At 50.2% G+C, this 57,671-nt stretch carries 41 protein-coding genes and 2 rRNA genes (1 of these 43 running past the window's edge); 18 read left to right on the top strand and 25 right to left on the bottom strand.

The genetic code is table 11. From position 1 onward, the window contains the following. Window positions 1-55 carry the 3' end of a 1-aminocyclopropane-1-carboxylate deaminase/D-cysteine desulfhydrase gene (locus tag IC617_RS16760; protein WP_191146138.1) on the top strand. 896 nt of this gene lie to the left of the window's left edge, so only the last 55 of its 951 coding nucleotides appear in the window; its start codon lies beyond the left edge, outside the window; the stop codon is at window positions 53-55. Here IC617_RS16760 and IC617_RS16755 read toward each other — a convergent pair. Together IC617_RS16755 and IC617_RS16750 are read right to left on the bottom strand one after the other, a co-directional pair. Then, entirely contained in the window at window positions 15-1,934 is a 1,920-nt protein-coding gene (locus tag IC617_RS16755) for an EAL domain-containing protein (RefSeq protein WP_191146137.1), read from the bottom strand. The genes IC617_RS16760 and IC617_RS16755 overlap by 41 nt on opposite strands. Before the next feature lie 127 nt (window positions 1,935-2,061). Beyond that, a complete protein-coding gene (locus IC617_RS16750; RefSeq protein WP_191146136.1) occupies window positions 2,062-3,783 on the bottom strand; it encodes an endo-1,4-beta-xylanase in 1,722 nt (573 codons plus the stop codon). Between the two features lie 310 nt (window positions 3,784-4,093). On the opposite strand from IC617_RS16750, the gene IC617_RS16745 reads away from it, so the two are divergent. Beyond that, window positions 4,094-5,434 (top strand): glycoside-pentoside-hexuronide (GPH):cation symporter, encoded by a 1,341-nt coding sequence (locus IC617_RS16745; protein WP_191146135.1) that lies wholly within the window; start codon window positions 4,094-4,096, stop codon window positions 5,432-5,434. Window positions 5,435-5,509: 75 nt separating this feature from the next. Beyond that, entirely contained in the window at window positions 5,510-7,153 is a 1,644-nt protein-coding gene (locus tag IC617_RS16740; RefSeq protein WP_191146134.1) for a glycoside hydrolase family 43 protein, read from the top strand. A 64-nt stretch (window positions 7,154-7,217) separates the two neighbouring features. Here the strand turns inward: IC617_RS16740 and IC617_RS16735 are convergent, their stop codons facing one another. Beyond that, on the bottom strand, window positions 7,218-7,964 hold the full coding sequence (locus IC617_RS16735) for an NUDIX hydrolase (protein WP_191146133.1): 747 nt from the start codon (window positions 7,962-7,964) through the stop codon (window positions 7,218-7,220). Between the two features lie 372 nt (window positions 7,965-8,336). On the opposite strand from IC617_RS16735, the gene IC617_RS16730 reads away from it, so the two are divergent. Further along, window positions 8,337-10,862, top strand: coding sequence for a TonB-dependent receptor (locus tag IC617_RS16730; protein WP_191146132.1), 2,526 nt, complete (start codon window positions 8,337-8,339; stop codon window positions 10,860-10,862). Window positions 10,863-10,947: 85 nt separating this feature from the next. Here IC617_RS16730 and IC617_RS16725 read toward each other — a convergent pair whose 3' ends face one another. From IC617_RS16725 to IC617_RS16690, 8 genes are all read right to left on the bottom strand, one after another. After that, complete coding sequence (locus IC617_RS16725) at window positions 10,948-12,456, bottom strand: methyl-accepting chemotaxis protein (RefSeq protein ID WP_191146131.1); 1,509 nt, start codon at window positions 12,454-12,456, stop codon at window positions 10,948-10,950. Window positions 12,457-12,470: 14 nt separating this feature from the next. Next, on the bottom strand, window positions 12,471-13,070 hold the full coding sequence (locus IC617_RS16720) for an SCO family protein (RefSeq protein WP_191146130.1): 600 nt from the start codon (window positions 13,068-13,070) through the stop codon (window positions 12,471-12,473). Window positions 13,071-13,717: 647 nt separating this feature from the next. Next, the gene (gene eda, locus IC617_RS16715) at window positions 13,718-14,338 is read right to left on the bottom strand and encodes a bifunctional 4-hydroxy-2-oxoglutarate aldolase/2-dehydro-3-deoxy-phosphogluconate aldolase (protein ID WP_191146129.1); all 621 of its coding nucleotides are present in this window, start codon (window positions 14,336-14,338) and stop codon (window positions 13,718-13,720) included. A gap of 30 nt (window positions 14,339-14,368) precedes the next feature. After that, window positions 14,369-15,322: a sugar kinase gene (locus IC617_RS16710; protein ID WP_191146128.1), complete on the bottom strand. Its 954-nt coding sequence runs from the start codon at window positions 15,320-15,322 to the stop codon at window positions 14,369-14,371. Between the two features lie 151 nt (window positions 15,323-15,473). Then, a complete protein-coding gene (locus tag IC617_RS16705; RefSeq protein ID WP_191146127.1) occupies window positions 15,474-16,781 on the bottom strand; it encodes an MFS transporter in 1,308 nt (435 codons plus the stop codon). Between the two features lie 105 nt (window positions 16,782-16,886). Continuing rightward, window positions 16,887-19,043: an alginate lyase family protein gene (locus IC617_RS16700; protein WP_191146153.1), complete on the bottom strand. Its 2,157-nt coding sequence runs from the start codon at window positions 19,041-19,043 to the stop codon at window positions 16,887-16,889. A 137-nt stretch (window positions 19,044-19,180) separates the two neighbouring features. Beyond that, window positions 19,181-21,442: a polysaccharide lyase 6 family protein gene (locus IC617_RS16695; protein ID WP_191146126.1), complete on the bottom strand. Its 2,262-nt coding sequence runs from the start codon at window positions 21,440-21,442 to the stop codon at window positions 19,181-19,183. Window positions 21,443-21,529: 87 nt separating this feature from the next. Next, window positions 21,530-24,592, bottom strand: a complete 3,063-nt coding sequence (locus tag IC617_RS16690; RefSeq protein ID WP_191146125.1) for a TonB-dependent receptor — start codon at window positions 24,590-24,592, stop codon at window positions 21,530-21,532. A gap of 318 nt (window positions 24,593-24,910) precedes the next feature. Here IC617_RS16690 and IC617_RS16685 point away from each other — a divergent pair, with 318 nt between their 5' ends. Beyond that, window positions 24,911-25,654 (top strand): FadR/GntR family transcriptional regulator, encoded by a 744-nt coding sequence (locus IC617_RS16685; protein ID WP_191146124.1) that lies wholly within the window; start codon window positions 24,911-24,913, stop codon window positions 25,652-25,654. A 98-nt stretch (window positions 25,655-25,752) separates the two neighbouring features. On the opposite strand, the gene IC617_RS16680 is transcribed toward IC617_RS16685, so the two are convergent. Next, window positions 25,753-26,940, bottom strand: coding sequence for an iron-containing alcohol dehydrogenase (locus tag IC617_RS16680; RefSeq protein ID WP_191146123.1), 1,188 nt, complete (start codon window positions 26,938-26,940; stop codon window positions 25,753-25,755). Window positions 26,941-27,469: 529 nt separating this feature from the next. Between IC617_RS16680 and arsB the strand changes: the two genes are divergently transcribed. Beyond that, complete coding sequence (gene arsB, locus IC617_RS16675) at window positions 27,470-28,492, top strand: ACR3 family arsenite efflux transporter (protein WP_191146122.1); 1,023 nt, start codon at window positions 27,470-27,472, stop codon at window positions 28,490-28,492. Window positions 28,493-28,643: 151 nt separating this feature from the next. Then, the gene (locus tag IC617_RS16670; RefSeq protein ID WP_191146121.1) at window positions 28,644-29,891 is read left to right on the top strand and encodes an EAL and HDOD domain-containing protein; all 1,248 of its coding nucleotides are present in this window, start codon (window positions 28,644-28,646) and stop codon (window positions 29,889-29,891) included. On the opposite strand, the gene IC617_RS16665 is transcribed toward IC617_RS16670, so the two are convergent. Next, on the bottom strand, window positions 29,892-30,287 hold the full coding sequence (locus tag IC617_RS16665; protein WP_191146120.1) for a VOC family protein: 396 nt from the start codon (window positions 30,285-30,287) through the stop codon (window positions 29,892-29,894). 30 nt (window positions 30,288-30,317) lie between these two features. Then, window positions 30,318-30,743 carry a helix-turn-helix domain-containing protein gene (locus tag IC617_RS16660; protein ID WP_224746087.1) on the bottom strand — a complete coding sequence of 142 codons (426 nt, stop codon included), beginning with the start codon at window positions 30,741-30,743 and terminating at the stop codon, window positions 30,318-30,320. A 127-nt stretch (window positions 30,744-30,870) separates the two neighbouring features. On the opposite strand from IC617_RS16660, the gene IC617_RS16655 reads away from it, so the two are divergent. Beyond that, window positions 30,871-31,575: an SDR family oxidoreductase gene (locus IC617_RS16655; protein WP_369410427.1), complete on the top strand. Its 705-nt coding sequence runs from the start codon at window positions 30,871-30,873 to the stop codon at window positions 31,573-31,575. Window positions 31,576-31,663: 88 nt separating this feature from the next. Here the strand turns inward: IC617_RS16655 and ssb are convergent, their stop codons facing one another. After that, complete coding sequence (gene ssb, locus IC617_RS16650) at window positions 31,664-32,221, bottom strand: single-stranded DNA-binding protein (RefSeq protein WP_191146118.1); 558 nt, start codon at window positions 32,219-32,221, stop codon at window positions 31,664-31,666. A gap of 1 nt (window position 32,222) precedes the next feature. Further along, a complete protein-coding gene (locus IC617_RS16645; protein ID WP_224746086.1) occupies window positions 32,223-33,653 on the bottom strand; it encodes an MFS transporter in 1,431 nt (476 codons plus the stop codon). A gap of 221 nt (window positions 33,654-33,874) precedes the next feature. On the opposite strand from IC617_RS16645, the gene uvrA reads away from it, so the two are divergent. Together uvrA and IC617_RS16635 are read left to right on the top strand one after the other, a co-directional pair. Beyond that, window positions 33,875-36,694 carry an excinuclease ABC subunit UvrA gene (gene uvrA / locus IC617_RS16640; protein WP_191146117.1) on the top strand — a complete coding sequence of 940 codons (2,820 nt, stop codon included), beginning with the start codon at window positions 33,875-33,877 and terminating at the stop codon, window positions 36,692-36,694. 143 nt (window positions 36,695-36,837) lie between these two features. Then, window positions 36,838-38,397, top strand: coding sequence for a CHRD domain-containing protein (locus tag IC617_RS16635; RefSeq protein WP_191146116.1), 1,560 nt, complete (start codon window positions 36,838-36,840; stop codon window positions 38,395-38,397). A gap of 92 nt (window positions 38,398-38,489) precedes the next feature. Here IC617_RS16635 and IC617_RS16630 read toward each other — a convergent pair whose 3' ends face one another. Beyond that, complete coding sequence (locus tag IC617_RS16630) at window positions 38,490-40,082, bottom strand: GMC family oxidoreductase (protein ID WP_191146115.1); 1,593 nt, start codon at window positions 40,080-40,082, stop codon at window positions 38,490-38,492. Window positions 40,083-40,258: 176 nt separating this feature from the next. On the opposite strand from IC617_RS16630, the gene IC617_RS16625 reads away from it, so the two are divergent. After that, a complete protein-coding gene (locus tag IC617_RS16625; protein ID WP_191146114.1) occupies window positions 40,259-40,477 on the top strand; it encodes a hypothetical protein in 219 nt (72 codons plus the stop codon). Window positions 40,478-40,538: 61 nt separating this feature from the next. Here IC617_RS16625 and IC617_RS16620 read toward each other — a convergent pair whose 3' ends face one another. Beyond that, window positions 40,539-41,459 (bottom strand): transporter substrate-binding domain-containing protein, encoded by a 921-nt coding sequence (locus IC617_RS16620; RefSeq protein ID WP_191146113.1) that lies wholly within the window; start codon window positions 41,457-41,459, stop codon window positions 40,539-40,541. 556 nt (window positions 41,460-42,015) lie between these two features. Here IC617_RS16620 and ptsP (IC617_RS16615) point away from each other — a divergent pair. From ptsP (IC617_RS16615) to ptsG (IC617_RS16595), 5 genes are all read left to right on the top strand, one after another. Then, window positions 42,016-44,562, top strand: coding sequence for a phosphoenolpyruvate--protein phosphotransferase (gene ptsP / locus IC617_RS16615; RefSeq protein WP_369410426.1), 2,547 nt, complete (start codon window positions 42,016-42,018; stop codon window positions 44,560-44,562). 51 nt (window positions 44,563-44,613) lie between these two features. Next, window positions 44,614-46,089 (top strand): PTS glucose transporter subunit IIBC, encoded by a 1,476-nt coding sequence (gene ptsG, locus IC617_RS16610; protein ID WP_191146112.1) that lies wholly within the window; start codon window positions 44,614-44,616, stop codon window positions 46,087-46,089. An 83-nt stretch (window positions 46,090-46,172) separates the two neighbouring features. Beyond that, window positions 46,173-46,400 carry a PTS sugar transporter subunit IIB gene (locus tag IC617_RS16605; RefSeq protein WP_191146111.1) on the top strand — a complete coding sequence of 76 codons (228 nt, stop codon included), beginning with the start codon at window positions 46,173-46,175 and terminating at the stop codon, window positions 46,398-46,400. A 123-nt stretch (window positions 46,401-46,523) separates the two neighbouring features. Further along, on the top strand, window positions 46,524-49,064 hold the full coding sequence (gene ptsP / locus IC617_RS16600; protein ID WP_191146110.1) for a phosphoenolpyruvate--protein phosphotransferase: 2,541 nt from the start codon (window positions 46,524-46,526) through the stop codon (window positions 49,062-49,064). Between the two features lie 46 nt (window positions 49,065-49,110). Beyond that, entirely contained in the window at window positions 49,111-50,907 is a 1,797-nt protein-coding gene (ptsG, locus tag IC617_RS16595; protein ID WP_191146109.1) for a PTS glucose transporter subunit IIBC, read from the top strand. A 40-nt stretch (window positions 50,908-50,947) separates the two neighbouring features. On the opposite strand, the gene IC617_RS16590 is transcribed toward ptsG (IC617_RS16595), so the two are convergent. Next, the gene (locus tag IC617_RS16590) at window positions 50,948-51,220 is read right to left on the bottom strand and encodes a hypothetical protein (RefSeq protein WP_191146108.1); all 273 of its coding nucleotides are present in this window, start codon (window positions 51,218-51,220) and stop codon (window positions 50,948-50,950) included. A 178-nt stretch (window positions 51,221-51,398) separates the two neighbouring features. Between IC617_RS16590 and IC617_RS16585 the strand changes: the two genes are divergently transcribed. After that, window positions 51,399-51,629 carry a hypothetical protein gene (locus IC617_RS16585; RefSeq protein WP_191146107.1) on the top strand — a complete coding sequence of 77 codons (231 nt, stop codon included), beginning with the start codon at window positions 51,399-51,401 and terminating at the stop codon, window positions 51,627-51,629. A 12-nt stretch (window positions 51,630-51,641) separates the two neighbouring features. On the opposite strand, the gene IC617_RS16580 is transcribed toward IC617_RS16585, so the two are convergent. Beyond that, the gene (locus IC617_RS16580) at window positions 51,642-53,822 is read right to left on the bottom strand and encodes a GumC family protein (RefSeq protein WP_191146106.1); all 2,181 of its coding nucleotides are present in this window, start codon (window positions 53,820-53,822) and stop codon (window positions 51,642-51,644) included. 9 nt (window positions 53,823-53,831) lie between these two features. Next, window positions 53,832-54,335, bottom strand: coding sequence for a polysaccharide biosynthesis/export family protein (locus IC617_RS16575; RefSeq protein WP_191146105.1), 504 nt, complete (start codon window positions 54,333-54,335; stop codon window positions 53,832-53,834). Window positions 54,336-54,919: 584 nt separating this feature from the next. On the opposite strand from IC617_RS16575, the gene IC617_RS16570 reads away from it, so the two are divergent. Then, window positions 54,920-55,627: a hypothetical protein gene (locus tag IC617_RS16570; protein ID WP_191146104.1), complete on the top strand. Its 708-nt coding sequence runs from the start codon at window positions 54,920-54,922 to the stop codon at window positions 55,625-55,627. A 37-nt stretch (window positions 55,628-55,664) separates the two neighbouring features. On the opposite strand, the gene IC617_RS16565 is transcribed toward IC617_RS16570, so the two are convergent. From IC617_RS16565 to IC617_RS16550, 4 genes are all read right to left on the bottom strand, one after another. Beyond that, window positions 55,665-56,033, bottom strand: a complete 369-nt coding sequence (locus IC617_RS16565; RefSeq protein ID WP_191146103.1) for a 2Fe-2S iron-sulfur cluster-binding protein — start codon at window positions 56,031-56,033, stop codon at window positions 55,665-55,667. A 156-nt stretch (window positions 56,034-56,189) separates the two neighbouring features. Next, entirely contained in the window at window positions 56,190-57,065 is an 876-nt protein-coding gene (locus tag IC617_RS16560) for a substrate-binding periplasmic protein (protein WP_191146102.1), read from the bottom strand. Between the two features lie 247 nt (window positions 57,066-57,312). Next, a 5S ribosomal RNA gene (gene rrf, locus IC617_RS16555) occupies window positions 57,313-57,428 on the bottom strand. A gap of 135 nt (window positions 57,429-57,563) precedes the next feature. Further along, a 23S ribosomal RNA gene (locus tag IC617_RS16550) occupies window positions 57,564-57,671 on the bottom strand; the annotation flags it as partial.

Here is a 57,671-nt window from a genome sequence, read left to right as displayed (position 1 = left end):
AATGACCGACAAACTTATCCCAGAAATGCAGGACTGTCTCGCCACGCCTCGCTAAACAGATGGCCCTGACCACCGTACACGCCCAACGCTTTTAGTGCCTGCCACTCGCGCTGAGTTTCCACCGCCAATGCAAACACTCGTGCCGTGGTGTTTTCACAAGCGCCCAACAAACTGCGGACAAACAGCTGGTTTTCGCTGCGTTGGTCAATATCGCGGACCAGATTGGCGTGAAGCTTTAAATAGTCGATATCGAGGTCGCGAATATACTGCGTGTTGACTATGTTCTGGCCAACCTGATCAACGGCCAACAAACAGCCTGCTTGTTTCAGTTTGCGCAAGGTCGGCCGCAACGCATCGTAATTTTGATTGAGTGGATATTCCGACACTTCAATGATCAGCCGACTAACAATATCGCGGTATTGCATCAGGATCAGCTCTATCCAGCGACTGAAGTTGCGATCGAGCAAGGAGTCAATGGCAATATTAATGCTACAGCGGGCCGGTTGCCGCCCTTCGTAGCGCATGAGTTTCAGTAACTGGTGAAGCGCATTGCGATCGATTTGGCTGGTCATACCGCATTTTTTGGCCATCGGCAGAAACACCTGAGCCGGCATCATTTGACCACTTTCATCGCGCAAACGCAGCAGCATCTCATAGTGATGAATGTCATCCTCGTGGGCTTCCACCACCGGCTGTGATGACAGCACAAATGCTTTTCGCCGCACGGATTCCTCGAGCAAGGTACGCCAGCGGACCGAACCTTTGATTTCGTTACGCGGTAACTCGCTGCGCTGATACATAAACCATGTATTGGCTTCTTGCACCTGCGCCGCACGCAATGCCATATCAGCCTCTGCCAGTACTTGATAACTCTCTGTAGACGTTTCCAGTGAGGCGACGCCAACATGAAAACAGTGTTCGACATCGACATAAGTGGGTAATGGGATCTTCACTAACGAACGCAACAGTGCTTTGAGCGAGCGCTCAATGTCATCCGGGTGAGTACCGGGCAATAACACCGCATAATCACCTTCACCGCGGCGGGCGATAAAGCTATCGGCATAGCTATCATAGGCATCGTACAAGCAGCGGCCAATTTGGTTGAGAATGTCGTAGCAGGCTTCGCGCTCTTCGTTTTGTTGCACATCATCGTATTGATTGAATTGCAACAGCAGCACGTAACCGGCATTATGCTCGGTGCCGGCGCGAATCGCGCTGCTAATTTGATTATCGAAATACAGCCGGTTGCCAAGCCCTGTGACCGGATCAAGAAAGGTATTGCTGCGCATGAAGGCATCGAACCGGCTGCGCTCCTGGCGGGCATCGCGCAGTTCCTCAACCATCTGATCAAGCGCTTGCCTGATCACCCTTGGCCGCTCAGGCAAATCGCCGCTGGTGACCAACTCGCCCTTGAGCAATTTATGGGCGCGATGACTAATGTTGTCGATCTCTTGCAATCGCCGAATAAACCACAAACTAGCCCACCAAGCAGCGCCGCCTGCTGAAGTCAACATCACCACCAGAATCAGGGCACTGCGCCAATTCCAGCTTGCCGCGAGCCACGGACTTTTGAAGCTAGCCCTAACTTCAATGGTTTGGCCGTTCAGAGTTTGTTGCGAAGTTAACTGATACCAAGACGATTGATGTTCGCCATGCTGAACCAACAAATGGCCACTGTAGCGAACTTGTATTGCTTTGATGTCGGCGATTTGGGTGGCCAAACTAAACCACGATGGCTGCTCAGCCCAAGTGCGCGAAGGGTGTTCGGAATGACGCAGCGCGTGAGCCGTTTGCACCGCGATGGCATCGACCCGCTGTTGCTGACGTTGCTTGGCCAAATCGCTTGCTGACCAAAATATTCCCAGCGCAGTCAGGCTCACCGCAATCATGGTGCTGATTAGCCATCCCCACGTCAGGCGCTGGGTCAATCTCATTGCGGACTCCTACAACGGGTAAGACAAAATGCGAATGTATTTCAATATTAGCTGGCGACTATATATTCAGCCAAAAAAAAGGGGCTGCGAACAGCCCCAATTGTATTTTTATGGTCTTCCCAACCAATTACGGAATCACAGCTAAGCCATTGGCAAAGCCTTGCAACGCTGGCTTCGGCTGGAATTGGTCATCAAACATCAACGGCCAATCAGGATTACCGTACAGCGGTACAATCCAGGTATCCGGATCAGCAATGCCCCATACGCTAATACCGCCGCGCAATGAAGGTGGCACCGTTTCGATGTAAGCTTCGACGATTTCCTGATAACGGGCTTTTTGCTGCAACAACAACTGATTGGTCAAAGTTGTGGCACGGCCATCGGCATTCATCCGCAAATCAACTTCGGTGATTTTCACTTTCAGGCCAAGGTCCACCACTTTCTGGAACTGCTGTTTGATTTTGGCCTTGCCCGGACCACTTTTATCCACGTGCATTTGAAAGCCAATACCGCTAATCGGAATATCGCGGTCGAGGAAGTCCTGAGCCATAGTCAAAATGGCATCGAGCTTCGTATCATTCCAAGAGATGTTGTAATCGTTGTAGTAAAGATCAACATCGGCATCGGCGGCACGAGCGGCGTTAAAGGCATACTCAATGTATTGTGGGCCGATGTTTTGATACCAGACCGAGCCGAGATCGTTGCCAACATCGACATTGCGATAGCTGCCATCGTCGAGAAACGCCTCATTGACCACATCCCAACTGTCAAGTTGGCCTTCAAAGTGGCTGGCTACTTCGGTGACGTGGGCTTCTAACATCTGCTGCCAAGCTTGTGCATCACCGGAATAATTAGCCATCCAATCGGCAATTTGGAAATGCCAGATTAAGGCATGGCCATGTACCGACATGCCATTGTTATTGGCGTAGGCAACCAGCGCATCGGCATCATCAAAGAAAAAGCGACCTTCGCTTGGTTGCAGGTAAGACGGCTTCATGATGTTTTCGGCCGTGATTTGGCTGAAATGTTGCTCAACAATGGCTTGTCGTTCAGGACTGTTGAGGACACTGTTGCCGGCATCACCAGCGGGCACAGCCACCCCAATTGGGAATTCGACCAGCGCCGATAAATGCTCGACATCAACCCGTAACAAGTCATCATCGTTGATATCTGTCACCGTGACATCGTCGATCAGGTAGCTGACTCCGGCATCCGGCCCTTCGATGTAAAAAGCGATCTCCGCCACCTCACCGGACGTGGCAACCGTGTAATTGCCCGCTAATTCGATCCAACCAGTATCAGTTGCTGTGCCTTGGGCCAGTGGCAAATAGTTGTCGCCATTACCATCAGACACTTTCACCGTCATGCTGACGTTACTACTAGCGACATTGTCCATCCGTACCCAAGCCGAAATATGATAGGTACTGTCTTCGACCACGCGGTTGGTTAACCCGTAGAGCGCGCCTTGCCAGTTTTGCGTGCGGCCTGAAATCTGCAGGCTGTTACCACCCGAACGAGACTGGCTGCTGATATTGGTCAGCACCACTTCACCGCTATTACCGACCCAAGGCGAAACCTCACCATTTTCAAAGTCGCCATTGACCATCAAGGGATCGCTAGGTTCGGGGTCAGTTGGTTCGGGGTCAGTTGGTTCAGGGTCCGTTGGTTCGGGGTCCGTTGGTTCGGGGTCCGTTGGTTCGGGATCGGTTGGCTCTGGATTACTGGGTTCAACCGGGGTTTCGGGGACTTCTTCGGTTGGCGTTGAGTGGGTTGAATTTCCACCACCGCCGCAGGCACTAATCATTAGCGCCAACAGCATGAGCATAAGGTGGCTGGCTCTGGTATACATCAATCTCTCCTTCCAAGGTGGCTTTGTTAGAGGCTCCTACAGGGCTCTTTATGGCAATCGATCGCAAGCAAAGCGAAATCTAACGAGCGAGGTCAAAAAACGCTTGATTAACTTTTGGCAAGCTAATGACAACCACTTATAGTCCTTTGGACAATATAAAATCTACATTTATTACTCGATAGTGTTACCGACTTAACACTTACTTATTGTCATATTGACAACCTAGATAAAGTCCAAGAGACTATAACCCTAATAATAACCTAAAAGACTTGTGCGCTGGGCAACCAGAAGTTTTAAGGAACTGAATCGAATGATAAAAATCCGCGAGAAAATTGGTTACGGGCTCGGCGATACCGCCGCCAATCTGGTATTCCAGATGGTGATCAATTTTATGATGTTCTTCTACACCGATGTGTATGGGTTGTCGGCAGCTGCGGTAGGCACCTTAATGTTGGTCGTGCGACTTTTCGATGGCGTTACTGACCCGATTATGGGCGGTATTGCCGACCGCACCAAAACTCGCTGGGGTACCTATCGCCCTTATTTAATTTTGACGGCAATTCCTTATGCGGTACTGGCGGTATTGACCTTTACCACGCCTGATTTTACCGAGCAGGGCAAACTGGTTTATGCCTATGTCACTTATGCGCTGTTAATGACGGCTTACACCGCCGTGAATGTACCTTATTCAGCCCTTGGCGGAGTGCTAACCACCGAGAACTCTGAGCGTACTTCAATTCAGTCTTACCGCTTCGCTCTGGCGATGTCGGGTGGTGCTCTGGTCTCCGCTTTCACCATGCCAATGGTGGATTATTTCGCTGGCCCGGATGGTGACCGCCAAGCGGGCTTCCAAATGGCGATGGGCGTGTTTGCGATACTTGCCTTTATCTGTTTTGTGGTGTGCTTTATGACCACCAAAGAGCGGGTTAAACCGAAGATCCAACCGCATCAATCGATTTGGAAAGACGTCGCCTCGCTTAGTCAAAACAAACCATTTTTGTTGCTGGCTGCGGCGTCATTTATCTTGCTGATCATGACCGCCTTGCGCGGCGCGACAACTCCTTACTACATTAGTTACTACGTCGGTCGTGAAGATATTCTGTCGCAATTCCTGACCGCAGGCATGCTCGCTTCGATTGCCGGTGCCGTATGCATGAACTGGCTTGGCAGCCGCTTCTGTAAGGTGGCCATTGTCAAATTCGGCGCAGGGCTTATCGCCGCCACTCACTTGGCTCTTTACCTGCTGCCACCCGATCAATTACCCCTGATTTTCGCCATGTCGATGCTCGGCGGCTTTAGCCAAATGCTGTTGGTACCTGCTGTGTTTGCCATGGTCGCCGATACCGCCGATTACAACGCATTGAAAACGGGCTCAAATACCATGGCGATGAGTTATTCCGGCCACCTGCTGGTGCTGAAATTTGGTATTGCCCTAGGCGGCGCGTTTGCCGGCTGGATCTTGGCCGCCAGCGGCTATGTGGCGAACCAACAGCAAACGGCAGGCGCACTGCAAGGCATTTTGTTCTGCTACGCCTTGTTCGCGGTGATCACCGGCTTGGCAATGATCGCCATCTTCCATTTTTACAAGCTCGATGACAAAGCCATGGATGACATTCATGTCCAGTTAAAAGCGCAAACGAGCACATCGTAGCGGCAGCACCGGCTGCAAGCCGAACAAGAATTTTGAATTCAGGCCAATCGCTGGCCTAAGTATGGAAATACAACAATGTCGAATGAAATACTGAACCCAATTTTGAAAGGATTTAATCCCGATCCATCTATTTGTCAGGCCGGCGATGATTATTATATTGCCACCTCCACCTTTGAGTGGTTTCCGGGCGTGCAAATCCATCACTCGAAAGATTTAGCGAACTGGGAGCTTGTCGCACAGCCACTCAATCGAGTGTCGCAACTGGACATGAAAGGGCACCCTGATTCGTGCGGTGTGTGGGCACCATGTTTGACCTACCACAACGGCTTGTTCTGGCTGATCTACACCGATGTCAGGGCTTATCAGGATGACTTTAAAATTGCTCACAACTATTTGGTGACGGCCGAATCCATCGAAGGGCCGTGGTCGGAGCCAATTTTTATGAATTCCAGTGGCTTCGATCCATCGCTATTTCATGATGACGACGGCCGTCAATGGTTCGTCAATGTACTGTGGGATCATCGCCCAGAAGCTAGCCTAAACCACCATCGTCCAGCCAAGAGTTTTGCCGGCATTTTGCTGCAGGAATACGATCACGAGCAGAAAAAACTGGTCGGCCCGATTAAGAACATCTTCCCCGGCTCGGATCTCGGTTTGGTTGAAGGACCGCACCTATTCAAACGCGATGGCTACTACTACCTGCTCACCGCCGAGGGCGGCACGTTTGCCTACCATGCGGCCTTGTTTGCCCGCAGTAAAACCATTGACGGCCCCTATGAAATGGATCCGCAAGGCCACTTCCTCAATAGCTGGCAAGTACCATCATCGAGCTTACGCCGCAGCGGTCACTCCGACATGCTGGAGCTGCCCAATGGCGATTGCTACTTAGTGCATTTGACCGGGCGCCCGCTGCCATATCGCGGCCGCTGTGTGTTGGGTCGGGAAACGGCAATCCAAAAAATCAGCTGGTCTGAAGATGGCTGGCCGCGCTTGGCGCAGGGCCATGTCGGCCCAACCGATACCATTGAAGGGCCGTTTGGTGGTAGTGCTCCGGAGAGTTTCCAAAGCCAATCGCTGGACTTTGCCAATGACCAGCTCCCCATTGACTTCCAGAGCCTGCGGATCCCCTTAGGTGAAAACAATTTGTCACTGACTGAGCGGCCCGGCTATTTGCGCCTGAAAGGTGCCGAATGCCCAACCAGTAAATACGAGCAGTCGCTCATTGCCCGACGCCAGCAAGCATTTTGCTTTACCGCGACCACTGATGTAGACGTTCAACCTGAAACCATTCAACAAATGGCCGGCCTGATCAGCTACTACAACACCGGTAAGTTTATTTACCTCTACGTCAGCCATGATCCGGAGCAAGGCCGCGTGCTGGAGATCATGATGGCCAACATGTCAGGCGGCAGCATGAGCTATCCACTTGGCCAGCGCATTCCCTTGCCTGCAGAAGGTGAGATTGGCCTGCGCATTGACGTTGATTTTGATGCTTGGAGTTGTGCTTGGCGCCATAACGGCGGTGCGTGGCAACGACTGGCCATTGAACTCGATTACAGCATTCTGGCTGATGAATTTGGTGCCGAGAATTTCACCGGCGCCTTTATTGGCATGGCGTGTCACGATATGAGCGGTGCCCGCCTGGCTGCCGACTTCCGCCAGTTCAGCTACCAAGAGCGGGAATTTATGAGCCGTCAGCAGCGCGCGGAGGATTGCTAATAGCAATCAGGGCAATAAAAAAACCGCTCGATAGGGCGGTTTTTTATTGCCTTCGAGATGGTCACTAAATCTCGAAGTTAAAGCCTTGCTGCTCCAGCTCATGGTACACCGCCTCATCAAACTCGTAGAGTTTGGCGGCACGATGACTGACACCCGTTTGCTTTTCGTTGCTCGATATCAACAAATTCATTTTCAGCATTTTACGGCGGAAGTTCGGTTTATCTAACTTCACATCGAGGATCGCTTCGTACAATTCTTGCAGCTGCAGCAAGGTGAATTTCTTATTCAGCAGATTAAAGCCGATCGGCTCATGACGCACTTTATGGCGTAGCCGATGCAGTGCCATGTCGATAATGTCGGCGTGGTCGTAAATCAGCTCTGGCAAATCATGAATGTCGACCCAGCGTACATCATAAGTACTAAAGCCCGCAGCAATCGCATGATCATCAGGGCGGATCAGGGCGTAATAGGCGGTGGTGATGATGCGCCGGTGAGGCACTCGGTGAACATCACTAAACACATGCAGCTGCTCAAGATAAATGTCGTGAACCCCAGTCAGGTGTTGCAGCATTCGCACCGCTGAGTCGTCCACACTTTCGTTATAGCGAACCCAACCGCCTGGCAGAGCCCATTCACCGGCACTATCGCCTTCGGCGTGTCTTACCAGTAACACTTTAAGCGTGCTGTCATCGCAGCCAAACACCACGCTGTCGTTGGATAAGGTATCGATGACATCATCCGGCAACTCTTGAATTTTGCCGTAAAAGAAGATTTTTTCGTCTGATGTTGCGGAGTCCGCATTTTCTGTCATAACTGTTGTGTCCCCGCAGCCAAATCCTGCTTCACTACATTTGCCGCATTGTAATGGTGGTAACCTTAACGCCTCAGCAAGGCGGGTGCAAATCTGACTATAAGGCTGGTGTCAGCTCCCTCAGCATATGCCAAATTCGATCATTTACAGCAACCATCTCGGTCAAAATGCAACCTTGATCACAAGCTTATAGTCTTTTTAACTATTATAAATATAGTCCTATTGACCATTAACTATCGATGTGCAAAGTTTGTAACATCCGTAGCAAAGTTCTAACTCCAGATAACAAAAATCAGAGTTCGCAGTAGACACTTTGGCGGAATCACGAAATAACGAATTATTCCAGCAAACCATAAGCACCAGGGGGGTGTTATGTTGCACAAACAATCTTTGAGCTCGCTAGCCATAGCAGTTGGTTTGGCACTAAGTGGCAATGCCATCGCGGCAGAAGAAGCCACAGCAGAGGAAAAAGCCGAACATCGTGGTTTAGAGGTGATCGAAGTAACCGTTGAGCGTCGCGTTCAGTCCATTCAAGACTACGCCGGTGTGGCCCAATCTCTCGATGAATCTGAACTGAAAAACATGGGTATTACAGCCGATATCCGTAACTTAGGTAACGCGGTACCGGGTTTGAGCATTGCCAAACAGGAAGGTAACGTCGAAGTTTACATTCGTGGTGTGGGTAACTCGAACAACACTGAACTTGGTGATGCCGCTGCGGCATTCCACATTAACGGCATTTACATTCCACGGATGCGCGGCATCGGCATGCAGTTTTATGATGTTGAGCGCGTCGAAGTGAACAAAGGCCCACAAGGTACTCTGCGTGGCCGTAACGCCACCGCCGGTAGCTTGAACGTCATTAGCAAAAAGCCAGAGTTTGACGAGTTCACCGGTATGGTTGAAGTCGGCTACGGCAACTATGACACCATTAACTATGATGCCACGGTCAATATTCCAGTGGCCGACAACTTCGCCATTCGGGTCGCAGGTCAACACCAAGCGCACGACTCATACTTTGATAATGCTAGCCCAGTTAAAGACCTGACCCCTGCGGGCGAAGAAGACAACATCGCCGGTCGGATTTCGGCTCTATGGGAGCCAAACAGCGATAGCTCGCTCTACATCGTTGCGGATTACACCGAAGAAACCGGTACCGGTTATCCGGGAGCGAACGCCTATGAGGCACTGCAAAATGGCCACAAGCCCGATGACTTAAACAATCCTCGCAATGTCCTCTATCACGGCACACAAGGTGACATGTACTCGCGCATTCGCGGCATTGTTGCCCAGTACATTTACGATTTCGATGGCTTCTCAGTTGAAGCCAGCAGCAGCTTCCGCGATCTAAACTTCGAGCAGCAAAATGCCCAGAGCTCGGGCATGATGTATCCGGGTCGCGATAACTCCGGTCAAGAGTGGGATCTATACAGCAATGTATTGTGGGAACAAACCTCAAATTCACGCGTAAACGAACTGCGCTTTTTCTCGACCGGTGACGGCCCACTGATTTGGACCGCCGGCGTATTCTATTACGATGAAGACCAAGAGACCGTATTCTTCTCATTCGCCGACCGCTCCAACTGGTATCAAGGTACTGAATTCACCATGCCAACGGTTGAAACAGAGTCGAAGGCTGGCTACATCGACATGACCTACAACATCACTAATGACTTGCGTGTGATGGGTGGCTACCGTCGGACCAACGAAGAAAAACATCGTGAAGGTATTGGCGGTAACTACGGCTTTGGCTGGATGAACAGCTCATGGTCAGAAAGCGTACCGAATGAGAACATTCGTTTCGGCACCGAAGGTTATGTATTCAAAGGCTTGGACCGTGACTTTAGCTTCCTCAAAGAGGACATCACTAAACTAGATGCCGAGGCACTGCTGCTCAGTGGTGTGAAGACATTTGGCGCTCGTGACACCATTGGTGACTACCTCGCTGGCGGCTGTGAATTCCAAGGCGCACCTTGTAATCAAGCCAACAACTCGACGTTGATCAAGCAAAAAGGCCGCTCAGAATTTGACTTCAATGACTGGCGCGTCGGTATTGCTTGGGATTGGGCCGATGACAGCATGGTCTACGCCAACATCGCCACCGGTCATAAATCAGGCGGTTTCAACGATACTCACCTCGTTGATGGCGAGTTGATCACCGAAGAGTACTCGCCTGAAAAGCTCACCATGTATGAAATTGGTAGCAAAAACGACTTGGAATTCATGGGCACGCCAATGCGTTTGAACGTATCGGCCTTCTACTATGATTATGAAGATCAGGTGTTCCAGTTGGTGCAACAAGTCGGCGAATGTCCAGAGTGTGAAGTACCGCCAACAGCGGCATTGAACGTGAACGTTGCTGATTCAGAAATCAAAGGTTTGGAAATCGAGAGCAAAACTTTACTGCCTTACGATTTAACCTTTGATATGACCATGCTGTTCCTCGATGCAGAAATTGACAGCGGTATTGTTTCTGATGCCCGCCAATCGCACAACCCAGGCGATCTGCCAGAGGTTGATTTGAGTGGTAACACCTTGCCAAAAGCGTCTGACTTCACCGCTAACCTGAAGCTGACTCAGTACCATGATTTTGAACACGGCAGCCTTGACTGGATGCTGGCTGCTCAATACCGCAGCTCGTACTACCTGAGCATCTTCAATGGTAAAGACTATGAGTCGGATCCAAACCCAGGCTTTGATGACAAAGTTGATGGTTACTGGCATGCCGATTTTGGTGTCGGCTACAGCCTACGTGACGGTGCGATTCGCTTCGAAGGTTACGTCAACAACATCTTCGATGAGACTCACTCAGATAAAGCCATTATGGCGCCAGGTCTGAACCTACGGTTCTACAACCTACCGCGCACCTATGGTGTTCGTATGCGGACCTATTTCTAACCTCACCCCACCACTTTGAGGTTTTCCTAGCGGCGCTCTTTGCGCCGCTTTTTTATGCTTGCACTGCGACCTTAGCGGGTTGATATCAAACCCGATACTTGGCAATCAAACCTTCAAATTCACCAACAATCTCATTGAGGTTCTTCGCAAAGGTAGTGACCTGATCCGTTTGCTCAACAATTTTGCTGCTTTGGCTGCTGATATCGATAACGTTCTGATTAATATGATCACCAGTCACCGACTGCTCTTCAGCAGCGGCAGCAATTTGGTCGTTCATATCACGCATTTGTGCCACTGCCTGCTCGATGCTGCCGAGTACAGAGCCTGCTTCGTGAACTTTGGCGGCGGTATCCGATGAGTGTTCGCGGCCGGTTTCCATCGCTTTCACAACCTGATTGGTACCTTGCTGCAGCGCCTCAATCATGTTTTGAATCTCGCCTGTGGACTCTTGGGTTCGCCCTGCCAGCGCTCTGACTTCATCGGCAACCACAGCAAAGCCGCGACCTTGCTCACCAGCACGCGCCGCTTCAATCGCCGCATTCAACGCCAGCAAATTGGTTTGTTCGGAAATACTTTGGATCACTTCAACAACCGACGAAATGGTCTGAACATTGCCTCCGAGCTTGCTGATCGAGTCCGATGCCCGCTCCAACGCCGCTGATAATTGGTCGGTACGACTGGTCGCTTGGGTCACCAATTGGCCACCATCACGAACTTGCACATCGATATCAGCCGCTGATGTTGCCGCACTTTGGGCGCTGCGAGCCACTTCATTAATAGTCGACGACATTTGATTCATCGACGTCGCCGCTTCTTGGGTTTGGCCCATTTGCAACGCCATCACCTCATGGGTGACATCACTTAAATGCTGCAACTGGTTGGCGGTTTGTTTAAGTTCGTTCACCGACGAGGTCAACAATCGGAACATGTCGGCAATGCTATCCATCATCTGGTTAAAAGCTTGCGCGGCTTGATTGCCATGACGGTCATCAAGCCGAGTTTGCAGGTTGTTCTGATTAGCGACTTCACTCACCGCATCAATGAGCGCATAACCGAATTGCTGCTCGCGCTGCATCCGCAGCGAGTAATACACCAACACCGAAGACTCCAGTACTACAAAAAAAGCATGGAGAAAGGCAATAGACCAACTACAGCCATAGTTGTAAATCATCACTGGCATGTCGCCCAGCGACACCTCGCCAAGTTGCAGTGCAGTGAACAACAAATGATGCACCGCAATGACGGCCGCAGCAGCCACCACCGGCGCCCAATCGCGGTAAATCAAGGTAAATGCCAGTGCCGAAAAAATATGAAAGTGCATTTCCAAACGGCCAAGTTGGGCTTGGATCAGGATGGCTGAGAACAACATCAAGCACATCGCGGCCAGACAGGAAAAAGCTCGCGTGCCTTTAGCAAGCATAAAGCCAACACCAATGATGACCGCAACCAACAACGACGATGTCAGGGCAAACGCCATGGTGCCATAGCCCATTGGTGCCCACAGCCCGACGAAAGGCACGTGTGCTAGCAGTATCCCCAGCATGAACTTGTCAGATTTCAGCCGCTCTTGTTGCGCGTGGGTTAATTCACTCATAACTGTCTCACGTTCTAACTTGTTGAAAGTTTGGATAAGTCACTGAGCATTTCGACAACGTTCAAGTGACTACTGGTGTAGATAAGGCGTAATCGACCATTGGGGTCAATAACGTACATAAAGCCAGAGTGGTCAATTTGGTAATCATTGCCACCACCTGACTTAACAAAATATTCGTTGTATTCGCTGGCTAAGGCATGAGCGGCTGCCGAATTCGCCGGTTTGACGCTATGAAAGTCGGGCCCTTGCTGATCAAAATAAGCTTGCAATTGGTCGACGGCGTCCCGCTCGGGATCAAGGCTCACAAAGACAAAACTGACCTGGTCAGCTGACGCGGTTGGTATCGCTTGCAGTTGCTGATTGAGCGCCAGCATGTTGGCCACCTGCCGGTGGCAGACATCATTGCAGCGAAGAAAGCCGAACAACAGATAAACATAACGCCCCTGCAAATCCGCCAACTGGCCGTCACCAATGGCAAAATTGTAAGCGTCCTGATCAACGGAAAGACCATAGAAGTCGCGCGACTGAAACACCGCAGGCAGCCACGGCATGGCCACCACAAAAGCAGCAGTGGCAGCAAACAGCAGCGCAATAAGGATGGCTCGATAATTCACTTAACTCTCCAGAAACAAACATGATTCACTTCCATCCTTGGCATTATTAAACATAGAGCCTTTTCAGCTCAGTAATATCAAAATCTGCAAACGCAAGGCTCTTGAATGACAAGCCCGATTTCGAATCAAGCTAATTGGATTGACCATAAAGGCAATAAAAATGATTTAATTGGATAGACCAAATAAATATCAAAACATGACCATTTAAGATAAATCGAAGGCAAAAAAAACGCGGTATCAAAACTGATACCGCGAAGTCCTCTTGGGAGGGGGTTCTATAGCAAACGGCCACCGTGTTCGCTAATAGAGAAGTAGGACTGAAGTGTTAGGCAAACCCCAAATCACACAAAAGATTTGCCAAAACCCACGAGACAAATAGTAGTTTGGCTTTACCATAAGATCAACAAAAACATATCTTAATTATTACCAATATTACCAATTAATGTGACCAATAATTGCATTATGGCAATACCAAGATAATTTTCGATTCCCTCTCCAGATCTTCGCTCAAGCTCCAATAAAAAAACGCCCATGCTATTTAGCATGAGCGTCTTGTTCGGTATCGCCTGGCGGCGCACCTCCATGTGCAACCAGAACTCAGTCGCGCCTCGGTACAAACCTCAGCAATCGGCTGAGGTGAGGCTCAGTTATTTGCTAATCGCCTCACGACAGGCATCGGTAATCGCCTGCCAATCTTGTGCATCAACCCACTCTTTTTTCGCAACCCAAGTGCCGCCGACGGCAATGACATTAGGTAACGCTAAAAAGTCTGCGCAGTTATCAGCATTGATACCGCCTGTCGGACAGAATGTCATATCGCGGAACACCGAAGAAACCGCCTTCAGAAACGGAATGCCACCCGCCAACGAGGCTGGGAACAATTTTACTTCGCGGAAGCCAGCGTCGCGCGCCAACGCAATATCAGCGCAATTAGCCACGCCAGGAATCGCCGGAACCCCACTTTCAGCCAGTGCCGCAAGCAAATCCGGAGTCACACATGGCGTCACAATGTAGTCGGCTTTGGCCGCCAATGCTTGTGCCAGAATGTCTTTGTCTAGCACGGTACCGGCGCCAACAATCAGCTCCGGCAATTGTTGTTTAATGGCGGTTAGTGCATCGAGCGACGCCTCTGAGCGCAGCACCACTTCCACCACCTTGAGACCGGCTTCAGCCATGGCTTTGGCAATGGCAACTCCTTGCTCAACAGAATCAGCTTGAATAATTGGCAGTAGTGTTTGGCCTGCCATCATTTCAGAGAAAAGTTTCATTAATAGTCCTAATTAATACATGGCGTAGCGTCAGCTCATGACGGCTACAGATTGCTCAACAAGCGGACGAATAGTTTGTTCGAAGGCATCTTTCGGTGCAATGGCGCCGGGGTGTTGAATCACCTCACCAGCTGCCGCAGCCGCCAGTTTCACCGCATCGACCACAGCAATACCACTCATCCGTGCGCCGAGGTAAACGCCGTTAAATGAGTCACCAGCAGAAGTAGTATCAACCACTTGCTCAACCGGCGTGATCGCTACTTCATGAAATTCACCTTCGCGGATACAACAGACACTATCCGGGCCGTTTTTGACCACCAACTCTTCAATGCCAAAGGCACTGCAGAAGTCCTGTATCTTATTGAATTCGGTAAAGCCATAGAGCTGACTTAGATCATCGATCCCCGGCAAAACCATGTCAGATAAGCGGAATGCACGCTCAAATTGGATTTTCGCTTCGGTTTTATCTTCCCACATGCGCGCCCGATAGTTCGGATCAAACGCAATGCGCACGCCCGAGTCTTTTAACTTGCGCAACAGTTGCCAGAAAATATCGCGTTCATTGGGTGAAATCACCGCCAGCGAAATTCCTGAAAAGAAGAACAAGTCTCCCATGCACAAATAGCCGACATTTTCCGCACTAACGAATTGCATGATTTGACGTGCCGCCGAATCAGAACGCCAGTAAGAGAAGCTGCGCTCACCTTCGCTATCGACCGAAATCATATACAAGCCAGGCGCTTTGTCTTTTGAGCGCTGAACCATGTCGGTGTTAATACCTTCCGCCGCAAAAGCCGCGACCATGTCATCGCTCAATGAATCCTCACCCACCGCGGTAAAGAAATTAACATTGAAGTCGTCAAACGCGCGCTTTAAATAAACAGCTGTGTTGTACACGTCGCCTGCGTAAGACTGTTTCAGTAAGCCATCACCAGTGCGCGACAGCTCCACCATGCATTCACCTAAGATATATACGTTTTTCATAATTACGCTTTGCGCTCCGCAACGTTGATCCACCCGCAAAAACAGAGTCAAACAGCGGATCGACAATAAAACCAATCAAGATAAAAAGGGCTAGAGCTAAAGGGGTGCCGCCGTTGCGGCACCACCTTTGCGAGTCAGTTGGAACTGGCGATTACGATGCTTTGACTTGGTCAATACGCTCTTTTTCAACTGGGCCAATATTGCCGCCGAAGAAGAACACCGCCAGTACACCTAGGGGTACAAAGACACCAATAAGAATGAAGATTGGGGTGTACGACACCTCGGCAATAATAGGAACTAGGAAGTTCAGAATGATCACTGAGAACACACCAACCATACCCCCCATACCGGCCAGCGAGCCAACCGATTTACCGCTGAAGAAATCACCCGGCAAAGTCTGAATATTACCGATGGCAAACTGGAAGCCGAACAACACGCAGAACACCACGCCCATAAAGGAGTATTCGTTGTGTTCAAACATCACGGTGGCAAGCAAGCCAAGGAACATGATGATGGCACCAATGACGACCGTAGTTTTCCGACCTTTGTTGATAGAGCCAGAGCTAGCAATGATCTTGCCCGAGACAATGCCGCCAACAATGGAACCAACTGCCGCGCCAACATATGGGAACCACAGGAACATACCCAGCTCTTTGACGTTAAAGCCATAGACTTTGGCCAGGTAAAGCGGCATCCAACCAACGAAGAACCACCAGATTGGCTCCAAGAAGAAACGGCCAATCAGAATCGACCAAGTTTCACGAATTTTCAGCAACTGGCCCCAAGAAAGACCTTCTTCTTCCTCTTTACCATCGTTTGCAGACTCGGCAGGTTGGCCGTCAAGAATGAACTTACGCTCTTCGTCAGTCACCCATGGATGATCTTTCGGGCCGGCTTTGTTGATCACCAACCAAGGTAAGATCCAGACAATGCCGAACGAACCAATGATCATAAAGGTGACTTTCCAGCCGAATGCCACGAACAAGGCAGCAATCAGTGGCGGCGCAATCACCGAACCAATTGAAGCACCCGCATTGAACAGGCCCTGAGCAATCGCTCGCTCCTGCACAGGGAACCACTCAGCATTACTTTTTACCGCACCAGGCCAGTTGCCCGCTTCAGAAAAACCTAAAGTGGTACGGAAGAATGCTAGTGACCAAAAGCCACGAGCCGTTGAGTGCAAGAAGGATGACAGGCCCCAGATACCAATGGCCAGAACATAGCCAATGCGAGTACCAATCTTGTCAAAAATCTTACCCGAGAATAACTGACCCAAGGCGTAGGCGACCATGAACACGTTCAAGATCAGACCATAATCTGAGTCGGTCAGACCCAAGTCGTTAGCGATACCCGTTTCACCTGGCCACATAATGGACAGGGCAGAACGGTCGATGTAGTTAATAACCGTGGCGGTAAAAATCAAACCGATAATAACCCACCGGAACCCCTTGATTTTCATGCTTGTTGCACTCCTATGAAGTAAATTCTATTTGCTGTGGCTGGCCCGCTTAAAGCAAACCGTCCACGTTAACCTGTTGCGAAAACTAAAATTTCAATGCCGTTATCAATCGAGCTGAAGCAAGCTAAAGCGGCCTTCTAACACATAGCTTTTGCCGTCATGGGAAAAGCTCGACTGGCGACTGGCCGTTACCTGCTTGCCGTTGGCAATAGCCAGTAAATAACGTGCGTCATCAACAAACGTCAGCGTCACCAGATCAATGTCGCCCTGACGGTCAAATGTCATTGCGGTTAGCTGGGAGCTGCCGTTTAAGGTGTATTCTTTTGCGGGGTTGTACTCGCCATGCGGCTCGAGCACGCTAACAAAAGTGTGCTGTTTGGCCGCTGGCACCCGCAAGATAAACGAGTGCTGATTGCGCAAATTGAAATCGGGATCGTTGGCACCGGTTTGGGTAAACAGCAGCTGCGTGTCTGCCGTCGTTAGGGTGCTGTAACTGTAAAAACGATTGTTTTGTTCGTTCAGCCAAGTGACTTTATTGAGGCCAGCTTGAGGTTCGGCGGTCGCTTTCAACCACAAATGCTGATAACCATTTGCCGAGCCCACAGGTTTCAACAGGTTGCTGTGACCGGCCAGCTGGAAGCTGGTCTCAATCAGCTGCCCTTGGTAGTTCACCGGCAAGTCAAACTGATGCTTGTTTTTGGCTTCGGCATCGACAATGTCAATCACCAGACTGCGCTCATCGGCCAGTTTAAGCAGTGCCATGGTGCGCTTGAACGACACATCTTGATAAGCGCTATCGACCTTGGCTGAAGTCACCGCCACCTGATCATCGTCAGCGAAGAACAGTAGCTCTGGGTAGTGCTTTTCAGATTCGCGCCAGTTGCCGTCGTAATGACTGGTTTCATCCACCACCAAGGTGTTATGGGCGACCGTTTGCTTGGCGTAACTGTCATTTTCTGGCAGATAGCGGCCACCGAATTTGGCTTCCACATTAAGGAAACGCGCAGCACCGTAATCGGAAACAATCTCGCTGCCAGCATCATAAAACTGCCAGTTGAGCTTATCGAAGTGACCATGGCCCATGCCCTGCCCCGTGGCTTTAAACACCACCGCTTGGTCAGCGCCAGCAGCTTGTTGTCGTAAAATCACCAAGGCCCCTTTGTCGCCAGACGCACTGTCGCCATAAACCTTGGTTTGGAAATCATAGGGCTGTGCCAAGCCTTGCTCGATGCCCTGAGCCACTTTAAGACCATCACCGGTTAGCAAGATCTGATCTTGTAACTTGGCAATTGACAGTAACTGGGGATCGCCAGTCAGGCCGTATTTAATGGCCACGCCATTGATCAACTCGATGGTATCAATGCCCTTGCTCTTAATGGCATCGTTAAGCGGGAAGAACAGTTTGTTGTAGCTCAACTGAATCGTGGTATCGATGGCTTTTAACAGCAGGCCATTGCGGTACTCAAAAATTTTCCGCTCAGGCTCATTGGTCTCAATCGCTTTGGCAAAGGTGACAAATGGCATTAAGGCATAGCGCTGATAATACGGCCCTTCGCTGTAATAGCCTTGTGGCGAGAACAAATCCTGCATTTGCCGCAAGAAGCCACCTTTACCTGATTTGTCCAAGTCATATAGTGCTTTTTCAACCCACTCCGGCTCGTTTAGCACATATCCTGTCATGCCCACGGCAGCCGTTGCCCAAGTACCGTGGTTGTGCACCTTATTAAAGGTGTGTGGCGACTGCTCGGAGAGAAACAAGGCAACGGGGCGCAAAACGCCTTGTTCAATGGTGTTGCGATCGATCTGGCTGATGCCCGGTAGTGCCGCGTCATACGCCTGAATGGTATAGACCAACCACACCGCTTCGTTCAGCCCTTGCCAGAACAGCTTGCCGGCATTGCTACTTTTCTTTTGTGGATGAATCGGCAACGTTGGATACAGCTCAGCGTATTGCAGCAGCATGTCGCGAACGTAATCGGCGTATTGTTGCTGCTGCGTCAGTTGGTAGATAACGCCAGCGTTATACATCAAGTACTGGTTCTTCTTGTGACGCTCATGGGTATAACCACCACCGGCATCTTTAGGCACAGGCACCGTGATTGGCTGCTGCATTTGCTCATCGAGCGATGCCTTCACTTGCTGATAGGTCTGCTGGAACAAGCCCGGCTGCTCAATAGCCTGCCGCATCGCCGCGACATCATCAGCGGTGATCACCAAATTGGGGTGAGTAACATGATCTGCAGCATTCACCGTTGTGCTCATCGTTGTACTCACCGTTGAGGTAATGACCAGCCAGGTCGCGCCAAGCACTCGAGTCAGACGCGGCAGTGAACGAGTTGCTGTGTTAAATCCGAATTTCATCACTTTTGATACCTATAAGCTCAGTGAGAACAACGCTATTAGCGGATTTGGTTATTGTTGAGAGTGGCGGTGTGCGGCCCGCTGACTCGCAGCTCAGTGATTTTCGGCGCGCCACTGTTGTCAAACAGGTTGCCACTGATCACGGTTTGCGGCTCACCAACCGTGTGCTCAACCACAACCGGTGCCGAATTGACAAACTGGTTGTCGCTCAATGAGGTCACTTGCACACCATGAAGAAACAGCGACGCTTGCTCTTTATTGCGTTTGCCGTTGCCGACATCGCGCATGATGTTGTCGGTCATCAATACATGCGGACCAAAAGTGCTTTCATCACTGCCACCGCGATACACCTTGGCAATAGCGCCCTGAACCTGATCAAAGCGGTTGTTGTGCAAACGCACGTACTCGGCGTTGTAAATGCCTAAGTCATCTAACTCTTTGTTAAGGCGTAAGATGTCTCCGGTAATGTTGTCGAAATGACTGTCAGAAATGTTGATGTAATCAGCAAACGCGCGAGCACCGGAGTCGTAGACATGGAACGAGTGATTGATGTCTAAATCTTTCACTATCATTTGCTTCATCACCAAGCGGACGTTTTTGTACATGCCCCACTTCGCAGTACGAACCATGGCATTACCTGAGTAGTCAGGGGCATCGACACCGGAAACCGTTAAGCCAACCAGCTCCAAGCTGCCGCCGTTGCCAATTTCAAATAGCGCCGAACGCTGGAAATTGACCGACACCTTGCCCGGATTAGCGGCTTTTACCGACAGTACTTTGTCGAGTTTGATAATTTTGCTGACGTCATAGTGGCCGTCGGCCAGTACCAAGACATCACCGGATTCAGCTGCCATGGCCGCCTCGTAAAGGGCTTTTTCTCCCGGCGCAACGGGTAGTTGCTTGCCTGCACCAAAAGCGATTTCTGGTTCGGTTTTCGGATACCAGCTCGGGCCAACATCGGCTTTGGCGATTGGTTTTAGATCGGCTGGCGCGCCAACGCCGTTAACCGCGTTGGCCAGTTGTAGCAAACCATTGCTATTGCGAACTAATTTACTGTTGGCATCGCTAAATCCGGACTCAATCACCGGCTGATTGGTGTTGCTGCGAACATTGCGTTCAAATTTGATACCGCTGATGTCATCAAACAAAGTAAATGGGTCGCGACCCTCTTTATTGATGATTAAGTTGTTGCGCATGACGCTGTCTTGCGGCGTAGCAGAGCGCTCGGCATCACTACCTGCCGCGAGCTGAATGTGCTCAACATTAATCAGGGTATTGTTTTCAATCGTCGCATTGACGACTTGGTGATAACGGTTGATTGGCGAGTTCGGCACGCCATTCATCACGGTTAGGCCACTACCAAAGCGATAGCCTGTTAAACCTTCGAGGTAGTTATTGCGGATGGTTTGGTCGGCATTGATGACCCGAATACCACCAGTGTGGTCAACGCCATTGCCGAAGAACACATTGCCTTCAACCACATTGCCATTACCGTGGCGCAGCGTGAGAGTGCCGCGCGACTCAAAAAACACGTTGTTGCGAATTTGGTTTTTGCCACTTTTGACCGAGACAATTTCCACTTCGCCGTTACAGCGATCAAAGTAGTTGTTTTCAACCACGGTTAACGAATCGCTCAGCGAGTGATGACTGGTGCCAATGCGCAAGGTTTCACCGCCGTTGGAGCCAAAAATAGGCCGCGGGCCAAAGTAGTTGTGATCGATACGGTGATGATTTTGCTGATGAGCTTCACCATTCAATCGCACTGCCAAGGTGACGCCTTTATTGCGCTTGCCTTCTAAGTGGTTATGGTCAAAGCGGTTGTGCTTGCCATACAGGCCCACCCAATAATCCCCTTCAAAACGATCGGGATTACTGAAATTGTCGATAACCACTTCGGTCACGCGAGAGTGGCTGGCGAAGTTGTTCTTGTCGCGGCGAAACGAGATGACTTCGCTGCTTGGAGTAAAGCCGTCTTTAAACACCAGACCGCTCACCACTAAGTGTTCACCAGCCAGTTTCAGATTCGACTGACCGGTAATAAATACCTTGCCCTTGTCTTGGGCCGTCAGAGTAATAGGTTCAGCTTTGGTGCCCTTGCCTTCGAACACAATTTCAAAATCCTGCCACTGACCATTGGCCAGAATCACCTTATCGCCGGGCGCTAAATCAGCCACTGCTTGGTGATACTCAGCTTGTGTTTTTACTAGCCAGTCTGTTGCCAATGCAGAAACCGGTAGTGAACATAAAGCCAGTGTTGCAAACGCACTCAGGGCGCGCCGAGAAGATAGTGTCAGGTGCATAGCCGAACTCTGTTGTTTTGGACAAAAGGGGGGAAGAAAGCACCATCCATGGTGCTTCATCATTTCCCGTAAGATGATGTCTAATCCTTAGAACTTGGTCTTGATACCCAGGAAGTACTTAGGACCTGAGCTTGAGATCAAGGTTGGATAGTTGTTGGTACCACGCGTCATGTACTGAGCTTCGTCCAACACGTTGAGCGCTTTAAACGAAACGCTGGTGTCGTCGGTCAGCTTGTACTTCATGTTCATGTCGACATACTCGAATGGTTCAACATAACGGTTGGCACGTGAGCCGGTGTTTGGCTGGTAGTACTTCGAGCGGTACTTATAGAGCACACGAATCGAGAAGTCTTCGTAGTCCCAGTAAACCGAACCAGAGAATACGTGCTCAGAGAAGCCAAAGATGTTGGCCGGATCGAAGCCATCGATACGGGTTTTGGTCAACTGACCGCTCTCATCATAGGCATTACCGAACGCACCATCTTCGTTTTCAAAGTCTGAATCGGCGTAGTTATAAGAACCTTTGATACCCAAGCCGCTCCACAAACCCGGTAGGTCGGCAAAGTGGTGTTGACCAGCAACTTCAATACCCCACAAGGTGCTCTTGTCATCGCCGTTGGACGTAGCGCGCACATCAATCGGCACTTCCTGACCATCAATGGTGATGGTCTCTTCAAGAATGGTATTCTCGAAAGACGCCTCGAAACGCTTGAGGTAGAACGCCGTCGAAATCGCCGTGTCGGTCGATGGATACCACTCAAGGGAGATGTCACCGTTCCACGACATAATTGGCTCGAGGTTCGGGTTATCACCAGTCACATCAGAAATGAGCTCGGCAATGGTTTCAGTTTCTTCATCGCCGCTACCGGTTTGAATCTGGCGACCGGCGCCCATGTCTTGCAAGTTTGGACGAGATAGCGAACGATAAACCGCGGTACGTAGCAGCAAGTCGTCTTCCAAGTGGAAGGTGATGTTGGCGCTTGGCAGTACTTCGGTAACGTCATTTTCCAACACTACTTTTTCTAGAATTGGCACGCCATTTTCGTCAACTTTGGCTTCTAATTTCGGTTCAGTTGGGTCGCTAAAGTCAACTTCATAATCCTGACGCCAGCCTTGTGATTCAACCTCAGTTTTAACCACTCGCACACCGACGTTACCGGTTGTGGTCAAACCAAACATTTCGGTATCGATATTCGCCATGACATAAGCGGCGGTAACATCTTCACGGATGTTGTCATCGCCAGTTGAACGACGGTCAACCCAAGGACCAATGTCGGTGAAGCTGTTATCTTCGTTAACACCAGACATGACGCCAAAGCCGCAGCGACCATCGAAGCTTGCCCAACGGCCACCTTCAATGCCTTGGCCGTCTTCACTGTTCATCCAACGGTCGTTATTCCAGTCGGTGAAACAGTCAGAGACCAGCAGGTCAGTAATGGCTTCGTCTTTGGTTTTGTACTCAGAGACCTGATCAGCATTGCTTTCTGGCAACTGACCACGGACTTTCAGCGCCACATCATCATCCAAATCAGACGTCAGGTGCTGCTTGGAGTAACGCACACCAGCGCGCAAGCTTGAGAAGATGTCGCCATCAATCAGGTAATCGGTATCAAAGCGAATCGCTTTGTGAGTGTCCCAACGGTCATCGGTCAAACGCTCATATTTACCTTCAGGCGCTTTGCCGTTGTTGTTTTCAGCCAGCCATGATTCAGGATCATTCGGATCGAATACCGAACCATTGTCATCCAAGAAACGCAGTTCGGTCAGACGATGCTTGGTGTTGTCGAGGCTGTAGTTCCAGTAATCACCGGTAACAATGCGAGATTTGTAGTCAATTCGGCTACGAGTAGAGCGTGAGTACGACAAATCCAGCTCGAATTTCCAGTCGTCATTCCAGTAATTGGCGATGTTCAAGCCATAACCGTTGTAACGCTCGGTCTCATCACGGTGCAAACCCTGCGCTTCCATTTTCGCTTCGCCTTCGCGGTACAACAAAGTACCGTCTTGGCCAACGACCATGGTGTCCCAGTTAATGTTGCGTCGCGCCGAGGTCACGATAAAGTCATGGCGCTCTTCCCAGTAGCTGTTTTTCGACCAAGAAATATCGGCGTTGATGTCCCACATGTCATTGGGCTGCCATTGGACAGTACCAACGACCGCTTTACGAAGATCTTCTTCTTCCATGGTGCGGTAAGTGTGAGAAGACGAGGTGTAGAACATGCTATCTGGATCGTAGACATCGATAGAGTCGCGGATATCCCAGCCGTAGTTATCACCATTTTCGTCAGTGATACCCTCTTTATCGAGCATGTCTTCACAGTCATAGCTGCCTTGCGGCGCCGCGCTACCATCAGCCATACGGCTACCACAACCGTACATGCTTGAAGAAGTCAGCATGCTTTCTTCTGGGTTTGATGTGTCGGTGCGCTGGAAGCCTAAAGTGTAACCAAAGTCACCTAGGGTGTCGGTTTCAAACTGGTTAACCGTGGAAAAGGTTACTCGATTACCAAAACCATTTTCATCGTGCAGACGTGCAGTGTGGCTGTTATAAATCGCTTGAGCCTCGACTGAGGTCTTCTTCTTGCCATAATCAATTGGGCGTAGCGAGCTCAGTTCGATGGTACCGGCAACACCACCTTCAACCAAATCGGCTTGCTGTGATTTATAAACCACCACCTTATTGACCAGATCCGATGGGAACTTCTTAAAGTTAACCGCGCGGCTATAGCCGGCACTGGTTACGGTGCGGCCGTTCCAAGTGGAGTAACCAAGAAATGGCCCCATACCACGAATCGATGTTTCCGAAGAGCTACCTTTACCACGGTGGCCAGAAACAGATGTAATGTTTTCAATTACGTCTGAAATGGACAGCCCCGGTAAATCACCAAAGTCGGCCGCGGCAATGGCATCAACCACAGCAGCATTGGTGCGCTTTTCATCCAAAGAACGAGACATGGTGGCACGCATGCCTGAAACCTGAATACGCTCGACCGCCTCTTCTGGCTCTGCAGTTGGAGCCTGTTGGGCAGGAGCTTCAGCAGCCAGAGCTGGCGCAGCAAAAGCAAGGAGTGCCGATGTCAGCAGAGTTTGCTTGCTTAGCAAACCAGCTTTCTGTTGCGCAAGTGCGCTGGTTATTTGGTTGAGTTTCACGATGTGTTTTCCCCACGTTATTCAACGTTTGTAGTTCTTATGAAGCACTTGAAACGAAATAGTGCTTACCAAGTGCAGTAAAGTTAACCAAATTCAAACAAACCAGCAAACCATTTAATATTACCAATGACACATTTGTGATCCAAAACAACTTTACCAATTGGTAATTCCAATTTTAACTAGGAACAACTTTCATTGGTCACAAATATGGAGATATCGATCGCAATTACTTTGAACAAACCTTGAGTTTGCCTATAACATATGGTGATTATGTGTCATGCCAACGGCTAACCAATATTTTGAGATAGGAATTCATTCATGAAAAACCGGCGCTTATTTTGGCGCATCGTCGATCAAATCGAAGCCATGATCAGTGGCGGCGATTTCCCTGCAGGAAGCCGCTTACCGCCAGAGCGTGAACTTGCTGAGATCTTTGATGTTAGCCGTCCTACCATTCGCGAAGCGATAATCGCCCTCGAAGTTCGCGAGCGAGTTGAAGTAAAAACAGGCTCTGGCGTATACGTCCTCGAACAAACCAACCTGTCAAAAGCTGACATGGCCATCAGTGCATTTGAGCTGACTCAATCTCGGGCGTTGATCGAAGGCGAAGTGGCGGCATTAGCCGCAACGTCTATTACCGATGAAGAATTAGAAAAGCTCCATGGCACTCTGATCGCCATGGAAAAAGGTGACTACACCGAAGAAGCGGATGAAGAGTTCCACCGCATCATTGCTGTTGCAACGCGCAACAAAGCCATGCTGCGGACCGTGGAAAACCTCTGGAGTCTGCGGGTATCCAATCCGCAAATCGTTGCCGATTACGGCTCAGTCTGTGCCAAGAGCAACCAGAATAAAATCCTCAACGAGCATACTGCTATTTATAAAGCGCTGAAGGCCCGCGATGCCACAGCTGCTCGCGCGGCTATGCACCAGCACTTTAATCGCCTGATTAACTCGCTATTTGATGCCTTAGAAGCCAAGGCGTTAGAAGAAGTTCGCCGCAAAGCCAGCGAGAAGCGCGGCCTTTATTCGCTTGAAGGTGTGTTGCACCGGCCAGCATAACGGGTTCATAAAACGACAAAAGCACGGTTATTACCGTGCTTTTTTATTGCCTACCGACAGCCAACAAAGCCTCTCGAAAGAGGCTTTGTTTCTCGGTTTTACTTACACAACTCGTAGATTGCAATGATGTCGTCTTTGGTTACCGGACGAGCACCAGGGGTCGAATTTGGAATTGGGCCAGGGAACATACGAACAACATCATCGGCCATTTGCTCGAACTTATCATCTGGGATTCCAACGTCGGAAAGGGTTAGGTAAGCGCCTGTTTCTTTTAGCCACTCGGTCACTTTCACTGACAACAGCTTGGCGGCTTTCAAATCATCTTGCTCAGTGACATCAAAACAGCGCCGCGCCAACTTCGCCCACCGGTGCGGCTTGGCATCAGCCATGTGCTCCAGATAGGCAGGGATCACTACAACCATACCTCGCCCATGCGGTAAATCGTAGATCCCACTGAGTGGCATTTCGATGGAGTGCATTGGAATGCAGCCCATCCGGCCAAGTGCCTGAATGCCAGACCAACCAAAGATAGAGCACAGCGCTAATTGCCCGCGCACTTCAAGATCGTCAAGGTTTTCAATGATTTTAGTGAAGTTCTCTTTCAAGCATAGGATCATGCCTTCGGTTTGACGGTCAGCAAATTCAGACTCGGCATCGCTCGACAAATAATGCTCAATCAAGTGAGAGAAGATATCAACGCAACTGTCCTGCGTTAAGCGCATCGGTACAGAAGCTAGGATCTCAGGGTCAACAATGGCAACCTTAGGAACACGATAAGGCGAGCGCGAGAAACTTTTCTCATTGGTTTCAGCATTGGTAATAACACCACCGGCATTACATTCTGAACCAGCCGCTGAAATCGTTGGAATGGAGATAATTGGGAAGGCACCGGTGTACTCGCGCGGCACGCGGTCACCCAGTACTACGTAATCCCAAGCATTACCGCCAGAGTAAGCCGTTGCAGAAATATACTTGGAGCCATCAATAACACTGCCACCGCCTAATGCGATGACCAAATCACACGCTTCAGCCTTGAATATTTCAATTGCTTTATCAATGGTTTGAGCACGCGGATTGGGTTCAATCCCAGTAAATACAACGACCTCTAAACCCGCTTCTTTGAGTGATGCTTCGACTCTGTCAATCACTGGATCTAGTGGTGTGCCTTTGGCGTATGTGGCAACCATTGCCTTCTTACCATAAGCTTTTGCAATTTCGCCGACTTCGCTGAGCCGCCCTGGGCCATAGGTCAATTTTGTTGGAAAATTCCACTCAAAGGGAGTCATTCTAAGTACCTCTAACTACTAATTTTTTATTCTGTTTATCAGACATCAGCGAGAATCGTTGGAAGTCTGGCTCTGGTCGTTATCAACAAATAACCGATATCGTTTGGCCTGACCGAAAATAATTTATTCAGACCTTCTCCATCGAACACCAGCCCGACCACAATTAGACCGGTTTCATTCCCTACCGAGACATCTCGTTCAATACATGCCGCTTAGGGAGGACAATCTGTGCGGTGTGGATCACCGAATCACATTGGTCAGTTAAAACCAACATAATGCCAAAATGTAATCATTGGCCTACCAACTGTCAATCAAATTAAAGAAATAAAGATTACCAATTGGTAACTGCATCACTATTACTGGTCATACACCCTATCTGAATAATGCATCAGTACAGGTGTGAGTCGACCAAAGCAACGAGCAGCCCACCGTTGAACATATGCAATTTTTCATATATGTTGTTTTGGTTTTTATGTCACGTGGTTGTCTGTCACGCCGCCAAGGGCGGTGCAGTTCGAGGATTCGAATCATGGGTATTTTTGAGCGCTACCTATCCGTTTGGGTGGCTTTATGCATCGCCGCAGGTGTCGCGTTAGGATTAGTCTGGCCAACCGTCTTTGAAGCCATCGCTGCCATTGAGTTGGCCCACGTTAACCTCGTCATTGCCCTGTTCATTTGGGTGATGATTTACCCCATGATGGTACAAATTGATTTCTCATCGATTAAGGATATTGGTAACAAACCCAAAGGGCTGATCTTAACGCTCATCGTCAATTGGTTAATTAAACCCTTCACCATGGCCGCATTGGGTTGGCTGTTTTTCAAAATGTTGTTTGCCGATTGGGTCGATCCACAATCGGCCAACGAGTACATTGCTGGGATGATTTTATTGGGCGTGGCCCCTTGTACTGCCATGGTGTTTGTCTGGAGCCAGCTAACCAAAGGCGACGCTAACTACACCTTGGTACAGGTGTCGGTGAATGACGTCATTATGATTTTTGCCTTTGCCCCGCTTGCAGCCATGCTACTGGGCGTGTCGGACATTGAGGTGCCATGGCAAACTTTATTGCTGTCAGTCGGGTTGTATGTGTTGCTGCCGCTGCTCGCCGGTATCATCACTCGCTCTCGCTTGGCGCGCCACAACGATTCCGCTCAACTACAGCGCTTCCTGTCGGCAATTAAGCCTTGGTCCATTACCGGCTTGCTCGCCACGGTGGTTTTACTATTTGGTTTTCAAGCTGAAACCATTATTGCGCAGCCACACACCATTGGCCTGATCGCAATTCCATTACTGATCCAAACCTATGGCATTTTTGTCATCGCCTACGCCGCTGCGAAGTGGCTGAAATTACCCCATAACATTGCCGCCCCAGCGTGTATGATCGGCACATCCAATTTCTTCGAGCTCGCTGTCGCAGTGGCTATTTCCTTATTCGGCCTCCATTCTGGAGCCGCGCTCGCCACCGTTGTCGGCGTTCTTGTTGAAGTACCGGTCATGCTGTCGCTGGTGGCAATTGCCAATCGCACCCGTCATTGGTTTGAGCCCGATTAGGCGGGCTGTACCACATATATTTTTCCTGAAAATGAGAACTGTTTGGCCAGAAACGACTCTTATGCTTGACCTATTGCTGCCTTATAAGGCTCTATTGAGGACAGCCAGTATGTAGATGTTTGTAGTTACCACTGACTTAGGTGCATGATTAGTGAAGTTTTATGCTGCCCGCCAGGCCATTTTTAATCGACGGTTAAACGTCGTTGCTTACGAATTGTTTTACCGCGAGAGCGAATCCAATACCTTCCCTGTTGGCGTCGATCCCCACGTAGCCACCAGCCGGCTTATTTCCAGAACTCATTTCAATAATGGCTTTAAACAATATTGCAGCGGTAAACCCGCATTAGTGAATTTCAGCGAATCATCATTGTTGTCGCAAATTCCTCATTCATTGCCCCGCGATCAGATTGTGATTGAGATCCTCGAAGATGTAACGCCCAGCGATAGAGTGTTGCAGGAAGTCCGCGAACTGTTCCGCGCAGGCTACAAAATTGCTTTGGACGACTTTGTCTACCGCACCGAGTGGAATCGATTCTTGCAATTAGCGCGACTGATCAAGTTCGATATTCAGCGCACCCCGCTCGCTTCGATCAAGCCGCTGATTGAAAACATCAAAAAGCAATTTCCCAAAACTCGAATTTTGGCAGAGAAAGTAGAAACCAAAGAAGAATACGAACAGGCCAAAGCGCTCGGCTTCGACTTTTTTCAAGGCTACTTTTTCTGTAAACCGGAAATGCTCGAAGGCACCGACGCGCAAGCTCGACACGCGGTACTGCTGGCCACTTATAACTTGGTATTGCGCGAAGAATTTGACCTCAACAAGGTCGCAGAGCTGTATAAGCACGATGTCAGCCTGACATACAAGCTGTTGCGATTTATCAATTCCGGTTTGTTCCCAATTGTGTCGCCGATTTCCTCGGTTCATCAGGCCCTGCGTTACATCGGTACCGAAGAAACACGTAAGTTTGTGCTGATGCTATTCACTGCTGAGGAGCTCAACAGCAAGCCTCGTGAGTTGATTAATATGGCAATCCTCAGAGCAAAGTTTTGTGAAGAGGTGGCCGAAAAGCACCGTTCAGGGCTGGGTGATCAAGCATTTTTGGTGGGCTTGTTTTCTTTTATTGAAAACATCATGGACCGGCCAATGGAGGAAGTGCTGGAGCAAATCGCACTGGATCCAGTGTTAAAAGACATCCTGATGCAACAACCAGACACCAAAGGCTCGCCGCTAACTATTATTCTCAACACCGCCAAATACTATGAAAAAGGCAGCTGGCACCACTCAGGAATGGAGGCGAAAAAGCTCAATTTAAATTACGACGATCTCGCAGGTGCATATCAAACGGCAATTAAGCTGGTTGATCGCTATAACCAAATTGACCGTGAGCCGCTGCGCTGATCAGTCAAGCGCTTCGGTAACAAACTCGGCGACAAAGTTCGCTTCCAGCCCAACGCCCGCCGGCGATTTGAAAAACACCTGAGTCATGTTCAGGTGTTCATTCACCTGACGCCTAAATGGCACCTTGAGCTCCTCTAACGTGGTTAGCAACGAGGCCAAGCCAGTCATCCGAAATGCAATGTGATCCAAATATCCGTTTTCGTTTTGGTTGCTGTGGTTGTCACTTTTCGATAAGTGAATCACCGCTTGCTCACCGTTGTATAGCCAGTAACCCTCTTTAGCAAACTGCGGCCGACTGCCAGCAGCAAAACCGAACACGCGATGAAAGAATTCTTTTTCTATCAGCAGCACCTCCATCGGCGCGCTGATATTAAAATGGTCGAACTGAACAGACATCACTACCTCTCCCTATTGCAACTGCAATGGCTAACACATGCCTAACACGTAACGAGCAAACGGCTTAGCCTCATCGACATCGAAATAGCCATCTTTCTTCTTTGTCGCTCGCATGTATTGATAAGTGGCGACAATTGCCTTCATTAATTTTTCATTCTGAAGGTTAAGCTCTTCACTCTCAGCGAGGCTTAAAGTCAGTTGCATCGCCGTTTCCAAGGCTTCCATATCAACCACTTCCGCTTTGCGATACTGATAACCACAACCGGTTGCCAGCCATTCCAACGAACAATTGGCTTTAATAGCAATCTGGTTGGCCTTGGCTAACCCCGGCTCAGAGCCATTTAGATATTTCCGGATCAGACTTTCGCTCAATTCGACTTTACGAGCAAAAGCACTGACGCTCATGTCGCCCATTAATTCGCGCAAGCGCAGGGCAAAGTCATTTTGTGCTGGCATCGATGAAGTTCTCCTGTCTAGCCAAAATCGTACCAGAGTGCGAACTATCTCGCACCATAGGATTGAAAATGCGCCGTCAGTAACGACAATTCAGGCAACCCATTTGCAGCATGTACGGAGCGGAACAGTGGAATCAATTGTAGGTAAAACCATCATCATCACCGGCGGTGCCAGTGGCATCGGCCTTGGCATTGCCGAAGCGCTCATCACTGAAGGCGCCAATCTGGTGTTAACTTCTCGCCGCGGTGAGCTATTAGTCGAGCAAGCCGCCCAGCTTTCAGCTAAAGGGCCGGGAAGCGCCATCGCCATTGCCGCCGATGTTCGCAGCAAAGCCGATGTACAGCGCGTTGCCCAAGGGGCCATTGATCACTTTGGTGGCATTGACGGCTTGATTAACAACAGTGGCTTAGGAGTGCAAGATTCAATTGAAGATTGCCCCGAAGAAAACTGGGACTTGGTGATGGATACCTGCGCCAAAGGCACATTCCTAATGACCCAAGCGGTGCTACCAACACTACGCCAACAACAGTCGGGCCATATCATTAATGTCGCGTCGCAAGCCGCTAAGAATGGTTATGCCAATGCTGGCCCTTATTGCGCAGCGAAGTTTGCCGTACTTGGTTTTGCTGCGGCCTTGCAAGAGGAAGTGCGACAGCACGGCATTAAAGTGCACAGCCTTTGCCCTGGTTTAGTTCAAGTCCCCAAGCCTACCCATAGCGCCGATGAAATGGCCGGCTGGTTGCAAGTTGAAGACATGGCCAATGCGGTGTTGTATGTATTGAAACAACCCAAGCGCGTGTTCCTTGAAAATATCGGGCTCTATGGCTTCTAACAGCAATGAACAGCTTGCAAATAAAAACAGTAACGCCCTGACAAGTCAGGGCGTTTTCAATTGTTTTCTGGCAGATTTATCGGCCGACCTAAAAGGGAATGTCGTCATCAAAATCAACTGAAGGCTCAGCGCTTCGTGGCGCTTGGTTTTGCTGTGGTGCTTGTTGACGCGGCGGTTGACCACCAGCCTGTGCCCCTTGTGGCGCGCCGTAGTTGCCACCTTGATTCGCATAACCGCCTTGCTGAGGCTGCTGCGCCATTGGCTGACCCATACCTTGCCCTGAGCCTTGGCCGCCCTGACCACCACCGGCACGACCACCGAGCATTTGCATTTGATCGGCAACGATCTCTGTGCTGTAGCGATCCTGACCGTTCTGATCCTGCCATTTGCGAGTTTGCAGTTTACCTTCAATGTAAACCTGAGAGCCCTTGCGCAGGTACTCACCAGCAATCTCACCGAGGCGACGGAACATCACCACACGGTGCCATTCAGTGCGCTCTTGGGGCTGACCTTGTTGATCTTTCCAGCTTTCAGAAGTGGCCACTGTAATGTTGGCAACCGCATTGCCGTTTGGCATGTAGCGAACTTCTGGATCCTGGCCCAGATTGCCAACCAAAATAACTTTATTGACGCCACGTGTGGCCATACTAATTCTCCTTCAATTCTGCCGCAGGGGCATTAATCAACGCCATCACGCGTTGCGCATCAAATTCGTGCTTGTTTACTTTTAAATAGACAACCTGTTCTTCGGGCACATATACGGCCTCAGCGACGCCAGGTTGCTCTAGTAGCTGATCGAGCCAGTTACCGTTAGATTGAGTAACTGCAAAATTCACCGACTTCAGATGATGGCGCTGTTGCAAACCTAATGCAAATACCGCCCAACATAATAACGCGATCAGCATCGCAATAAAGACTGCGGTCTGCCCATGCCATTGCAGCAAGCTACCTGCAACTAGGCCACCTAAAAAGGCACCACCAAACTGACAAGAGGTGAATACGCCCATGGCGCTGCCTTTTTGGCCTGCAGGGGCAAACAAACTCACCATACTCGGCAAGCCCGCTTCGAGGTAATTGAATCCAGCAAAGAACAGGATCGCCGCCAACAACAATGCGTAATAACTTGGCGATGCGGCAAATAAGCCCGTCGCTGCGGCCATTAGTAAAGCAGAACAAATCAGTCCCGCCTTGATTTGACCACGCGCATTAAACACTTTCATCATTGGGATCAGCAAGACAAAACTGATCAGTAATACCGGCAACAAGCTATGCCAGATTTCACCGTTGTCACCGCTCGTTGGCAACAGCAAACCAGGCAGCACAGTGAACAAGCAAGTCATGCAAAAATGAATCACCAATACCGCGCTGTTAAAGCGCCATAATTGGCCATCTCGCACCAGTTTTTTCATCAGTGGCCAGCGCGCCGAAGTGTCACCTCGAGGCGCTACCGAAGTGGCATCAGGCACCCAAAATCGGATCACAAACATCGACAGTAACGACAATCCGGCGGTCAACCAGAACAAGCCCGCCAAACCAAATGGCCCTGCCACCAGCGGGCCGACGATCAGTGCAATGGTAAAGGATAAGCCAATAAAAACGCCGATTACAGCCATTACTTTGGGCCGCTGCTCGTCACTGCTGAGGTCCGCCGCCAGCGCCAACAATGCGCTGGATATAGCCCCTGCGCCTTGCAGCGCACGGCCAATCGTGACCCAAACAATATGATCAGCAACCGCAGCAATCACACTACCAATGGCAAACACCACCAACCCAGCATAAATCACTGGTTTGCGGCCGATGCGGTCGGACAAATGCCCCATGGGGATCTGCAAGCACGCCTGAGTCAGGCCATAAATACCAATGGCCAACCCCATCCAAAACGGCGTAAACCCGTGCAGTTCAGGGCCGTAGATGGCAAAAACCGGCATGATCATGAACAAGCCCAGCATTCGCGTGGCGAATACACTGGCTAAACCCATGGCAGCTTTGCGTTCGGTGGCGGTAAATCCCATTAGAGTGATAATCAGGTCGAAAAAATCAAAGTCGCCGATTCTAACATGAGGTCTTGACAACTTCATCGCCTGAACGAATCTCATTTACTTTTCGCAATGAAATCAACGAACAACCTAATGAAACGACTGGTTGACGGCAGCAAGATAGAAGCTCTGAATTGATGTAATCGATTTGTCGCTTGGTTGTGAGCAACTTTAGTGGTCTAAAAAAGATCTGAATCAGCGCTGATCATCGTTTCAGATTATGCGATTCTATAAAGCTTTGGTGCTGAGTAACTGGCGGAATAATGGATTCCATCGACATTCGTGGGGCTCGTACCCACAACCTGAAAAATATCAATCTGACAATTCCTCGCGATAAACTGGTGGTGATCACCGGCTTATCCGGCTCAGGTAAGTCATCTTTAGCGTTTGACACCCTTTATGCTGAGGGTCAGCGTCGTTATGTCGAGTCGCTGTCAGCCTATGCGCGCCAATTCTTGTCGCTGATGGAAAAGCCCGATGCTGATGCCATCGAAGGCTTATCACCAGCCATTTCCATCGAACAAAAATCAACCTCGCACAACCCGCGCTCCACCGTTGGCACCATCACTGAAATCTATGATTACCTGCGCTTGTTATTCGCCCGAGTCGGTGAACCTCGTTGTCCGCACCACGACGAGCCATTAGCCGCCCAAACCGTCAGTCAGATGGTCGATAAAGTGCTGGAGCAGCCCGAAGGCAGCAAACTCATGTTGCTGGCGCCAATCATCAAAGAGCGCAAAGGCGAGCATATCAAAACGCTGCAAAACTTGGCGGCTCAAGGTTTTATTCGGGCTCGAGTAGACGGTGAGATCTGTGATTTATCCGATCCACCTACGCTAGAGCTACACAAAAAGCACACCATCGAAGCGGTGGTTGATCGCTTTAAAGTGCGCGAAGGGCTGGAGCTACGGTTGGCTGAGTCGTTTGAATCGGCATTGGAGTTGTCCGGCGGCACTGCAACTGTGGTGAGCATGGATGATGACAGCACCGAGTTAGTGTTCTCCGCCAACTTTGCTTGTCCGGTCTGTGGCTATTCCATGGCCGAGCTAGAGCCGCGGATCTTCTCCTTTAACAACCCTGCTGGCGCTTGCCCAACTTGCGATGGTTTGGGGGTGCAACAGTATTTCGACAACGACAAAGTGGTCCCCAACGGCGAACTCAGCCTCGCCGGTGGCGCCATTAAAGGCTGGGACAAGCGAAGCTTGTACTACTTCCAGATGTTGCGCGCCGTCGCCAATCATTTTGATTTCGATCTCAATGAACCATTCGAAAAACTGCCAGCCGATATCCAACACATCGTATTGCACGGCACTGGTAAACAGAAAATCGAATTTCAATACGTCAACGACCGCGGTGATATCGTGGTCCGCAACCATGCCTTTGAAGGCGTCATTCCCAATATGGAGCGACGCTACAAAGACACCGAGTCAGCCGCCGTTCGCGAAGACTTATCGAAGTACATTTCCAGCCAACCGTGTAGCTCCTGTCACGGCAGCCGCTTGCGTGAAGAAGCGCGGCACGTGTTCGTCAGCGATACCACCTTACCAACCGTCACAGAAATGGCGATTGGCGAGTGCTTGGGCTTTTTCGACAGCCTTGAGCTCACCGGCCAACGGGCGCAAATTGCCGAGAAAATTCTCAAAGAAATTCGCGACCGGTTGAAGTTCTTGGTCAATGTTGGCCTCGATTATCTGAATTTGTCGCGCTCTGCAGACACCCTATCGGGCGGTGAAGCGCAGCGTATCCGACTGGCTAGCCAGATTGGCGCTGGTTTAGTCGGCGTCATGTACGTACTCGACGAACCCAGCATTGGCCTACACCAGCGCGATAATGAGCGCTTACTATCAACACTCAACCACCTGCGCGATTTAGGTAATACCGTGATTGTTGTCGAACACGACGAAGATGCCATTCGCGCCGCTGATTTCGTCATTGATATTGGCCCCGGCGCCGGCGTTCATGGCGGCGAGATCATTGCCCAAGGCGACGTCGACGATATTAAAAATACCGTTGAATCACTGACCGGTGATTACCTATCCGGTCGCAAACAGATTGAGATCCCAGCCGAACGTCACCAACACGACGAACGCTGGATTGAACTCAAAGGCGCCAGCGGCAATAACCTGAAAAACGTTAATGTCGAATTGCCCATTGGCTTGATGACCTGTGTGACTGGCGTATCCGGTTCGGGTAAATCAACCTTGATTAACGACACCTTATTCCCGATTGCCCATAAGATGCTAAACGGCGCCGCTGGCGATGATGTCGCGCCTTACCAGTCGGTGTCTGGTTTGGAGTATCTCGACAAAGTGGTCGATATTGACCAAAGCCCGATTGGCCGCACGCCACGTTCGAATCCGGCCACCTACACCGGCATTTTCACGCCAATTCGCGAGCTATTTTCAGGTACCCAAGAAGCCCGTTCGCGCGGCTATAAGCCGGGGCGCTTTTCGTTTAATGTCAAAGGCGGCCGTTGTGAAGCGTGCCAGGGTGATGGTGTCATCAAGGTCGAAATGCACTTTTTGCCTGACGTGTATGTGCCGTGCGATGTCTGTAAGGGCAAGCGTTACAATCGCGAAACGCTAGAAATCAAATACAAAGGCAAGAATATCCACGAAGTACTGGATATGACCGTGGAAGACGCGCGTGAATTCTTTGATGCGATTCCAGCGGTGTCACGCAAACTGCAAACACTAATGGACGTTGGCTTGTCCTACATTCGCCTCGGCCAATCGGCCACGACTTTATCGGGTGGTGAAGCGCAGCGGGTCAAGCTATCGCGCGAGCTATCGAAGCGCGACACTGGCCGCACCTTATACATTCTCGATGAGCCAACCACCGGCTTGCACTTCCACGACATTCAATTGCTACTGACCGTCCTGCACCGGCTGCGCGATCATGGCAATACCGTAGTGATCATCGAACACAACTTGGATGTTATTAAAACAGCCGATTGGATTGTCGATCTCGGCCCCGAGGGCGGCTCAGGTGGCGGCACGATTTTAGTTTCAGGCTCGCCAGAAACAGTCGCCGACTGCCAGCAATCGCACACCGCTCGTTTTCTTAAGCCCATGCTTGGCTGAGCGAGCCATGGCATATCGACCTTGATTGCGTGACGACTGTCACGCAACCGAGGTTATGGTGAATACCCTTGAGTTCTTTGTCGGTCTTTTTTTGACCAGTTGCGTAATAGCACTGCTGGCCAAACAAAAAGGAGCGGCTCACCATGAAATACTTCCTCGCAACATTTGTCACCACTTCAGCATTGCTGCTGGCTGCCTGCGGCGGCGGTGGAGGCGGCGGCTCAAGCAATGCCACCAATGTTGAACCACCACCATCATTTACACCTTCACTGACCTTATCCGTCGCGCTAAATGGGGCACAAAGCGTTCCTGTGGTTGATACCCAAGCCACCGCTTCGGCAACCATTGAAGTTGACCAGAGCCTTTATCAGTTTCGAGCAACTTTAGATATTAGCGACATTGACAATGTCCAGGCGGCTCATATTCACCAAGGCCGAATAGGCGTCAATGGTGATGTTGCTTTTGCCTTTGAAGCAGTCGATGACGACTCAATGGCTATTGCAATTACCGACCTGTCAGCCGAGTTGATCGACGACATGCTCGACGGCGATTGGTACATCAATGTCCACACCACGACTCATGCCAGTGGTGAAGTACGCGGCCAAATCGTCAACCCAACGACCACAGTTGTCACCTTTATGCTCAGCGGTTCGCAGTCTGTGCCAGCAGTGATGACAGATGCCGTGGGCTACGGCTATGCGACCTTGGATAGCAATGGCTATGAGGTCGACTTGAAGGTTCACACCATGGCGGTCGAAGATGCCACTATGGCCCACATTCATGAAGGATTTGTAGGCGAAAATGGTGGTGTAGTGGTGGCGTTGGAGCAGCACCCCGATGACATCAATGTTTGGCAAACACCCCAGGGCGCGATGTTAGATGAAGCCACCGCAATGCGCTTAGTGAGTGGCGGCCACTACGTGAATGTTCATACCCCGGCAAACCCAAGCGGCGAACTTCGCGGCCAAATTTTGACCGACAACTTTGCCCTGCTCACTTTTGATCTTTCCGGCCAGCAGGAAGTGCCGGCGGTAGCAACCACCGCGATGGGATATGGCTACGCGACCCTCAACCTATCCGATTACGCCGTCGATTTAAAAGTGCTAACCAACGGGCTGGATAATGCCTCGATGGCCCATATTCATGAGGGTTACATTGGCGAAAACGGCGGTGTCGTGGTCGCACTCGAGCAACACCCTGACAATACCAATGTATGGCAAACACCCGCGGGCGCCATGCTCGACGAAGCGACCGCAATGCGCTTGGCCGATGGCGGTCACTACGTTAACGTCCACAGTCCCGATAATCCCAGCGGCGAGTTGCGCGGACAAATCGTTGGTGAACAGGTCAATCTGTACACCTTCCCATTGACTGGCGAGCAGGTACTCGGTGGTGTCACGACGTCAGCGATGGGTTATGGCTATGCCACGCTAGACAATATCACTGGTTTGTTGCGACTCAGAATTATGACCATGGGCCTAATGGACGCTAGCGCCGCCCACATTCATGAAGGAGAACGAGGGGTATCCGGAGGCGTGGTTGTTGGTTTAGAGCAAAGTGCCGCAGACACGGCGGTATGGTCGATTCCAGAGAACACCTTGCTAGATTCAGCAACAGCAATGCAGCTTAAAAGCGGTGGTCATTACGTGAATGTCCACACTCCTGCTTACCCAGGTGGCGAACTGCGTGGCCAAATTGAGTAACACTAGTTGGCCAAAATGAGTCAGGCCATAACCCGCCACCGAGCGATGTAGTCTATCGACTCGGTGTGAGGGTGGCTGAACTCAAATTAGCGCTAATCAGCGAGTATCATCGCTGCCGCTTTTTCGGCAATCATGATGGTTGGTGCGTTGGTGTTTCCACTGACGATGGTCGGCATAATCGATGCGTCAACCACCCGCAGGCCATCCAAGCCATGAACGCGCAGCTGATGATCAACCACCGCATCCTCACCCTGGCCCATCTTGCAGGTGCCAACTGGGTGATAAATGGTATTGGCTTTAGCCCGTACATAATCCGCTAACTCGGCATCGGTTTGTCGCCCTTGCCCAGGAAACAGCTCCTCACCAATGACTGCAGATTGAGGCCAATTGGCAAATATCTCCCGCACGCGCTTGACCCCTTCGACCAATACCTTGAGATCATCGGGGTCGGCTAAGATTCGGTGCTGGATCAACGGCGCATCAGTTGTTTTTGCCGAGCGCAGCATGACCTCGCCACGACTCTTTGGTCGCAGTAAACACACATGCATCGAGACACCGGCTTGTTTAAGAAAACGGAGATTTCGGCCATGATCATCCATCGCTGCAGCAATGCCATGCAGTTGTAAATCCGGCCGTTGCTTGGTGCCACTGTGGTGAATAAAACCTGCCACTTCAGCAGCCGGCGAGGTTAACATCCCAGTGCGACGGCGGAAGTAACGCCAAAGCTCTGGTGCCGACTGAAGCACAAAGGGCAACGACAATCGAATCGAGCGGCTGGTCTGGTCTTGGTAGTTGACGATGACATCGGCGTGATCTTGTAAATTCTGACCAACCCCGAGCAACTCATGCTGACATGAAATACCATGCTCAGCGAGACGCTGGCGACAGCCGATGCCGGACAACATCAGCAATTGTGGCGACTGATAAGCACCTGCAGACACGATCACTTCGCGGCTTGCATAAGCCCGTTTGGTTTCACCATGGTGAATAAACTCGACGCCAGTGACTTGCTTACCCTGCAGCAATAGTCGCTGGCTTTGAGCATGCGTTAGCACCGTTAAATTAGGCCGTTGTAACACCGGTTGTAAGAACGCCGCATTGGTGCTGCAGCGCGCGCCATGCTCTTGTGTTACTTGATAAAAGCCAACGCCAAATTGCTCGGCACCATTGAAGTCTGCTTGTAAGGGATAGCCAGCTAACTCGGCTGCTTGAACCATCTCCTGACAAAGCGGATGTTGGTAACGCAAGTCAGCGACGTTGAGTTCACCCCCAACGCCGTGGTATTCATCCGCTCCTCGCTCTTGGTTTTGACTTTTGAGGAAATACGGCAACACATCTCGATAGCCCCAACCATCATTTCCCTGCGCTAACCACGCATCATAATCATCGGCCTGTCCGCGAATATAGAGCATGGCATTAATCGCACTTGAGCCACCAAGCCCTTTACCGCGAGGGCAAAATAGTTGCCGCTGGTCAATCGACTCATCGGCAGCGGAATTAAACAACCAGTTGCTGGCCCGCGATCGCATCAGCTGCACCAGTGCCAGTGGCGTTGTTACATTCCATCCGCCATTGCGACCGCCGGCTTCGAGCAATAACACTCGGCACTGCTGATCGGCAGATAACCGATTCGCCAGCACACAGCCAGCAGAGCCTGCACCGACAATAATGAAATCAAATTCCATCGCCCCTCCCCGTTCGCTAGCCCAGAGTATGTTCAGGCTTTCACCGGCTGCAACTATCATCAGTGGTTAACGGCGCTGGGTCACAAATCGGCAGCGGCTGTGGGGATCTGATTTTGGCAGCCACGATGCGCAAATAACCACTACACTGAAATCAATACCAACCGAAGGACGCAGATATGAAGCTAAAACTACTGATGATGATGGCATTTGCCGCACTGATGGCGGGCTGTAGCTCGTCGCAAGATCAAATGAATGAGGCCAATGCCGAGTTCACCGAAGAAAAAACCAAAACCCTGCAAGAGTACAAAGAGTGCGTCGATGATGCCGACGATGAATATGAATTGAAAAAGTGCGAAGCGCTACTCAATGCAGTCAAAGCACTGGAGTCAAAATAGTCGTTACGACAAGAAAAAAAGCTGCGGACTCTATCGGGGGTTGAGTCCGCAGCACACATAGTTATCGGCTAGTGCGAACCAATTGTTGACCAGCTAGGTCTGGGGGGGAGGCCGATGTTTTGGTGGCAACGTCAACATCTAACCAAAGCTCTTTACGTTCGACTGGCGCTGAAGACGGCAGTGTCGGATTTTCCATATGAATAATGGTGCGTTCGGCCATCCGGACCTTACTTAGGGCATCATGAATCAAAGGGTGACTGTAAAACCACTGATCAAAACTGCCATCGTTAATCGCTAAATTGAATGCTCGCTCCAAGTCTGCGGCCAGCTTTTCATTGCTTTTGGCGGTAAACAAATAGGTCGCCGACGGATAAACCAGCAGCAAGTTGGGTTCAACGGCCAAATTTAACTCCGGCCGACTCGCCACTTCCGAATAGGGCTCGTGTATCGCTCTGGGAAAATAATCAAAGCGACCGCCCTCTAGCATATGAAACAAACTGCCATACTTGGGTGGCGTTACCATCGGCATACCAGCACTTTCAAAAATCGGGGTGCTGCCCCAAAACCGGCCTTGACCAGCCATCATCTGTTTCAATTCAACCAATGAGTGAATATTGGCAAAGCGATGCTGATCACCATCGCGAATAATAAACACTCGGTGCCCCAGCATGCCTTTGAGTACTGGAATACGAATCGGACGTAAATCTTGTTCAAGCTGCTGGTTGGTTGAAATGGCGGCGAACGACAAGTTGCCGCTCATAATTTCGGAGATCTGCCGACTGATCACCATTGTTTTGGCTTGCGTCGGAACAAACTCATAGTCGTGATCAATCTTGCTCAGGAGGAAGCGAACCAGCTCCACCTGATATTTGTCTTTTGGTACGTCAGTAGGAATGTAACGAATCGTAGCGGCTTGAGCTTGTAGGCTCAGCATCGAACCTGCGAGTACCGCCGCGGCAATGATTGTTTTTAGAATACTCATAGTCATTCACTTCGTTTATTCAAGTTAGAGAGCATCCGTGCTGGCAGCATTGTTATACCAATAACACTCAAAAAATCATAACAATTTGGTCAATCCAATTTAAAAAATAAAACCTGCGTCATATTATTTTTTGGTCAACCTAAAATAAAAAGCAACTAACCAGTAGTGAGACAAAAATAATATTTAATATTTTCATAAAGATAACGAAAGACCAGACAATCAACCCATGAATTAATCACTCATCCAGTAGCTACATCACATCACAGAGGCCGACAACAAAAAGATGGATTTGGGTACAACCAAGACAGGAAATCAAAAACACAGGCAAAGGCAAGCCAACAAAAGACAATAAATTGGCCTGACCAATTATCATCAAATAACAACAGGGCGGCTTATGATAAGAGGAAGAAGAAAAGGGCCACTGTAACTTTATGTAACAGCGAGAAACACAACGTAAGCAACCGTTTTATATAGCAAAAGAACAGGTCGATTCGATTTCTTCTGCGGTCTTACCGTCTAGAATTTTCCGCATTCAAGTCGTCAGGAGAAATATTACGTGACTTCGACCACCTTACAGCAGACCGTTTCTTTAATCGCTCCAATGAGCGGCATTGTGGTGCCACTGGAGCAAGTACCGGACCCAGTATTTGCCGGCAAAATGGTTGGCGACGGAATCGCTATTGACCCGACATCGCAAGTGTTGCTCGCTCCATGTGACGGCACTGTTTCAACCTTACACCCTGCTCACCACGCGGTTAGCCTAACCACCGCATCCGGTGCCGAGGTGCTGATGCATATTGGTTTAGATACCGTCATGCTCAAAGGTGAAGGTTTTACGCCTCGAGTCAGCCAAGGCGAGCAAGTCAAAGCAGGCCAACCATTAATTGAATTCGATGCCGATCAAGTCGCGCAACAAGCGCGCAGCTTGCTCACTATGGTGCTGATCACCAACCACGACGACTTTAGCAACATCAGCTTGGCCGCAGGTAAAGTCGTCGCTAATCAGGATGTGATTATTCAAGCCGGCAGCGAGGCACAAGCGGACGAGGCAACAACGCAGCCGCAATCTCAGACCACTGCCGAAAGCGAACTCATTACGCTACCCAATCCGGTTGGTTTGCACGCCCGCCCATCGGCCAACTTAGTCGCTCTTGCCAAGCAATTCAGCAGCAAAGTAACCATTAGCTGCAATGGTAAGTCGGCCAGTGCTCGCAGCGTTGTAGCCATCATGGGGCTAAATACCAAGCAAGGTGATCAAGTGCAGCTCAGTGCCACAGGAGCCGATGCAGCGCACGCGATTGAGGCAATCAGTCAGGCCATTAAAGAAGGTTTAGGTGAAGATTGTCAGGCGTCGCCCGCTGCTCCGGCAGAGACACTGCCGGAAGAACAATCGCTACTGGCAATCAAGCATGACGATGACAATTGCTTGCTGGGCGTATCGGCGTCTCCGGGCTCGGCCATTGGCGTGGTGACTCAGTTACAAGAGCAAACCTTTGACTACCCAGAAACTGCCGCTGATAGCGACGCTGAAATTCGTGCCTTGAGCGCTGCGATTGATGCGGTGCAACAGGACTTAACCGAGCTTCAGCAGCATATGACTCAGCAGGGCCAAGCTGACAAAGCGGAAATCTTTCAGGCTCATCAGGAATTGCTCGCCGATCCGGAGCTGATTGAGCAGGGTGAAACCTTTATTCATCGCGGTAAATCAGCGGCCTTTGCTTTTAATCAGGCAATTAAAGCCCAGATTGGCGTGTTAAAACAGCTCGACAACCCCATGCTAGCGGGCCGAGTGAGCGATTTGGATGATATTCGCAATCGCATGTTGCGCAAATTATTAGGGCTGGCGGATGAAGCAATGGCATTACCTGATCACGCCATTATTATTGCCCGCGATTTAACCCCATCGATGACGGCCAATCTTGATGCTGACAAAGTGGTTGGTTTCGCCACCACCGAAGGCGGCTCGTCCTCTCATTCGGCGATCCTTGCCCGTGGTATGGGGATCCCAGCGGTTGCCGGTATCGACAACCGAGCACAACAGCTGGCAAACGGCAGCAAAGTGATTCTCGACGGCGATGCTGGCCACCTGCGGATTAATGTCACCGACGACGAAATCAGTGCCATTGAGCAGCGTCAGGCCAAACAAGCCGAGCAAGACAAACAAGATCTGGCAGCCGCCCATGACCATGCCACCACCACTGATGGCCACCAGTTAGAAGTAGTCGCCAATATCGCCAAACTGGCAGATGCCGAGAAAAGCGTTGAGTTAGGTGGCGAAGGCGTCGGCCTGCTGCGCAGCGAATTCCTGTTCCTTGATCGGGCCACAGCGCCTTCAGAAGATGAGCAAGCCGAACAGTATGGTGCCATCGTCAAAGCACTAAAAGGTCGTCCGATTATCATCCGAACACTGGATGTCGGTGGCGATAAGCCGCTTGATTACATGCCCATGCCAGCTGAAGAAAATCCATTTCTTGGCGAGCGCGGCATTCGTATTGGCCTCAACCGACCGTCGATCTTGCGTACTCAAGTCCGCGCTATTTTGCGCGCGGCGCAAGGCAGTGACAGTACTGTGCGGATCATGTTCCCGATGATCGCCACACTGGAAGAATTGTCCGCCGCCAAGCAAGTTGTGAAAGAAGAAGCGGAACAGTTAGGCGTCAGCAATTACGAAGTGGGCATCATGGTCGAAGTGCCATCAACCGCGGTCATGGCTGAGCAATTCGCACAAGAAGCAGATTTCTTCTCGATTGGCACCAACGATCTCACTCAATACACATTGGCAATGGACCGTGGTCATCCAAAACTCGCAGCTCAAGTCGATGGCTTAAATCCAGCCGTGTTAAAGCTCATTGAAATGACCGTACAAGGTGCTCACAAAGCGGGCAAATGGGTTGGCGTCTGTGGCGGTTTAGCCTCCGATCCACAAGCGGTGCCGTTACTCATTGGCCTGGGTGTTGATGAGTTATCCGTCAGTGTGCCGGCGTTGCCTGCAATCAAAGGTCAAATTCGCGAGTTGTCGCTCAGTCAGTGTCAGGCCCTTGCCCAGCAAGCGCTAAGCGCTGGTACTGCAACGGCTGTGCGTCAATTAAGTCCGGGGCGCTAAGCCCCGAAACACAACAAATCACACAACATTATAATAACTGAGGTGGTCGTTATGGCTTCTGCAAATGGACTTTTTGCGGCATTGCAAAAGGTCGGTAAATCTCTCATGTTGCCAGTATCGGTATTACCGGTGGCTGGTCTACTTCTGGGTATTGGTGCGGCCAATTTTTCTTGGTTGCCGGATATCCTCTCGCAAGTAATGGCGGCCTCTGGTGGCGCTATTTTTGGTAATCTGGCACTGATTTTCGCCATTGGTGTGGCCCTCGGCTTTACCGAAAATGACGGCGTTTCGGCACTCGCCGCAACGGTCGGCTATGCAGTAATGCTCGCCACCATGGGCGTGGTTGCCAATGCCATGGGCGTTGAAACCAAACTCATCATGGGCATTGAATCAATCGAAACCGGCGTGTTCGGCGGCATTCTGATCGGCGCGGTGGCGGCGGCAGTATTCAACCGCTTCTTCCGTATTCAACTGCCTGCCTACTTGGGCTTCTTTGCCGGTAAGCGCGCGGTACCAATCATCACCGCTTTCGCGGCCATTGTGATGGGTATTGCTTTGGTCTTCATCTGGCCTCCAATTGGCGGCTTGATCGATGCTTTCTCGCACTGGGCAGCCGAGCAAAGTCCAGCAACTGCGTTTGGTATTTACGGTATCGTTGAACGTGCGCTGATCCCATTCGGCTTGCACCACGTGTGGAACGTGCCGTTCTTCTTTGAAGCGGGCTCCTGTACCAACCTCGCAGGAGAAGCCCGCACCGGTGTCTTGACCTGCTACCTTGAAGCCGATGCAGCCACTCGTCAGGCCGCAACCAATCACTTTGGCCAGTTAGCGGGCGGCTACATGTTTAAGATGTATGGTTTGCCAGCCGCTGCCATTGCGATTTGGCACTGTGCCAAACCAGAGCACCGCGCCAAAGTCGGCGGCATCATGATGTCTGCTGCATTGACTTCGTTCCTGACGGGTATTACCGAACCGATTGAGTTTGCCTTCCTGTTCGTTGCACCAGTGCTTTACGGTATTCATGCTCTACTAGCCGGTTCTGCATTTGTCGTCACCAACACCTTGGGTATGGTTCATGGCACTTCATTTTCCCACGGCTTAATTGACTTTGTGGTGCTCTCGGGCAATTCCGAGAACTTCTTGCTGTTCCCAGTTATTGGCCTGATTTACGCAGCGATTTACTACAGCGTATTCCGCTTTGTCATCACCAAGTTCGATTTGAAAACGCCAGGCCGTGAAGATGAATCAGAATTGCAGGCAAGTTCATCCGCTGCTGGTGAAGATGAAATGGCAGCCGAGCTAGTTGCCGCATTCGGTGGCGCGGGCAACATTGAAAGTCTGGATGCATGTATCACTCGTTTGCGGGTTGGCGTGGTTGACAAAGATGCGGTTGATCAAGCCAAACTCAAAGCCCTCGGCGCCGCCGGAGTGGTGCAAGTGGGTAATGGTATGCAAGCGATCTTCGGTACTCAGTCAGATAACCTGAAAACCGATATGGAGCTTTATTTAAAAAAGCACCAAGGCTAATCACGCAGCCTACCAAGGCCGATGCCAGCCCAGTCGCTGAGCCTGACATTTCAGGCTCAGTCAACCAGCAGGACATCGATGCGATGATTAGCCAACTCGGCGGTCGTGACAATATAGTGACGGTAATGGCATGTGCCACCAACCGGCTGCGGTTTACGCTCCAACAAAAAGAGCAATTAGCAATCCAGCAACTGACAGAATTGGCCTGTGTCAACGCAGTGATGGAGCCGCAATCTAAGGTGGTTCACTTATTACTGAATGAAGATGCCAGCCCTTGGGCAAGTGAGCTGAACCAGCAATTGAGCAATTAGCTAACCATTTGTTGAAAATGTAAAAATTAAAAGCCGTCTTTGTGACGGCTTTTTACTTTTCGCGCTTTCGGATCACCGCGGCTGAACTATAGTTTAGCTACCTGAAGCCATGGAAGCGTTCCAATGTCAGAGCAACGTCTTGAATTGAAAGCCCCCGTCAGTGGGGTCGTTATTCCCCTCGATCAAGTTCCCGATCCAGTCTTCGCTCAAAAAATGGTTGGCGAAGGCATTTCCATTGATCCAACCAGCGAGCATTTATTAGCCCCGTGCAAGGGCAAAATCATTCAAATGCATCCGTCCCAACATGCAATCACCTTAGAGTCAGAGCAGGGTATTGAAGTGCTCATGCACATCGGCCTTGATACCGTCATGCTCAAAGGCGACGGTTTCACGCCGCTGGTTGCCGAAGGCGACTTGGTCGAACAAGGGCAACCGCTGATCGATTTTGATGCGGATAAAATCGCCCTCGCGGCGCGCAGCTTGATGACCGAAATCATTATTACCAACGGCGACCAAGTCAGCCGTTATCAGTTCACCTCGGGCAATGTTGTCGCCAATCGCGACACCTTGATGACGCTCGAGTTGGGCACGCCAGCCAATACTGACGACATTGAGCAACAAGGGCTAACCAAAGAGTGCAGCTCCGAGTGGATCAGTATTCCCAATCCTACCGGTATTCACGCCCGCCCCGCGGCTGCATTAGCAGCAGAAGCCAAGATGTTTCAGTCGCGCATTAAACTAGAGCGCGATGGCCAGTTTGCCGACGCCAAGTCAGTCGTGGCATTAATGGGCTTAAACGTCAAACTCGCTGAACAAGTCCGAATTGTTGCCAAAGGACGCGATGCCGATGAGGCCGTTGACGCCCTGACCGTGGCCATTTGTGATGGCTTAGGTGAAGATGTCTCAACCGCCGTCGAGCCGGCGACTCAACCCATCGAGATTGAAGAAGAAGTCTCGCTGCTGGCAAAAGTCAGCTCCGATCCAAACATCTTACTGGGCATTGCCGCCTCGCCAGGCATTGCCATCGGCAACGTCCATCAACTCGAACATCAGCAGTTAAGCTATGAAGAACTGGCCAGCGATGCCAACGCCGAGCGCAATGCCCTGACCGATGCAATCGAACGTGCGAAAGCCGATCTCAAAACACTGCAAGCCAAACTTCAAGCCGACGGCAATGTTAGCAATGCGGAAATTTTTGCCGCTCACCAAGAACTGCTTGAAGATCCGGCCATTTTCCAACAAGCCAAAAAGCTGATTAAAGAAGGTAAGTCAGCGCCATACAGCTGGAACCAAGCGGTACAAGAACAAATTAAAGTGCTTCGCGCCGTGGATAGTGATGTCATCGCAGGCCGGGTCGCCGATTTGGAAGATGTCTGCACCCGCATCCTCAAACTGTTACTCGGCATTGATGATGAGGCCACTACACTCGCCGAACAAACCATTATTGTTGCCGAAGATTTAACCCCGTCGGACACCGCCAATTTAGACCGCAGTAAAGTCATCGGCTTTGTCACCACACTCGGCGGCGCTACCTCTCACGCAGCCATTTTAGCCCGTTCAATGAATCTGCCTGCGTTGGCGGGTGTTGATCCACAAGTATTGGCATTGCAACAAGGCTTGCAGGTCGTGCTTGACGGTGATGCGGGTACGCTAAATATTGCCGCGACCGATGAACAAATCGAACAGCTACGCCAGAAACAACAGCAACAGCGGGAATTAGCGGAGCAAGCACAGCAAAAAGCCCATCAACCAGCCGTCACATCCGATGGCGTGGCGATTGAGGTGGTTGCCAACATTGGCAACGTTAAAGATGCCATTGAAGCATGTAAACATGGTGCCGAGGGCGTAGGCCTGCTACGTAGCGAATTCCTTTATCTCGATCAGGCCACCGAACCTAATGAGGATCAGCAGGCGCAGGTTTACACCGAGATCGCCGACGCGCTCGGCTCCGACAAGCCATTGATTGTCAGAACTCTCGATGTTGGCGGCGACAAGCCCCTGCCTTACTTGCCAATGCCCAGCGAGGAAAATCCATTTTTGGGCGAGCGCGGTATCCGCATCGGCCTCAACCGCCCTTCGATTCTCAAACGTCAAGTGCGCGCAATCTTACGAGCCCACGGCCATGCCAAGCTGAAAATCATGTTCCCAATGATTGCCACATTGCCTGAGCTTAAAGCAGCCAAACAACTGGTTCAGCAAGAAGCAGCGGATCTTGGCGTGTCTGGGGTTGAAGTCGGCATCATGGTGGAAGTGCCATCAACCGCAGTGTTGTCAGAACATTTCGCTGCCGAAGCAGACTTCTTTTCAGTTGGCACCAATGACTTGACCCAGTATGCGCTGGCCATGGACCGCGGCCATCCCAAATTAGGCTGGCAAGTCGACGCGCTCGATCCAGCGGTACTGCGACTCATCAAAATGACCGTCGATGGTGCTAATAAGCATGGCAAGTGGGTTGGCGTTTGTGGCGGTGCCGCCAGTGATTTACTCGCCGTGCCAGTGCTAATCGGGCTCGGCGTCACCGAGCTATCGTGCAGTGTGCCAGCCATTCCGGAAGTGAAAGAGCTGGTCCGAAATTGCTCATTGGCTCAATGCCAAGCACTAGCAGAACAAGTATTACAACAACCTGATGCGGAGTCAGTCCGCGCCCTACTTCAAAAGCTATGACAACTAAATTAAAAGTCGGTTTAAAACGATAATTAAGGAACTAAACATGAGTGCATTTACCAATGCCTTCGGGGCATTACAGAAAGTGGGTAAATCATTGATGCTGCCGGTATCAGTGTTACCCGTGGCAGGTTTGCTGCTAGGCATCGGCGCCGCCAATCTGCCCTGGCTGCCGGACATACTGTCACAGGTGATGGCGGCATCAGGTGGTGCTATTTTTGGCAACCTCGCTTTGATTTTCGCCATTGGTGTGGCTTTAGGCTTTACCGAAAACGATGGTGTTTCGGCATTAGCGGCAACCGTTGGCTATGCTGTGTTACTCGCGACCATGGGCGTGGTCGCCAACTCGATGGGCGTTGAAACCAAATCCATCATGGGCTTGCAGTCGATCGAAACAGGGGTGTTTGGCGGTATCTTAATCGGTGGTGTCGCGGCGGCGGTATTCAACCGTTTTTATCGCATTCAACTACCCGCTTATCTCGGCTTTTTCGCCGGTAAACGAGCGGTTCCGATTATCACGGCTTTTGCGGCAATCTTTTTAGGCATTATTCTGGTGTTCATCTGGCCGCCAATTGGTGGCGTGATTAACGCGTTCTCCCACTGGGCTGCAGAGCAGTCGCCAGCCTTGGCCTTTAGCATTTACGGCGTTGTTGAGCGCTCGTTGATCCCATTCGGCCTTCACCATGTCTGGAACGTGCCATTCTTCTTTGAAGCAGGATCTTGTACCAACCTTGCTGGTGAAGCACGAACCGGCGTACTGACTTGTTATCTCGAAGCGGATCAGGCTAGCCGTGCTGCTGCTACCAATCATTTCGGCCAACTTGCTGGTGGCTATATGTTTAAGATGTATGGTTTACCTGCTGCGGCGATTGCCATTTGGCATTGCGCCAAACCCGAAAATAAAGCCAAAGTTGGCGGCATTATGGTTTCGGCGGCCCTCACATCCTTCCTAACCGGTATTACAGAACCTATCGAGTTCTCGTTCTTGTTTGTTGCGCCAGTGCTGTATGCGCTCCACGCCATTCTTGCGGGCACCGCATTCTTTGTCACTAACAGCTTGGGAATGGTCCATGGCACCTCATTCTCCCATGGTTTTATTGACTTCATCGTACTGTCGGGGAATTCGCAGAACTTCCTGCTGTTCCCTGTTATCGGTGCCATCTATGCGGTGGTTTATTACAGCGTATTCCGTTTTGTGATCACTAAGTTCGATTTGAAAACGCCAGGACGTGAAGATGAGTCCGACGCCTTGCTGGCCAGCGCCAGTGATGGCGATGAAGATGAAATGGCTCGAGATTTAGTCGTCGCGTTTGGCGGTGCGGGCAATATCGTTAGCCTTGATGCTTGTATCACCCGACTCAGAATTGGCGTCAATGACCCAGCCAAAGTCGATCAGCCTAAATTGAAAGCAATGGGGGCTGCTGGCGTTGTGCAGGTCGGTAACGGCATGCAGGCTATATTCGGTACTCAGTCCGAAAATCTAAAAACGGCGATGGACATCTTCCTAAAAAAAGGTGGAGGAACAGAGCCGGTCGCGCCAGTAACAGCAACACCTGAGGCGACAACAGACACGGCGCCAGCGGAGGTAACCGCGGACGTTGAGGCGGCGGTATCGGTTTGCGTCGCGACCTTTGGTGGCGTAGAAAACATTAAGAAAGTAACTCGGTGTGCAACCAGTCGTATTCGATTGCTATTACATGAGCCGGTCGAAGTCGATCCTGACACCATTGAGTTGCCGTTATCTCAGGCAACCATGAAGGTGCAGGATAACCTCTACCATATTTTGGTCGGTGAATACGCAGAAGCTTATGAAGCCGCCATCAATAAACTAAGAGAAGAATAAACCAACAGAATCAAGCCCGCCTCGGCGGGCTTGATTGCATTTACGAACGGCTTGCTGTCTCCGCTTTGCCGCCATCGTCACACCGATGTTCTTTCCATTCCAATTGATAGTCGTGTAAATCGGCTTGCAACTGGCGCTTATCAATCGGATCTTTTTTCAGTTTTTTAATGGTCCGATTCATTTGCTTAGCCAGATAGAGGCATTTTCGGTCCATCGATGATGTCGTTGGATAAGGCTTTGAAGCGGCCAATAGCGCAGCATTGGGCCAGCAAATCAAAACGACAATCAGGCAAATTTTAAATGGATTAGTCATATATTTCGTTCCTTGAAGTTTTAAACGAAGCGAACCACCTTGTTCGACTCATGTCTAATTTTTACACAACTGGCTTTAATTGCGCGGGGTATTTTGATAATTCTAAAGATTCGCCACCGGATTACGGCCAGACCTAAGCCGGAGATTGAGGAAAGCTGATTTGTTGATGGAGGGCAACATGACCACGACTATTGAACGTCGCTTTGCTGCGCAGCAAGTGTCTTTAGATCGACTGAACGTTGCACAGCGATCTGCTTTTAGTGAAATCGCCGCGTCAGGCTATGGATTGCTGTTCATTCGCTCAACCAGTGGCGGTAAAGTGGCAATTTGTAGTAGCGGCCAGTCGTTCGCCACAATCGATGAAGCTGGCCAACTTAACACTTGTCCCGACATCGACCTTAGGCGCTAAGCCAACAAACTGTCAGGCTCGATGGCGGCTGGCACGAGCCTGAGATAACTCAACCAAGTTGGTTGCCGCCTCGCTTTGGTAACTGCGTTTGCTGCCACTATGGCGCCGCCCTGAAACCTGATTCAAGACAATCCCCAAGATTGGCGCATTGACTTTACGCAACCGATCAAGACCATCTTTCACATCAGCCCGCGACGTTTGCTCAGCCTTCACCACATAGAGTAATTTATCGGCCACCGTCGATACCACTTGGGCATCACTCACCGCTTGAATCGGCCCTGTCTCAATAATAATTCGATCGTAATGCTCTCTTAATCCGGCGATTAGCACTTTGAATTTGTTGGACGACAAATAGTTCAAAGGGTCGCTAGTGGTCGCTCCAGCAGGCAGAATATCGATTCCTAATTCTTGTGAGCGATGAATGCAAGCGCCAACTTTATGAGAGCGCGACAACACATTGCTAAGGCCAGGCATGGTCGGATCTAAATCGAGCATGGTATTGATCGATGGGCGCCGCATATCGGCATCAATCAGCAAGACTTTTTCAATCTCACCACACGAAATCGCCAATTGAATCGCCACTGAGGATTTGCCTTCGCCTTCAGCCGTTGAAGTGATCGCTGCCAATTGATTGCGGCCACCGCTTAGTTGCAAGCGAGTACGCAAACCATGGATCGCTTCAGAAAAGTGCAGATCTTCCGACAACGCTTTAACCGGTGAGCGCTTTTTCAGCTTGACCACAGGTAGTTCGATCAGTACATCCAACCCCAACGAGGCTTCAACTTGAGTGCCCTTGCTAATCGCACCAACCAGCAGACTTTTGACTAAAACGATGAGCGCCCCAACCAAACCACCAAGGATGGTCGCCACCATCAAGATCATCAGCTTACGTGGCTTAAACGGGTACAGCGGCACCACGGCAGGATCAATCAAACGAGCAAAATTATGCTCCAAGTCATCGGTCGCTTTGGTTTCTTCAAAGCGAGTCAGAAAGGTATCGTAAAGCTTCTGGTGTGTTTCCACATCGCGCTGCAGCTGAGTAAACGTGGCTTGCACTTTACTTAGGCGCTGATAGGTCTGTTTGGTGCGCTGAAACGCTTGCTCCAACCCTTGCACCCGCAGCTTGGCGCCTTGGAACTCATTGCCAATGGTTGCCGAAACCTGCGTTAACAGCTCTTTTAAATTGTCATCAACCGCTCGTTGTTCGGCGCTTAATGCCGTCCGTTTGGGATGCTTGGGGCCGTAACGTTTGGCCAATTCTGATTCACGCAAGCGAAGCTCAAGACGTTTGTCACGCATCCCTTTAATGGAAGGGTGCTCGCGAACTTCCTCAACCGATAGCAAGGCCATGACATCTTGCTGGCCATAACTGGCCACTAGCTCTTTTAAAACACGGACTTCTTCGAGTCGTTTGCGGGCATCGATGATTTGCGACGAGGTCAGATTCAGCTCCTGGCTGACAATCCCCAGAATGCCTGATATATCAATCAAGTCTTCGCGCTGACGAAACTCAGATAACTCTTGCTCCGCTTGCAACAAATTAGCCCGTTGTTCTTCTAGCTGCTCAAGCAGCCATTGGCTGGTTTGCTCAGTAACCTGGCTTCTGGAGTCGCGATGATAATCAATGTATGCCGCAACCACGGCATTGGCCACGCCTGCCGCTAATTTTGGATCATAAGCATCAAAGCTGATCTTGATAATTTCGCTATCTCGTACCGGCGTCACTGATAATCGGCTACGGAATTCATCTTCGGCGCGCTGCTCTGACATTTCGCGCCGCAACTTCGGCATGAGCGCCTCTTTACCAAAGAAATAAGCATGCCAATATTGATACACGCTCGGCTGCCGGTAGGTAAATTCAGGGTGAGTTTGTAGCGACATCTGCGCCACAACCTTCCGTGCAATCGCTCGCGACTTGAGCAATTCTACCTGCGTACTCATGTGAGACGAACTGCGCTCATCAAGCACATAAAGCTGCTCAATGGCGACCACATTGGACTGCTGACCACCAATCTGAACATTGGCGCTGGCCCGATACATCAGGCCGAGTGACTTCACGTATAACACCGCCATCAGCGCAAAAACGGCGACCACCGCGATGATCACCATGCGCTTATTCCACAGCAAGGTAACGAAGTCGAATAACAACTCGTTGTCTTTGTCTGGGTTAGTTGGCGAAGAATATGGTGTCATCGCTGATGGCTAAAAAAAGCTCTCGGAAATTTCGATAATGTCACCCGCCATGACCGCAGTGTCACGCTCAGCATCATACTCAGTTTGGTGTGCTTCTCGCGCCCGCCGGATTGACCAACTTGACTTCGATGCCCGCTCTTTCAAGCCGCCGGCTAAGGCGATAGCCATATCAACGGTTAAGCCTGGCTGATAAGGGTAACCTCCTGGCGCATTAACTTGGCCATGAATGAAAAACGGCCGGTAACGTGTCACCGACACTTGCACATGAGGTTCTATTAAATAGTCACCGCGCAAGCCATTTTCAATAGTGGTTTCAAGTTGGCGGGTGGTCAGGCCTTGGGCAAGGACTTGTTCAAGGAAAGGAAAGCTCAAGAAGCCGGCGCGGTCGATTTCGGTTTCGACGCTTAGATCCGGTTCGTTGTAGACATGCACATTCAGCCGATCGCCAGGCCCCAGCAAATACTCATCATCAGATTCAGCAGCATAACCACTGATCTGTAACAACATAAGCATCACTAAGCTCAGCCATTGACAGCCGAATTGTTTGTTAGCAGCACGATTAATCAAAAAAATCCTTGAGCACAGTTCACCCTGCGATCACCTGTTATCTATTTGGTTATATCGGTGTATCGCGATAATTCTTAAATTCGTTGTAGCCGACACATCATACCCTAATTATCCGTTGATTCTGTGACCGCTTGACCAAGTTCATTTATTAATCAACTCAGGCGATTAGAGCCTGTTGATCTTTGGTGTATGAATTTTGTTCGTTCAAAATGCTCTTTTGAGCAAGAAACGAGCTATGCCGTATAGCAATCTATACAAATAGCGAGTGACGTAGCGAAATGAGCATTTTGACGAACCCTTCGGGCAGCGTTTATTGGCAATTTATTCCGCGTCAGCGATTACTCATTGACGGCCAGTCAACTTCATAATCTCTTCCTTGCCTAAATCACCAATAAATTGCTGCAAAAACACACAGCAAAGAGCAACAGGCTCTAGTGGCATGGTGTGTAATGAATTGTATGCTAACGTTAATAACTGATAAACAGATTGATAACCACGTCAGATCTTTTCTGGGAATAGGACATCCAAACATGCACGCTTTTTTGCAACGAGCGCTCAGGGCAACGCTAGCCGTAGGCGTATTGATCACCGCCACGACGGCCCATGCAACCGATTACGATTTACTCAGCGATCAGGAAATCGACCAACGATTGTCATTTTTAAATAGTAAGTTAGATGCAATCGAATCACCCTCAACCTACTGGCAATATGGCTGGACCGGATTTTATGCGGTTTCAGCCATCGCCCAAGCAGCCAAAGCGGCCGACGAAAGTGATAGTGACGACTCCACCAAGCAATGGGTCGGCGCCGTCAAGTCGGCAGGTGGTTTAGCTTTAATGCTGTTTAAGCCGCTACCCGTCGTCACTGGCATGGATGATTACCGACAAATGCCTGCAACGAGCAGAGCACAAAAGATCGCGCGATTAAAAGAAGCAGAACAATTGATGCGTCATAGCGCTTGGCGGGCGAATGAACGCCACACTTGGAAGCCACACTTGATGACCGTAGGTGTCAACTTATTGGGCGCTGCTGCAATTGCAGCATTTGGTGATAGCGACGATGCGTTAGGATCAGCTGCACTCGGTATCGCGATTGGCGAGGCTGCAATATGGAGCCAACCATCGGCCCCGCAACAATACTGGCAAGACTACCAGAATAAATTTTCCGGCCAACAAACCGCTTACCAATGGCGCATTACCCCAACCTATAACGGGATTAATTTAGAGGTCCGCTTTTAAGCCAAAGCGCTGGCTCGCCAGCGCCTTGCTTCAAATCCTAAGCTCCGCCCGGCTCTCCGGTAAACTCAACCAGCAAGTCCTCGTCAGTAACAATTGCCTGACAAGCTAAGCGGTAGGTTGGTGGGATATCTTCCACCGATGCACGCTCTGCCTCGAAATCAGGTAGTTTACCTATCGACTTAAGTACCGAGCGTTCTTTGTCCGTCAGCATCACGGCTTTAATCCGGTCGCCATCAAGGTGAGTGACTTTGATTAGGCAAGAACCACATTCACCGTCGCGGCATTCACAGGGGATCTTTATGCCATTCTCTTCGGCCAAGCCTAGAATGGCGTTGCGCTTTCCAGCGATCGCTTCAACCTTTTTATTTTTCCGCATTGTTGGGGAAGTAAAGTAAACAAATGCCATCGTGTTATTCCTTTTGAGGTTTAAAAACAAAACCTTTTGCAAAGCTAACACCAAGTTTTAATTAGTTGATCTTATTACAGTTAAGGCCGATAGTGATGGTTAAATGAGTGTCTTAAAGGCGACAAATTGGTAGCTTTGTCCATGACAATGAAAAGTTTAATGCTGCACGTCCCCCAACGGCCAAATCAAATTACTTTCCATACCGTTGAGCTGCATATAATAATCCGATTCGATTTCAATGATTCGCCGATTATGTAATTGGGCCAGTTGAAATTCTTGCTGATAGTATTTGTTAAAAATCCGCCGCAATTCGCCATTTTGGACCATTTTAGCCAACCCCTTTTCAATGCGCTGCGCCAAACGTCGCTCCTGAGGAGCGACATAAACGTAAGTCACCATTGGAATTCGAATGGCGAGCGTTGGCTCAATCACCACGTCAGGATATTTTTGTCGGCGATTCTCTAATTCCGTATAGATTTCGTAAACACCCCTAGGAATGTACTCAATTCGGCCACTTGATAGCATCGAAAACAACCCCTCAAAATGCTGCGATTGCACGACATCGAATCCGCCTCGTTCAAGCACGCCAGTCGTTGACCAGTCATTGACAACACCCGGTCTCAGCGCTTTTAACTGCTCAGCACTAGTCACTTGGGAAAATTTGTCTAAGTCGTTTTTATTTACCAATAACAAGCGATAACTGAGCATGCCACCACGAATCGGGATGCGAATAGGTAACGCGCTTTTATCCCACATCTCGTTAGCAGCAAACACTGCCACGTTAACGAGCTTACCGGTTTGCATCAGTGCGATAATCCGTTTCGGTTTGATGTCAATGTCAGTAATTTTGGTGGTATAGGAGCCATATTCTTGTTTCGTTAAATCAAGCGCTTTGGTTACCACTTCGTGCTTGTAGAGGGTGTTTTTACTGCTCCACGAAGGTGAATACAGCATAATCGAATCAGCGGCAATAGGAGGATGCATTAGCATCATCAAGCACAGTAGGAACATGCGATAAGTGACTTTAGCCATACCCATATGATTGCCGTTTAACGTTAAGGAAAATGAATCTGCTGTCTTTATAACGCAGCTGAATTATTCAAAAAAGCCAGATGTGACCAATTTGAGATTAAGGTCTGACAATTTGGCAATACCAATCAACATTCAGCACCGACTCATTTGGAATGAATCAGGGAGAAATCCCGAAGGGATTTGGTGCATCGACGCACCAAACAAAAAACCCCAGTCCATACGGACTGGGGTTCTTCGTATATTAGGTGCCTGGCGGTGACCTACTCTCACATGGGGAAGCCCCACACTACCATCGGCGCAGTTGCGTTTCACGTCTGAGTTCGGAATGGGATCAGGTGGGTCCACAACGCTATGGCCGCCAAGCGAAAAAGGTAACTCGGAAACCCGTTAAAGCGACAAGCTCAAGGCTGCTCGCTCTAAGGCAAAAATTTGATTGTCACTCTAATGACCAGCATGTAGCTGTCAGAGCTTATTTATACAAAACCGCTCGGGCGTTGTATGGTTAAGCCGCACGGGCAATTAGTACAGGTTAGCTTAACGCCTCACAGCGCTTCCACACCCTGCCTATCAACGTCGTAGTCTTCGACGACCCTTTAGAGACCTTAA

It is taken from the genome of Neiella litorisoli (assembly GCF_014773395.1).
Classification (GTDB): domain Bacteria; phylum Pseudomonadota; class Gammaproteobacteria; order Enterobacterales; family Neiellaceae; genus Neiella; species Neiella litorisoli.
Note: the sequence above shows the minus strand (reverse complement) of the source record. Positions and strands in the feature narration are given on the sequence as shown.

Bases quoted from the DNA above. Each gene is read 5' to 3' on its own strand.
- IC617_RS16635 (WP_191146116.1), top strand. From the start codon at position 36,838: ATGAAATACTTCCTCGCAACATTTGTCACCACTTCAGCATTGCTGCTG.
- IC617_RS16580 (WP_191146106.1), bottom strand. From the start codon at position 53,822: ATGACACCATATTCTTCGCCAACTAACCCAGACAAAGACAACGAGTTG.
- IC617_RS16605 (WP_191146111.1), top strand. From the start codon at position 46,173: ATGATTAGCCAACTCGGCGGTCGTGACAATATAGTGACGGTAATGGCA.
- ptsG (WP_191146109.1), top strand. From the start codon at position 49,111: ATGAGTGCATTTACCAATGCCTTCGGGGCATTACAGAAAGTGGGTAAA.
- IC617_RS16700 (WP_191146153.1), bottom strand. From the start codon at position 19,043: ATGAGCACAACGGTGAATGCTGCAGATCATGTTACTCACCCCAATTTG.
- IC617_RS16585 (WP_191146107.1), top strand. From the start codon at position 51,399: ATGACCACGACTATTGAACGTCGCTTTGCTGCGCAGCAAGTGTCTTTA.
- uvrA (WP_191146117.1), top strand. From the start codon at position 33,875: ATGGATTCCATCGACATTCGTGGGGCTCGTACCCACAACCTGAAAAAT.
- ssb (WP_191146118.1), bottom strand. From the start codon at position 32,221: ATGGCCACACGTGGCGTCAATAAAGTTATTTTGGTTGGCAATCTGGGC.
- IC617_RS16685 (WP_191146124.1), top strand. From the start codon at position 24,911: ATGAAAAACCGGCGCTTATTTTGGCGCATCGTCGATCAAATCGAAGCC.
- IC617_RS16575 (WP_191146105.1), bottom strand. From the start codon at position 54,335: ATGCTTATGTTGTTACAGATCAGTGGTTATGCTGCTGAATCTGATGAT.
- IC617_RS16565 (WP_191146103.1), bottom strand. From the start codon at position 56,033: ATGGCATTTGTTTACTTTACTTCCCCAACAATGCGGAAAAATAAAAAG.
- IC617_RS16710 (WP_191146128.1), bottom strand. From the start codon at position 15,322: ATGAAAAACGTATATATCTTAGGTGAATGCATGGTGGAGCTGTCGCGC.
- IC617_RS16725 (WP_191146131.1), bottom strand. From the start codon at position 12,456: ATGAGTGAATTAACCCACGCGCAACAAGAGCGGCTGAAATCTGACAAG.
- IC617_RS16620 (WP_191146113.1), bottom strand. From the start codon at position 41,459: ATGAGTATTCTAAAAACAATCATTGCCGCGGCGGTACTCGCAGGTTCG.
- IC617_RS16695 (WP_191146126.1), bottom strand. From the start codon at position 21,442: ATGCACCTGACACTATCTTCTCGGCGCGCCCTGAGTGCGTTTGCAACA.
- IC617_RS16680 (WP_191146123.1), bottom strand. From the start codon at position 26,940: ATGACTCCCTTTGAGTGGAATTTTCCAACAAAATTGACCTATGGCCCA.
- arsB (WP_191146122.1), top strand. From the start codon at position 27,470: ATGGGTATTTTTGAGCGCTACCTATCCGTTTGGGTGGCTTTATGCATC.
- IC617_RS16590 (WP_191146108.1), bottom strand. From the start codon at position 51,220: ATGACTAATCCATTTAAAATTTGCCTGATTGTCGTTTTGATTTGCTGG.
- IC617_RS16750 (WP_191146136.1), bottom strand. From the start codon at position 3,783: ATGTATACCAGAGCCAGCCACCTTATGCTCATGCTGTTGGCGCTAATG.
- IC617_RS16705 (WP_191146127.1), bottom strand. From the start codon at position 16,781: ATGAAAATCAAGGGGTTCCGGTGGGTTATTATCGGTTTGATTTTTACC.
- IC617_RS16570 (WP_191146104.1), top strand. From the start codon at position 54,920: ATGCACGCTTTTTTGCAACGAGCGCTCAGGGCAACGCTAGCCGTAGGC.
- IC617_RS16745 (WP_191146135.1), top strand. From the start codon at position 4,094: ATGATAAAAATCCGCGAGAAAATTGGTTACGGGCTCGGCGATACCGCC.
- ptsG (WP_191146112.1), top strand. From the start codon at position 44,614: ATGGCTTCTGCAAATGGACTTTTTGCGGCATTGCAAAAGGTCGGTAAA.
- IC617_RS16645 (WP_224746086.1), bottom strand. From the start codon at position 33,653: ATGAAGTTGTCAAGACCTCATGTTAGAATCGGCGACTTTGATTTTTTC.
- IC617_RS16740 (WP_191146134.1), top strand. From the start codon at position 5,510: ATGTCGAATGAAATACTGAACCCAATTTTGAAAGGATTTAATCCCGAT.
- IC617_RS16755 (WP_191146137.1), bottom strand. From the start codon at position 1,934: ATGAGATTGACCCAGCGCCTGACGTGGGGATGGCTAATCAGCACCATG.
- IC617_RS16560 (WP_191146102.1), bottom strand. From the start codon at position 57,065: ATGGCTAAAGTCACTTATCGCATGTTCCTACTGTGCTTGATGATGCTA.
- ptsP (WP_191146110.1), top strand. From the start codon at position 46,524: ATGTCAGAGCAACGTCTTGAATTGAAAGCCCCCGTCAGTGGGGTCGTT.
- IC617_RS16630 (WP_191146115.1), bottom strand. From the start codon at position 40,082: ATGGAATTTGATTTCATTATTGTCGGTGCAGGCTCTGCTGGCTGTGTG.
- eda (WP_191146129.1), bottom strand. From the start codon at position 14,338: ATGAAACTTTTCTCTGAAATGATGGCAGGCCAAACACTACTGCCAATT.
- IC617_RS16625 (WP_191146114.1), top strand. From the start codon at position 40,259: ATGAAGCTAAAACTACTGATGATGATGGCATTTGCCGCACTGATGGCG.
- IC617_RS16735 (WP_191146133.1), bottom strand. From the start codon at position 7,964: ATGACAGAAAATGCGGACTCCGCAACATCAGACGAAAAAATCTTCTTT.
- IC617_RS16660 (WP_224746087.1), bottom strand. From the start codon at position 30,743: ATGCCAGCACAAAATGACTTTGCCCTGCGCTTGCGCGAATTAATGGGC.
- IC617_RS16730 (WP_191146132.1), top strand. From the start codon at position 8,337: ATGTTGCACAAACAATCTTTGAGCTCGCTAGCCATAGCAGTTGGTTTG.
- IC617_RS16665 (WP_191146120.1), bottom strand. From the start codon at position 30,287: ATGTCTGTTCAGTTCGACCATTTTAATATCAGCGCGCCGATGGAGGTG.